Source organism: Burkholderia sp. AW49-1 (genome assembly GCF_053427845.1).
In genome coordinates, this window is record NZ_JBSAXF010000034.1 from 1 (window position 1) to 56,762 (window position 56,762).

General features: G+C 70.5%; 24 protein-coding genes and 1 pseudogene. 13 read left to right on the forward strand and 12 right to left on the reverse strand.

Annotated elements, in window-relative coordinates:
- From ACV22W_RS29535 to ACV22W_RS29565, 7 genes are all read left to right on the forward strand, one after another.
- On the forward strand, window positions 1-556 hold a 556-nt coding region (locus tag ACV22W_RS29535; RefSeq protein WP_448022966.1), incomplete at its 5' end, for a phosphopantetheine-binding protein.
- Window position 557: 1 nt separating this feature from the next.
- A complete protein-coding gene (locus tag ACV22W_RS29540) occupies window positions 558-8,222 on the forward strand; it encodes an amino acid adenylation domain-containing protein (protein ID WP_448022967.1) in 7,665 nt (2,554 codons plus the stop codon).
- A 50-nt stretch (window positions 8,223-8,272) separates the two neighbouring features.
- Window positions 8,273-19,339: an amino acid adenylation domain-containing protein gene (locus tag ACV22W_RS29545; RefSeq protein ID WP_448022968.1), complete on the forward strand. Its 11,067-nt coding sequence runs from the start codon at window positions 8,273-8,275 to the stop codon at window positions 19,337-19,339.
- Entirely contained in the window at window positions 19,329-20,099 is a 771-nt protein-coding gene (locus ACV22W_RS29550; protein ID WP_152863419.1) for an SDR family NAD(P)-dependent oxidoreductase, read from the forward strand. The genes ACV22W_RS29545 and ACV22W_RS29550 overlap by 11 nt, the downstream gene beginning before the upstream one ends.
- A gap of 72 nt (window positions 20,100-20,171) precedes the next feature.
- Window positions 20,172-20,393 carry an MbtH family protein gene (locus tag ACV22W_RS29555; RefSeq protein ID WP_152863421.1) on the forward strand — a complete coding sequence of 74 codons (222 nt, stop codon included), beginning with the start codon at window positions 20,172-20,174 and terminating at the stop codon, window positions 20,391-20,393.
- A gap of 49 nt (window positions 20,394-20,442) precedes the next feature.
- A complete protein-coding gene (locus ACV22W_RS29560; RefSeq protein WP_448022969.1) occupies window positions 20,443-29,142 on the forward strand; it encodes an amino acid adenylation domain-containing protein in 8,700 nt (2,899 codons plus the stop codon).
- A gap of 40 nt (window positions 29,143-29,182) precedes the next feature.
- Window positions 29,183-29,707: an aspartyl/asparaginyl beta-hydroxylase domain-containing protein gene (locus tag ACV22W_RS29565; RefSeq protein ID WP_152860411.1), complete on the forward strand. Its 525-nt coding sequence runs from the start codon at window positions 29,183-29,185 to the stop codon at window positions 29,705-29,707.
- A 53-nt stretch (window positions 29,708-29,760) separates the two neighbouring features.
- On the opposite strand, the gene ACV22W_RS29570 is transcribed toward ACV22W_RS29565, so the two are convergent.
- Genes ACV22W_RS29570 through ACV22W_RS29590 form a run of 5 tightly spaced genes read right to left on the reverse strand, consistent with a single transcriptional unit; the run spans window position 29,761 to window position 38,347 of the window.
- Window positions 29,761-30,492 carry a glycosyltransferase family 32 protein gene (locus tag ACV22W_RS29570; RefSeq protein ID WP_448022970.1) on the reverse strand — a complete coding sequence of 244 codons (732 nt, stop codon included), beginning with the start codon at window positions 30,490-30,492 and terminating at the stop codon, window positions 29,761-29,763.
- A gap of 49 nt (window positions 30,493-30,541) precedes the next feature.
- A complete protein-coding gene (locus ACV22W_RS29575; protein ID WP_448022971.1) occupies window positions 30,542-33,643 on the reverse strand; it encodes an efflux RND transporter permease subunit in 3,102 nt (1,033 codons plus the stop codon).
- Complete coding sequence (locus ACV22W_RS29580; protein ID WP_448022972.1) at window positions 33,640-34,908, reverse strand: efflux RND transporter periplasmic adaptor subunit; 1,269 nt, start codon at window positions 34,906-34,908, stop codon at window positions 33,640-33,642. Before ACV22W_RS29580 ends, ACV22W_RS29575 begins: the two co-directional genes overlap by 4 nt.
- The gene (locus ACV22W_RS29585; protein WP_448022973.1) at window positions 34,905-36,485 is read right to left on the reverse strand and encodes an efflux transporter outer membrane subunit; all 1,581 of its coding nucleotides are present in this window, start codon (window positions 36,483-36,485) and stop codon (window positions 34,905-34,907) included. The genes ACV22W_RS29580 and ACV22W_RS29585 overlap by 4 nt, the downstream gene beginning before the upstream one ends.
- A complete protein-coding gene (locus ACV22W_RS29590; protein ID WP_448022974.1) occupies window positions 36,485-38,347 on the reverse strand; it encodes an amino acid adenylation domain-containing protein in 1,863 nt (620 codons plus the stop codon). Before ACV22W_RS29590 ends, ACV22W_RS29585 begins: the two co-directional genes overlap by 1 nt.
- A 420-nt stretch (window positions 38,348-38,767) precedes the next feature.
- Between ACV22W_RS29590 and ACV22W_RS29595 the strand changes: the two genes are divergently transcribed.
- On the forward strand, window positions 38,768-39,625 hold the full coding sequence (locus tag ACV22W_RS29595) for a helix-turn-helix transcriptional regulator (protein ID WP_448022975.1): 858 nt from the start codon (window positions 38,768-38,770) through the stop codon (window positions 39,623-39,625).
- Between the two features lie 190 nt (window positions 39,626-39,815).
- On the opposite strand, the gene ACV22W_RS29600 is transcribed toward ACV22W_RS29595, so the two are convergent.
- The 3 genes from ACV22W_RS29600 to ACV22W_RS29610 form a co-directional block, all read right to left on the reverse strand.
- Window positions 39,816-41,021 (reverse strand): alpha/beta fold hydrolase, encoded by a 1,206-nt coding sequence (locus ACV22W_RS29600; RefSeq protein ID WP_448022976.1) that lies wholly within the window; start codon window positions 41,019-41,021, stop codon window positions 39,816-39,818.
- Between the two features lie 175 nt (window positions 41,022-41,196).
- Entirely contained in the window at window positions 41,197-42,030 is an 834-nt protein-coding gene (locus tag ACV22W_RS29605) for a helix-turn-helix transcriptional regulator (protein ID WP_448022977.1), read from the reverse strand.
- A gap of 93 nt (window positions 42,031-42,123) precedes the next feature.
- The gene (locus tag ACV22W_RS29610) at window positions 42,124-43,998 is read right to left on the reverse strand and encodes a thioesterase domain-containing protein (RefSeq protein ID WP_448022978.1); all 1,875 of its coding nucleotides are present in this window, start codon (window positions 43,996-43,998) and stop codon (window positions 42,124-42,126) included.
- A gap of 1,109 nt (window positions 43,999-45,107) precedes the next feature.
- Here ACV22W_RS29610 and ACV22W_RS29615 point away from each other — a divergent pair.
- On the forward strand, window positions 45,108-46,856 hold the full coding sequence (locus ACV22W_RS29615; protein ID WP_448022979.1) for a cholesterol oxidase substrate-binding domain-containing protein: 1,749 nt from the start codon (window positions 45,108-45,110) through the stop codon (window positions 46,854-46,856).
- 99 nt (window positions 46,857-46,955) lie between these two features.
- Here ACV22W_RS29615 and ACV22W_RS29620 read toward each other — a convergent pair whose 3' ends face one another.
- Entirely contained in the window at window positions 46,956-47,261 is a 306-nt protein-coding gene (locus ACV22W_RS29620; RefSeq protein ID WP_448022984.1) for an HAD family hydrolase, read from the reverse strand.
- Between the two features lie 27 nt (window positions 47,262-47,288).
- Window positions 47,289-47,546 carry a hypothetical protein gene (locus tag ACV22W_RS29625; RefSeq protein ID WP_448022986.1) on the reverse strand — a complete coding sequence of 86 codons (258 nt, stop codon included), beginning with the start codon at window positions 47,544-47,546 and terminating at the stop codon, window positions 47,289-47,291.
- Between the two features lie 96 nt (window positions 47,547-47,642).
- Between ACV22W_RS29625 and ACV22W_RS29630 the strand changes: the two are divergent.
- A pseudogene (locus ACV22W_RS29630) lies at window positions 47,643-48,452 on the forward strand (IS30 family transposase); the annotation flags it as partial.
- A 73-nt stretch (window positions 48,453-48,525) separates the two neighbouring features.
- Here the strand turns inward: ACV22W_RS29630 and ACV22W_RS29635 are convergent.
- Together ACV22W_RS29635 and ACV22W_RS29640 are read right to left on the reverse strand one after the other, a co-directional pair.
- The gene (locus ACV22W_RS29635; protein WP_448022980.1) at window positions 48,526-50,175 is read right to left on the reverse strand and encodes a hypothetical protein; all 1,650 of its coding nucleotides are present in this window, start codon (window positions 50,173-50,175) and stop codon (window positions 48,526-48,528) included.
- Between the two features lie 297 nt (window positions 50,176-50,472).
- Window positions 50,473-50,676 (reverse strand): O-linked N-acetylglucosamine transferase family protein, encoded by a 204-nt coding sequence (locus ACV22W_RS29640; RefSeq protein WP_448022981.1) that lies wholly within the window; start codon window positions 50,674-50,676, stop codon window positions 50,473-50,475.
- An 84-nt stretch (window positions 50,677-50,760) separates the two neighbouring features.
- On the opposite strand from ACV22W_RS29640, the gene ACV22W_RS29645 reads away from it, so the two are divergent.
- From ACV22W_RS29645 to ACV22W_RS29655, 3 genes are all read left to right on the forward strand, one after another.
- Window positions 50,761-50,949 carry a hypothetical protein gene (locus tag ACV22W_RS29645; protein ID WP_448022982.1) on the forward strand — a complete coding sequence of 63 codons (189 nt, stop codon included), beginning with the start codon at window positions 50,761-50,763 and terminating at the stop codon, window positions 50,947-50,949.
- 765 nt (window positions 50,950-51,714) lie between these two features.
- On the forward strand, window positions 51,715-52,359 hold the full coding sequence (locus ACV22W_RS29650) for a DUF2968 domain-containing protein (RefSeq protein ID WP_448022985.1): 645 nt from the start codon (window positions 51,715-51,717) through the stop codon (window positions 52,357-52,359).
- Between the two features lie 620 nt (window positions 52,360-52,979).
- Window positions 52,980-56,762 (forward strand): dermonecrotic toxin domain-containing protein (locus tag ACV22W_RS29655; protein WP_448022983.1); only part of this gene is annotated, 3,783 nt, incomplete at its 3' end.

Consider the following 56,762-nt stretch of genomic DNA (forward strand, 5'->3'; position numbering starts at 1 on the left):
CAACGCACGACTCGTCGCTTATGCCACGCCGGCGAGCGACGCGCTCGACCCCGTCGCGCTGCGCGGTCATCTCGCCGCCCGCCTGCCGGCTCACATGATCCCCGCGCACGTCGTCGTTCTCGATGCGCTGCCACTCACCGTCAACGGCAAGCTCGACCGCCGCGCGCTGCCGCGGCCCGAAGCCGTGGTCGACGACGCTCACCGCGAGCCGCCCGCCACACCCACCGAACGCATGCTCGCCGACATCTGGGCCCGCGTCCTCGGCCGCGAACCGGCCCGCCACGACAGTTTCTTCGCGCTCGGCGGCGACAGCATCGCGTCGCTCAAGGCGCTAAACGCGGCGCGTGTCGCGACGGGCCTCGATCTGCCGCTGCAAGGGATGTTCATGCAGCCGACGCTGCATGCGCTCGCCGCGTGGATCGATGCGCTCGCGGCCGACGCGCGCGAAGCGGGCGCTTCGACGCCCACGCCGGTGCGCCGCGCAGCGCGCGTACGGGCGCGAATTTCCGCCGGGCCGGACGGCTCGCACCTCACGACCCTCGACAAAGCCCTTTGAGATGACGCAAACGAACCGCGATCCGCTCGACACGCACGACGTCTTCGTCTTTCCGCAATCGCGCGCGCAGCGGCGCCTGTGGATGCTGGCGCAGCTCGACCCGGACTCAACCGCCTACGCGATCCCGCTCGCGCTGCGTATCGTCGGCCCGCTCGACGCCGGCGCGCTCGCACGCAGCCTCGACGCGCTCGTGCGCCGCCACGAAATCCTGCGCACGAGCTACGGCGCGGTCGACGGCCAGCCGATGCAGTTCGTGCACCCGCACGCCCCCTTCGAGCTGGCGCGCGAACCGCTCGTGCGCGACGCGCTGCACGCGCGCCTCGCCGCTGAAGCGGCGACACCGTTCGACCTGCACCGCCCGCAGATGCTGCGCGCGACGCTGTTCGCGCTCGCACCGGACGAGCACGTGCTGTCGCTGGTGATCCATCACATCGCGTGCGACGGGTGGTCGCTCGACCGGATCGTCGGCGAGCTAGATGCGCAATACGCGTTCGAAACCGGCGGCGACGCGAGCGCGCCCGACGAGCCCGAACTCCAGTACGGCGACTACGCGACCTGGGAAGAAGAAGCCGGCGACGCGTTGACGGCCGACGTCGATTTCTGGGCAAGCCGGCTCGCACCGCTCGCGCCGTTGCCGTTCCCGCGCACGGCCGTACCGGCCGTACCGGCCGTACCGACCGCTCGGCGCGCGGTGCCCGGACGGACGACGCAGCGCCCGCTCGCCACGCTGCACGCCGGGCGTATCGAGCAATGTGCGCGCGAAGCGGACACGACGCCGTTCGTCGTGCTGCTCGCCGCGTTCGCCGCGCTGCTGCATCGCGCGAGCGGCGCGACGCGGCTTGCGATCGGCACGCCGGTCGCGAACCGGCTGCGCCCGGAATTCGAGCCGATGATCGGCTTCTTCGCGAATACGCTCGTGCTCGACGTCGACCTGTCGGGCGAGCCCGATTTCGCGACGCTGGTCGCGCGCTGCCGCGGCGTCGTGCTGGAAGCGTTCGCGCATTCGCGCGCGCCGTTCGACGAGGTCGCGCGGCGGCATGCGCGCGACGCGGTCGACACGCCGCTGTTCCACGCGCTGTTCGCGCTGCAGAGCGCACCGCTGCGCGCGCCGACGCTCGGCACGCTGTCGCTCGAGGTCGTGCCCGTGTATCCGGCCACCGCGAAATTCGACCTGACGATGATGCTGGAGCCGCGTGCGAATGGGCTGCATGCGGCGCTCGAGCATCGCTGCGACGTGCTCGATGCGCCGACCGCCGACGCGTGGCTCGCCAGCTTCGCCGACCTGCTCGACGCGGCGTTGGATGACCCGCTCGCGCCGATCGCGCGGCTGCCGCTGCCGGGGCTCGCGGCCCCGCAGCCTGCGTCCGCCGCGCCGGCCTCCGACGCAGCGGCGCCCGACGCAACGGCAGACAGCCACGCCGACGCGTCCCCGACGCCACCCGCTACCGCGACCGAGCAGGCGCTCGCCGAGGTCTGGGCCCGCATCCTGGGGCGCGAGCCCGGCAGCGACGACAACTTCTTCTCGCTCGGCGGCGACAGTCTGAGCGCGCTGCGCGCGATCGTCGAGGCGCGCGGGAAGGGGCTGCACCTGACGCCCGGCCAGATGCTCGGCGGCGCCACCCTGCGCGCGCTCGCCGACGAACTCGATCGCGCGCCGCGCGACCACGCGCCGCTGGCCGCACCGCACGCGGCCGGCGAGCCGCACGCGGATGCCCCGCTGCCACCGACGCCGATCGTCGCGTGGTTCGCGCAGCTCGGCCTGGCCGAGCCGAATCACTGGGCGCAGACGATCGTCGTCGAGACGACCCACGCGATCGCGCCCGGGCCGCTGCGCGACGCGTTGCGGCAACTGGCCGCGCGGCACGCGGCGCTGCGCCAGCGCGTGACGCTCGACGCAGGCCGCGCGAGCGTCACCTTCGCGCCGGACGACGGCGATGGCGGCCGGCCGATCGAAACCGAACACTTCCCGCTGGACGGGTGCACGGCCGCGAACGACGACGACGCGCGTGCGATCGTCACGTCGCTCGCCGCGCGACTCGACCTGCGCAATGGCCCGCTCGCGCGCGCCGCGCTGATCCACCGCGACGGCGCACCGGCGCTGCTCGCGCTCGCCGTGCATCACGTCGCCGTCGACGCGTTCTCGTGGTCGGTGCTGCTGCATCAGCTCGCCGCATCGCTCGCGGGCGACGTGCCGCCGCCGGCTCCGGCCGTGTCGCTCGCGGACTGGCATCGCGCGGCGAGCGTCGCCGCGCTGGCGGCCGACCCTGCGCCGTGGCTCGCGCTCGCCGCAGGCGGCTTCGCGGCGCTGCCGACGCGCGCGCCGGCCCCGGGCCTCGAAGCCGATACGCGGGTCGACACGTGGCGGCTGTCGCCGCGACAGACCGCGCGCCTGCTCGACGCCGGCCCGGGCGGCCGGCGTTCGCGCACCCAGGCGATCCTGATCGCGTCGCTGTGCGCGGCGCTCGCGCCCGCACTCGACAGCGAGCGCGTCGCGCTGACGCTCGAACATCACGGCCGGGACGGCGAATACGGCGTCGACGCATCGTCGCTCGTCGGCTGGTTCACCGCGCTCAGCCCGCTCGTACTCGACGGCTGCCTGCGGAACGACGCGCCGCTCGACCTGCTCGCGCGCGCCGCCCACGCACTCGCCGCGCTCGCGCCGCGCCGCCACGAATACGGCCTCGCGCGCTGGCTCGGCGCCTCGACCGACGCACGGCAACGCCTCGACGCCGCCGGCCTGCCCGAGATCAGCTTCAACTTCCTCGGCGTGATCGGCCGCCCGGCGAACGGCGCGTTCGCGTTGCGTCCGGACCTGATCGCCGGCGAGCGCGGCGCGATGAACCGCCGCAGCTTCACGCTCGACGTGGTCGCGAGCGTGATCGACGGCGAGCTGCGGATGGACTGGCGCTATGCGCCGCAGGTGCTCGATCCGCAGCGCGTGCACGACGCAGCGCAGCGCTGGATCGCGCGGCTCGACGCGCTGCTCGATGCGATCGCCGCCGCGCCACGGCTCGCGGCCGACCATCCGCTCGCACGCGTCGCGCAGCGCGAGATGGACGAACTGGCGCCCGAGGTCGCCCACGCGGCGATGCTGGCCAGCCTCACGCCGCTGCAGGAAGGCATGCTGTTCGAGACGAGCATTCATCGCGACTCGCGCGCATTCCACGAGCAGATCACGGCCGTCGTCGACGGCCCGCTCGACCTGCCGCGCTTCGCGGCCGCCTGGCAGGCGATGCTCGCGCGGCACGACGCGTTGCGCGCGGGCTTCGTCGCGCGTGCGGGCGGCCGGCCGATCCAGTTCGTCGACGCACAATCGACGCTGCCCGTCGCATGGCTTGACTGGTCCGACGCCGCCACGCCCGCCGCGCAGGACGCACGGCTCGCGCAATGGCTGCGCGACGACGCCGCGCGGCCGTTCGACCTCGCGCGCCCGCCGCTGATGCGGCTGACGATCGCGACGCTCGGCCCGCAGCGGCATCGCTGGCTGTGGAGCTTCCATCACATCCTGCTCGACGGCTGGTCGATCCCGGTGTTCTTCCGCGAGCTGATCGCGATCTATACGGGGCGCGACGCGGCGCTGCCCGCGCCGCGCCGGTTCGCCGACCATCTCGCGTGGCTGGCGCTGCGCGCGCCGGGTGCGACGCACGAAGCGTGGCGCGCCCGCCTCGCGGGGCTCGCGCCCGCCCGCCTCGCCGCTCCCGCGCGCGGGCCGGCGCGCCAGGCGCGCCACGACGTCGCGCTGACGCACGCAGCGAGCGACGCGATCGAGCGGCTCGCGCGTGACGCGGGCGTGACGCCGAGCACTGTGTTCGACGCCGCGTGGGCGCTGCTGCTCGCGCGCAGCGGCGTCGGCGCCGACGTCGCGTTCGGCGTCACGTTGTCGGGCCGCTCGAGCGGTGCGCCGGGCGCCGACGCGATGATCGGCCTGTTCATCAACACGCTGCCGCTGCGCGTGACGCTCGCGCCGGCACAGACCGTGCGCGCGCTGCTCGCGCGTGTGCAGCAGGCGCTCGCCGAGCTGCACGCGAGCGAGCACGAGCGCCTGTCCGACATCCTGCGCGCGGCCGGCGCGGACACGAACGAGCTGTTCGATACGCTCGTCGTGTTCGAGAACTATCCGGTCGAAGGCGACTTCGCCGCGCCCGACGGCCTCGTGTTCGCGCGGCCCGACTATCACGAGCACACGAATTACCCGGTCACGCTCGCGATCATTCCCGGCGAGCGCTTCGCGCTGCGGCTCGAATACGACGCGAACCGCTATCCGGACCCGCAGGCGGCGGCGCTCGTCGACCGGCTCGCGCGGCTCGTCGAGCGGTTCGCCGCGACGCCGGACGCGACGCTGGCCGAAGTGGGTGACGAGCCGGCCGCGCGGCCCGACACCGTGCCGAGCGCGCCCGCCCGGCACGATGGCGCGGCACCCGAAGCGCCGCTCGCGCATGCGCTGTTCGAGCGCACTGCCGCGCGCCAGCCGGACGCGCCCGCGCTGATCACGCCGGCGGCCACGCTGACCTACGCGGCGCTCGCGCAGCGCGCCAGCACCATCGCCGCGCACTTGCGCCGGCTCGGTGCCGGGCCGGAGACGGTCGTCGGGATGATGCTGCCGCGCGGCGCGAACGCGATCGCCGCGCTGCTCGGCATCCTGAAGGCGGGCGCCGCGTATCTGCCGCTCGATCCGCACTATCCGCCGGCGCGCCTGAGCTACATGCTGCGCGACGCCGGTGCGCGCTTCGTGCTCGTCCCGGACGACGCAACGCCGCCCGATGCGGACGGTGTCGTCGCGCTGCGCGTCGCGGGCCTGCTCGATGCCGCCGGCGACCTGTCGGAAGGGGAAGCGGACGCACCGCCGCTGCCGTCATCGAGCCTCGCATACGTGATCTACACGTCCGGCTCGACCGGCGAGCCGAAAGGCGTCGGCGTCACGCACGCGGGCATCGCGAACATGTGCCGCGCGATGCACGCGGGGTTCGCGGTCGACGCGGGTAGCCGCATCTTCCTGTTCCCGCCGCTCACGTTCGACGCGTCGGTCGCGGAGATCTTCACCGCACTGTCGAGCGGCGCCGCACTCGTGCTGCCGCCGGAAGGCGCGAAGCAGAGCGGCACATCGGACGCGCTGCTCGACGCCGCCCGCACGGGCCGCGTCACGCACGTCACGTTGCCGCCGTCGCTCCTCGCGGCGCTCGACGACGCCGCGCTCGCCGGCGTCGAAACGATCGTCGCCGCCGGCGAGGCCGCGCCCGCCGGGCTGCTCGCGCGCTGGGCGCGCGGCCGGCGCGTCGTCAATGCGTACGGGCCGAGCGAAGCGACCGTCTGCGCGAGCCTGCATGTCTGCGACGCGCACGAGCCGCTGCCGCCGATCGGGGCGGGCATCGACGGCGTGCGGACCGTCGTGCTCGACGAATGGCTCGGGGTGGCGCCGATCGGCGTCGCCGGCGAGATCTGCGTCGGCGGGCCCGCGCTTGCGCGCGGCTATCTCGGCCGCGCCGGGCTCACCGCCGCGAGCTTCGTGCCGGACCCGACGTCGGGCGAGCCCGGCGCGCGCCTGTACCGGACCGGCGACCGCGGCGTCAGGCTCGCCGACGGTTCGATCCGCTATCTCGGCCGCGCGGGCGGCCACGTGAAGCTGCGCGGCTACCGGATCGATCCGGACGGCATCGCCGGCGTGCTGCTGCGCGATCCGGCGGTGCGCGAGGCGCTGGTCGACGTGACGGAAACCGGACGTCGCCCGGAACTGACCGCGTTCGTGATGCCGCGCGACGCCGCCGGGTTCGACGCCGACGCGCTGCGCGCACGGGCCGCGCATTCGCTCGCGCCGCACGAAGTGCCGGCGCGCTTCGTCGCCGTGACGGCATGGCCGCTCACGGCGTCGGGCAAGATCGATCGCGCGGCGCTGCGCGAGGCGCACGCGCCCGCGCCGCGCACGGCCGATGACGCAACGGCCGATACTGCGGCGGCCGACGCGCCGCGCGACGACGTCGAGCGCTGGGTGCGCGACGCGTTCCGCCAGGTGCTCGGCGTACCCGATGCGCGCGTCGACGACGACTATTTCGTGCTCGGCGGCGACTCGATTCTCGCGTTGCAGGTCGGCGCGACGCTGCTGCGGCACGGTATCCGGGTCGGCGCGGGCGAAGTGCTGGAGCTGCGCACGCCGCGCGCGATCGCCGACCTCTGGCGCGCACGCGACGCGGCGCAGGCGCCGGTGCGCGCGGCCGAGCCGGAACCCGACGCGGCCGACGTGCCGCTCGCGCCGATCCAGCGCTGGTTCCTCGAACGCGGCGCGGCCGGCATCGACGCGCCGCGACGCTTCACGATCGACGTGCGGCTCGCGCTCGCAGCGCCGCTCGATCCCCCCACGCTCGCCCGCACGCTGGCCGCGCTCGCGCTGCGTCACGACGCGCTACGGCTGCGCGTCGAACGGGATGCGAACGGCTGGCGGCAGCGCTATGCGCCGCGCGACGGCGCCGCACTGCTGCCGCTTTCGATCGCGCCCGCCGCGCTCGCCGACGACGCGGCGCTCGGCGCGTACGCGGCCGCGTTGCAGGCGACGCTCGATCCGGTGCGCGGCCCCGTCGCGCATGCCGCGTACGTGCCGCAGGGCCCGAGCGGCACGCCGGAGTTGATCGTCGTCGCCCACCATCTGGTGATGGACGTCGCGTCGTGGCGCATCCTGCTCGCCGATCTCGACGCCTGCCATGGCGCCATCCGGCGCGGCGAACCGCTGCCACCCGCGCCGCGCGCGACGAGCTACCGCCGCTGGAACGACGCGCTCGCCGCGACCGCCAGCGCCCGCGAGACCGAGCGCGGCTTCTGGGAAGCGGTGCTGGCCGCGACGTCACGCGACGCCGCCGACACGCTCGGCGCACCGGGCCGCGTCGACGCGCTCGACGTCGTGCGGCTCGGGTTCGACGCCGAATTCACCGCCCGGCTGAACGGCCCGCTCAACCGGGTGCGCGACACCCGCACGCACGAGCTGCTGCTGGCCGCGCTCGCACACGCATGGCATCGCTGGACCGACGGCGCCGCATTGCAGGTCGACGTCGAAGGCCACGGCCGGCAGGCGCCGGCGGGCATCGACGCCGACGTGTCGCAGACGGTCGGCTGGTTCACCTGCGTCTACCCGCTGCGCCTCGAAGCCGACGACGACTGGGATGCCGCGATCGCCCGCGCGAAGGCGCTGCTGCGCGCGGTACCCGACGGCGGCGTCGGCTTCGGCGTGCTGACGCGGCACGGCACGCTCGCCGATGCGCATCCGCGCGCGGTCAGCTGGAACTATCTCGGCACCGCCGCCGACGGCGACGCCGGCGCGCTGCCCGAACTCGGCGCGCGCGTCGTGGCGGATGGCCTGCCGGACGGCCGCGCGCCCGACGACCCGGTGCTGCATCCGCTCGCGATCGACGCGGCGATCACGGCCGGCGCGCTGTCGATCCGCTTCGCGTACAGCGGTGTGCCGACCGGCGGTACAGACGGTGCGGTGACCGCCCCGCCGCCCGACATCGAACGCCTCGCCGCGCTGACCGACGACGCGCTGCGCGCCTTGTGCGCGCATCTCGCTGCGCAAGCCGCGACGGACCCCGACGCATCGCCTGCCGCGTCGCCGCTTCCCGGCGGCGAGCAGTTGCAGCCTGCCGAACTCGATGCCCTGCTTCTCGACCTCACGGATACAGAATGAGCCAAGCTCAGAACCGCCCCGCCGTTTCCGACCCGCGATCCGTTCCCGCCGTGGAACGCATCATCGGGCTGTCGCCGCTGCAGCGCGGCATGCTGTTTCACGCGCTCGCGGCGCCCGACAGCCCCGCGTATCTCGAGCAGATCGTCTGCCGGCTCGACGGCGACGTCGATCCCGAGCGCTTCCGTGCCGCGCTCGCGGCGCTCGTGCGCCGTCACGAGACGCTGCGCAGCGCGTTCGTCACGCGCGGCCAGTCTGAGCCCCGGCAAGTCGTGTTCACCGATGCGACGGTGCCGCTGACCGTCGAGGACTGGCGCGAGCGCCCCGCCGCCGCCCGCGCCGACGCGCTCGCCCGCTTCGCCGACGAACAGCGCCGGCAGGGCTTCCGGCTGAACCGTCCGCCGCTGATGCGGGTCGCGCTGATCCGCGACGAAGACACGCGCTGGACGCTGGTCTGGACCCACCATCACGTGATCATCGACGGCTGGTCGCTGCCGCTCGTGCTGAAGGATTTCTTCGCGCTCTACGCGGATCCGGCGCACGCGGCGCTGCCCGTCACCGCCCGCTTCGCCGATTACGTCGACTGGCTCGGCGCGCAGGATCGCGCACGAGACGTCGACGCGTGGCGCACGCTGCTGGACGACGCGAGCCTGCCGATGCCGCTCGGCGTCGATCGCCCGGCGCGGCCCGGCGAGGACGGCCGGCGCATGCGCGCGCTGCGCGCCGCGCTGCCCGCGGCCGACGTCGCGCGGCTCGCGGCAACGGCGCGGGTAACCGCCGGCACCGTGCTGATCGGCGCGTGCGCGTTCGTGCTGAGCCGCCTCGCGCGCGCCGGCGAAGCCGTGTTCGGGCTCGTGCTGTCGGGCCGCACCGCGCCGGTCGACGGTATCCAGCAGATGGTGGGGCTGCTCGCGAACACCGTGCCGTTCCGCGTCGCGGTGCCGGACGCACTGAGCGTCGCCGAGTGGCTCGGCGACGTGCAGCGCGGCCAGCACGGCCTGCTGCGGCTCGCGCATTGCGCGCTGCCCGACGTGCGCGACGCGGCCGGCGTCGCGCCGGACCGGCCGCTGTTCGAATGCCTGGTCGCCGTCGACAACTTCCCGCTGCAGGACGCACTCGAATCGGCCGACGTCGGCTTCCGGATCTCGGAGGTCCGGCAGGAAGAGCACACGCACCTGCCGCTGACGCTGAGCTTCGCGCCGGGGCCGGACAGCATCGGCGTGAAGCTCGGCTTCGACGAGGCGCGCATCGACGCGCACGCGGCGCAAGGCGTGCTCGACGCGGTGCTGCATGTCGTGCATGTGTTCGTCGCGCACGCGGCGGCGCCGCTGCGCGACATCGGCCTGCGGCCGCAACGGCCGGCAGCGCCGCCGGTGCCTGCGGTGCCGGCAACCGCCGAACGCCCGACGCCCGCCCTCGGCCTCGGCCTCGGCCTCGGCCTCGCGCAACAGTTTCTCGCGGTCGCTTCCGATGCGGGCGAGCGCATCGCCGTCACGCATCCGGGCGGCCACGCATCCTACGCGCAGCTCGCCGCGCACGCCCGCGCGATCGCCGCGCGGCTGCGCGCGGCCGGCCTCGCGCGCGGCGATCGCGTGGCGCTGCTGCTCGAGCGCGACGCATCGGCCGTCGCGGCGATGCTCGGCGTGCTGCTCGCGGGCGGCTGCTATGTGCCGCTCGACAGCACGCACCCGGACGAACGGCTCGCGTACCTCGTCGCCGACAGCGGCGCGCGCCAGCTGCTCGCCGTGGGTTCGACCGCCGCGCGCGCGCCGCGAGGCTGCGAGCTGCTGCTGATCGACGACGCCGACAGCTGGCCGGCGCCGGCCGACGACACCGCGTTCGAGCCGGTCGAGCGCGATCAGCCGGCCTACGTGATCTACACGTCGGGCTCGACCGGCCAGCCGAAAGGCGTGCTCGTCAGCCACGACAACGTGAGCCGCCTGTTCGCCGTGACGCGCGCACACTTCGGCTTCGGCCCGCACGATACGTGGAGCTGCACGCATTCGTTCGCATTCGACTTCTCCGTCTGGGAGCTGTGGGGCGCGCTGCTGCACGGCGGCCGCGTCGTGATCGCCTCGCGGGAGACCGCGCGCGATCCGCACGCGCTGCTCGCGCTGCTCGACGCCGAGCGCGTGACGATGCTGAGCCAGACGCCGTCGTCGTTCCGGATACTCGACGCGGCCGATGCCGAGCGGCGGCCCGCGCTCGCGCTGCGCCACGTCGTGTTCGGCGGCGAGGCGCTGCATCCGCGCGACCTCGCCGGCTGGATCGCGCGGCGCGGCGACGCGACGCCGCACCTGAACAACCTGTACGGGATCACCGAGATCACCGTGCACGCGACGCTGCGCACGATGCGCGCGCAGGACGTGGACGCCGATGCGTCGCCGATCGGCGAGCCGCTCGCGGACCTGACGATCCGCGTCGTCGACGCGTGCGGCCACGACGTGCCCGACGGCGCGACGGGCGAGATCCTGGTCGGCGGCGCGGGCGTCGCGCTCGGCTACCTGAACCGGCCGGAACTCACCGCGCAGCGCTTCACGGGTGTCGGCGCGGCGCGCGTCTATCATTCCGGCGATCTCGCGCGGCGCGACGCGCACGGCGAACTCGTCTACATCGGCCGCAGCGACGATGCGCTCAAGATCCGCGGCCACCGGATCGAGCCGAACGAAGTCCGCGCGGCGCTGCTCGCGTATCCGGGCGTCGCCGACGCGTTCGTCGCGGCCGAGCGCAGCGATGCGGCGGCCCGGGACGCGCGCCTGTGCGCGTGGTTCGTCGGGCGCCCCGGCGTCACGGTCGACGTCGACGCGCTGCGCCGCCATCTCGACGCGCGGCTGCCCGCGCACGAAGTGCCGTCGTTCCTGATCGCGACGCCCGCGTTCGCGCTGACGTCGAACGGCAAGCTCGACCGGCGCGCGCTGCCCGCGCCGGCCCGCGAGGCGGATGCGCACGTCGCGCCGCGCAACGCCGACGAGGAAGCGCTCGCGGCCGTCTGGCACGAAGCGCTCGGCGTCGACACGGTCGGCGTGCGCGACGACTATTTCGCGCTCGGCGGCGATTCGATCCGCAGTATCCGCGTCGCCGGCCTCGCGCGCGAGCGCGGCTTCGACATCGACATCGCCGACCTGTTTCGGCACCGGACGATCGAGGCGCTGCTGGCCGCGAAGCCGCGCGACGGGCAACACGCGCCCGCGCCGCGCGAAAGCGCGCCGCCGGCCGCGCCGTTCTCGCTGATCGGTGGCGACGAGCGCCGCCGCCTGCCGGCGGATATCGAGGATGCGTACCCGCTCGCGCGCCTGCAGGCCGGCATGCTGCACCACGCCGAATCGGGCGACGAACGGGACCTGTACTACGACGCGATGTGCTTCCACGTGCGGGCCCGCATCGACGTCGAGCGCGTTCCCGCGGCGCTCGACGCGCTCGCCGCCGCGCATCCGGTGCTGCGCACGCGCTTCCTGCTCGACAACGTCGAGCGGCCGCTGCAGCTCGTCCATGCGCGCGCGACGCCGCGCTGGGATCTCGAGGACCTGAGCGCGCTCGACCCGCTCGAACGCGAACGCCGCTTCACCGGCCTGCTCGAGCGGCTGCGCGCCGAGCGCTGCGACCCGCGGCAGCCGTCGCCGCTACGCATCGTGCTGCAGGCGCTCGGCGGCGACGATTGGCAGATCGGCATCGCGTTCCATCACGCGATCCTCGACGGCTGGAGCGTCGCGCGGTTGCTCGCCGATTTCGCGACGCTGGTCGGCGGCGGCGAGCTCGTCGCGCCGGCCACGCCGTATCGCGAATTCGTGCGGCTGGAGCAAGCCGCGCTCGACGACGCCGAGACGCGCCGCTTCTGGACCGAACGGCTGGCCGGCGCGCCGGCCGCCGCGCTGCCGCGCTGGCCGCATCCGGCGCGCGATTTGCAGTCGCCGCGCGCCGGCCGGCACGATCGCGCGCTGCCGGACGCGACCGTCGCCGCGCTGCGCGCGCATGCGGAGCGCCACGGGCTGCCGCTCAAGGCGCTGCTGCTGGCGATCCACCTGCAGGTGCTGTCGTTCGCGAGCGGTGCGCGCGACGTCGTGACGGGCCTCGTGTCGAACGGCCGCCCGGAGCAGGCGGACGGCGCGGCGATGGTCGGCCTGTTCCTGAACACGCTGCCGTTCCGGCTCGCCGTCGACGCGCGCGACTGGACGGCGCTCGCGCGCGCGGTCGCCGCCGCCGAAGCCGACGTGTTCGCGCATCGCCGCTATCCGATGGCCGCGATCGCGGGCCTGCGCGCGCCGCTGCGCACGCCGCTGTTCGACACGTCGTTCAATTTCGTCGATTTCCATGCGTACGACGCGTTGCGGCGCGACGGCGCGCTGACCGTCCTCGAGGCGCGCAGCCACGAGGCGGTCGAGATTCCGTGCGCGACGACGTTTGCGGTCACGCGCACGAACGAGGGCGCGCGCGGGCTGACGGTGTCGCTGTCCTACGACCGCGATGCATTCTCCGACGCGCAGGCGGCATGGCTTGCGGATGGCTACGTGCAGGCGGCCGCGCATTTCGCGGCGCGGCCGGACGATGCCGCCACGCGCTTCGCCGCGGCCGACGACGCCGTGCTGCGCGCGTCGCGCGGCGAGCCGGCCGCCGTGCCGGCGGGCGACCTGCTCGCGCGCGTGCGCGCCACCGCACACGCGCATCCGCGACGCTGCGCGGTGCGCGGCGTCGACGATGCACTCGACTTCGACGCGCTCGACGCCGCGTCGGACGCGCTCGCCGCGCGTCTGGTCGCGCGCGGCATCGGCGCGGACGCGGTCGTCGCGATCGCGCTCGCGCCGGGCGACGTGCGCCTCGCGGTCGCGCTCGTCGGCGTACTGAAGGCGGGCGGCGCGTATTGCCTGCTCGACGTCGGCCGCCTGCCGGCCGCGCGGCTGCAGATGACGCTCGACGATGCGCGGCCCGTGCTCGTCGTCGCGACCGAAGCGACGGCCGCGCAGTTGCCGGCGCCGCGCGCCGACCTGCTGCTGCTCGACGACTTCCGCGCCGATGCCGCGCAGGCCGGCGCCGCGCCGATCGCGCGCGACGTGCCGGATAGCGCGCTCGCGTACCTCGTCTTCACATCGGGCTCGACCGGACGACCGAAGCCGATCGCCGTGTCGCGCGGCGCGCTCGCGAACCACATGCACTGGATGGCGCGCCGCTTCCCGCTCGACGCCACGGACGTCGTGCTGCAGAAAACGCCGGTGAGCTTCGACGCGTCGGTGTGGGAATTTTGGGCGCCGCTCGCGAGCGGCGCGACGCTCGCGCTCGCGCCCGCCGACGCGTCGCGCGACGTGAACGCGCTGGCCGACGCGGCCGAGCGCAGCGGCGCGACGGTCGTACAGCTCGTGCCGAGCCTGCTCGACGTGATCCTCGACGATCCGGCCGCGCTCGCCCGGCTGCGGCGCGTGACGCGCGTGTTCGTCGGCGGCGAGGCGCTGCGCGGCGCGACGGCCGAACGCTTCCGGCACGCATGGCGCGCGCAGTTGGTCAACCTGTACGGCCCGGCCGAGGCGACGATCGACGCGATGAGCGGCGTGGTCGTCGAGCGGGACAGCGCAACGGACGCAGGCGAGCTCGCGTCGCCGTCGCTCGGCACGCCGATCGACAACGTCGACGTATTCCTGCTCGACGCGCAGATGGAGCCGGTGCCGGCGGGCGTCGCGGGCGAAATCTGGATCGGCGGCGCGGGGCTCGCGCGCGGCTATCACGGCCGCCCCGGCGAAACCGCGCGGCGGTTCCGGCCCGACCCGCTGCCGGGCGCGGCCGGCGGCCGCCTGTACCGTACCGGCGACCTCGCACGCCGCCTGCCCGACGGCCGGCTCGACTATCTCGGCCGCAGCGATCACCAGCTGAAGCTGCGCGGCTGGCGTGTCGAGCCAGGCGAGATCGAAAGCCTGCTCGCGACGCACCCGGCCGCGCGGCGCTGCGCGGTGCTGCCGCGCGCGATGCCGGACGGCAGCGTACGGCTCGTCGCGTGGATCGAGCGGCACGCCGATGCCGCCAGTACTGCCGGCGATATCGCGCCGGCCGACTACCGGCGCTTCCTCGGCGAGCGGCTGCCCGCGTCGCTCGTGCCGGGCGCGTTCGTCGAGACGGCCGACTGGCCGCTGCTGCCGAACGGCAAGACCGACCGCAACGGTTTTCCGTCCGTCGATCCGGCGGGCGATGCCGCCGGCCGCGCCGCGCCGTCGCGCGCGCCCGCCACGCCGGTCGAGCAGATGCTCGCGGACATCTGGCGCGAGCTGCTGCCCGGCGTCGGCGCGATCGGCGTCGACGACGACTTCCTCGCGCTCGGCGGCGACTCGATCGTCAGCCTGCAGGTGAGCGCGCGCGCCCGCCAGCGCGGCTGGCAAGTCTCGCCGCGCGACGTGTTCGAGCACCCGACGATCGCCGCGCTCGCGCGCATCGCGGTGCTGGCCGGCGCCGAGACCGAGGCCGCCACGCAACCGGGCCCGGTGCCGCTTACGCCCGCGCAGGCGCGCTTCTTCGCGCTGCGCCAGCCGGCGCCCGCGCACTGGAATCAGGCGCTGATGCTCGAGGTGCCGGGCGAACTCGCCGACGACACGGTGCGCGACGCGCTCACCGCGGTCGTCGCCGCGCACGACGTGTTTCGCGTGCGCTTCACGATCGGCGACGCGGGCGTCACGCAGGAACTGCTGGCCGACACGGCGGCGCCCCACGCCTGGTTCCGCACCGCGCGCGTGTCGGCCGACGGCGCGCTTGCCGAGCTCGCCACGCTGGCCCGCGACGCGCAGCGCAGCCTCGACCTCGCCGCGCCGCCGCTGTTCCGCGCGCTCCACGTGCGCGGCTTCGTGGACGGCTCCGCGCGCCTCTTGCTCGTGATGCACCACCTGATCGTCGACGGCGTGTCGTGGCGCGTGCTGACGAGCGACCTGCACGACGCGCTGCACGCGCGGCCGGTCGCCGTGCCGCCGTCCGGCTTCGTCGCCTGGGCGCGCGCGCAGGCGACGATCGCGCTCGACGATGCCGAACGGCGCTACTGGCACGAGACCGCGCCGCGCATCGCACGTGCGGGCCGGCTCGCGCCGGCCGGCGCGGCGCGCTACGCGGACCTGCGCACCGTCGAGCACGCGCTCGACGCCGACGCGACGACGCGCCTGCTGCAGCACGCGGCGACGCGGCTGCACGCGAGCGCGCAGGAACTCCTGCTCGCCGCGCTCGCGACGGCGCTCGCCGACGCGGCCCGTGCGGACAGCATCGGCGTGACGGTCGAGCACCACGGCCGCGGCGACGGCTCGGACGCGGCGCTCGTGCGCGCGCTCGGCTGGTTCACGACGCTCTACCCGCTCGCGATCGAGCGGCTCGACGCGCCGTCGCCGCTCGCACGCCTGCGTGCGGCGAAGGATGCGCTGCGCGCGGTGCCCGCGCACGGCCGCGGCTACGGACGGCTGCAAGACGCGGCAGGGCCGGGCGATCCGCTCGCGACGTGCGCGTTGCCCGACGTCTGCTTCAACTATCTCGGCCAGACCGACGGCGCGCTGCCGAGCGCATCGCGCATCCGGCTCGCCGACGAAGACAGCGGCCCGATCGCCGCCGACGACAACGATCGCGGCTTCGCGCTCGACGTGGTGTCGTTCGTCGCGAGCGGCCGGCTCGTCGTGCGCTGGAACTACGACGCGCGGCGCTTCGACAATGACGCGGCGCGCGCCATGGCCGATCGTGCGCAGGCCGAGCTGCACGCGCTGCTCGCCGCGAGCGACGCGCGGCACGCGGCGGCGCCGAGCGATTTCCCGCTCGCGAGCGTGCCGGCGGATGCGCTGCCGGCGCTGCTCGACGCCGAGCCGCCCGTCGTCGACATCTGGAGCCTGACGTCGACCCAGCAGGGGATGCTGTATCACGCGCGCGCCGCCGACGCGGCGGCGGGCGTCTACCTCGAGCAGATCGTCGCGGCGGTCGACGGCGAGTGCGACCCGGCGCGCCTCGCACGCGCGTGGTCGCACGTCTATGCGCGGCACGACGCGCTGCGCGTGAGCTTCGCGTGGCGCGATCTCGACGAGCCGGTGCAGCGCGTGCACGCGCCGCAGCCGCTCGCGCTCGACATCCGCGAGATCGGCGCGCATGACGACGCCGAGCAGGCGCTCGCCGCGTTCCTCGCCGAGGATCGCGCCCGCGGCGTCGATCTCGCGCGGCCACCGCTGATGCGCGTCACGCTGCTGCGCCGCGACGGCGCGCCGTGGCGTCTCGTGTGGACCCATCATCACGCGCTGCTCGACGGCTGGTCGATGGCGATCCTGCTCGGTGAAGTCGCGCACTGCTATGCGACGGACGCGGCCGGCCGCGCGCCGTCACTGCCCGCCGCGCCGTCGTACGGGCGTTTCGTCGCCGCGCGGCGGCGCGCGCAGCAGGACCTGCGCGACGCCGAGGCATTCTGGCGCGCGACGCTCGGCCCGCGCCAAGCCCCGCTCGATCTCGGTCTCGCGCCCGCCGCCACCGGCGCGGCCGCGCACGCCACGCCGCCGGGCGCGGTGCGCCGCCGGCTGTCGCCCGCGCTGACGGCCGCGCTGAACGCCGTCGCCGCGCGCGAGCGCGTGACGCTCAACACCGTGATCGAGGGCGCGTATGCGCTCTTGCTGTCGCGGCTTGCGCGCACCCGCGACGTGACGTTCGGCGTCACGTTCGCCGGGCGCGGCGCCGACGTGCCCGACGTCGAGCGCATGGTCGGCGCGCTGATCTCGACGCTGCCCGTGCGCGTCGACTGCCGCCCCGCGCTGCCCGTCGGCACGTTCCTGCGCCGGCTGTTCGCCGCCCAGTCGGCGGTGGCGCGGCACGAGCACTGCAGCCTCGTCGACGTCCAGCGATGGAGTGGCGCGAGCGCGCAGCAGCCGCTGTTCGACAGCGTGTTCGTCTACGAGAACTATCCGCTCGACCGCGATGCGGGCGCACACGCACACGCGGGCGGCCTGCGCATCGGCGCGATCGAAGCGAACGAGGCGTCGAACTATCCGCTGATGCTGTACGTGAAGCCGAACGCGGACGGTCTCGTCATCGACGCCGTGCACGACACGGCGCGGCTGCCCGCCGCGCGCGCGAACGCCCTGGTCGACGCACTCGTCGAGCTGGCCGCCGGCATCGCGGAGGGGCGCGGCGATACGATCGGCGCGCTCGCCGCTCATGTATCCGAAGTCGCGCCGGCCGCGGCTGTACCGCACGCCGACGCCCACGCCAATGCCAACGCCGACGCGCTGATCGACCTGTTCGCCGACGCACTCGACGCCGCGCCGGACAGCGAGGTTCGCGGACCGGACCGCACGGTCACGCGCGCCACGCTGTTCGCCGAGGCGGGCGCGCTCGCCGAACGGCTCGCGGCGGCCGGTGCAGGTCCCGGCGCGACGGTCGCCGTGTGTCTGCCGCGCGGGGTCGATCTGCTCGCCGCACTGGTCGGCACGCTGCTCGCCGGTGCCGCCTATGTGCCGATCGATCCGCTGCTGCCCGCCGAGCGGCGCGCGATGATGCTCGCCGATGCGAAGCCGGTCGCGATCGTCGCGCATCCGGACGCCGGCTTCGATGAAGCAGGCGTGCAGGTCATCGCGCCGTCGGGCGCCGGCGCCGCCTTGACGAGCGGCGTCGCGACTGCCGCCCACGCCGCACTCACCCGAGCGCCACGCCTGCATCCGGACGCGCTCGCGTACACGATCTTCACGTCGGGCAGCACGGGCCGCCCGAAAGGCGTCGACGTGCGCCGCGGCGGCCTCGCCAACCTGCTGCGCAGCTTCGCCGCGCGCTTCCCGCTCGGCGCGGACGACGTGCTGACGAGCGTGACGACCGTGTCGTTCGACATCGCGGCGCTGGAACTCTTCCTGCCGCTCGTGACCCGCGCGCACCTCGCGATCGCGTCCGCCGAGACGGCCGCGAACGGCGTGGCGCTCGCGCGCGCGCTCGCCGAGCAGCGGACCACCGTGCTGCAGGCGACGCCGCTCACGTGGCGCCTGCTGCTGTCCGCCGACTGGCGTCCGCAGCCGGGCTTTCACGCGTGGTGCGGCGGCGAGGCGCTGCCGGCCGATCTGGCCGGCGCATTGCTCGCGCGCGGCGTCGCGCTGTTGAACGTGTACGGGCCGACCGAGACGACGATCTGGTCGGCGGCGCAACCGGTCGCCGACGCAGCCACGGCCGCCCGCATCGGCGGCGCGCTCGACGCGACGCGGCTGCGCGTCGTCGATGCGGACGGCCACGAAACGCCGCCCGGCGTGGTCGGCGAGCTGACGATCGCGGGCGCGGGCCTCGCGCAGGGCTATACGCGCGCGCCGGGCCGCACCGCGCGCAGCTTCCGCCCCGATCCGCTGTCGCCCGAACCCGGTGCCCGCCTGTACGCGACGGGCGACCTCGCGGTGCGCGGCGAGGACGGCACGCTGCTGCTGCTCGGCCGCGCGGACGACCAGGTGAAGATCAACGGCTACCGGATCGAGCTCGGCGACGTCGAAGCCCACCTGCGCGCGCTCGACAACGTCGCCGATGCGGCCGCGACGGTGCGGCGCGGGCTCGACGGCCGCGCGTGGGGGCTCGAGGCGCATCTGGTGCTGCGCGACCGGGCGCTGCCGTTCGACGACGCGCCGCTGCGCGACGCGCTGGCCCGCCAGTTGCCCGTGTACATGGTTCCGCAGGTGTTCGCGCTGCACGACGCGCTGCCGCGCACCGCGAACGGCAAGCTCGACCGCCGCGCGCTCGCGGCGGCCGCCGCCCCCGCGCGGCCGCCAGCCGCCGCGCCGGCGCGCCAGGCCGTCAACGCGCTCGAGGACATGGTGTGCGCGCTGTGGCGGCGGGTGTTCGACGACGCATCGATCGCGCCCGACAGCGATTTCTTCGAACTCGGCGGCAATTCGCTGCTGCTCACCCGCATCCACGCGCGCGTGATCCAGCTGTTCGGTGTCGAGCCGCCGCTCGGCGACATGCTCGCGAGCCGCACGCCGGCCGACATGGCCGCGCTGATCGAGCGCCACGAAACGTCGCCGGGCGCGGCGGCGAAAGTCGCGGCCGCGTGGCTGCGGCTGCGCGACATGACGCCCGCCGAACGCGACGCGCTGCGCCGCCAGCAGGCGCAGCGAGCGGCAGCACAACCCGCAACCGACGTCATCAACGAGGAAATCAGCGATGCGAATTGAAGGAACCACGGCGCTCGTCACGGGCGCGGCCAGCGGCATCGGCAAGCGCTTCTGCGAGGCGCTGCTCGCGGCGGGCGCGGCGCGCGTGATCGCGCTCGACCACCAGGCGCCCGGCCTGCGCGCACTCGCCGACGCGCTCGCCGCGCCGACGCGGCTGCGCACGATGGCGGTCGACGTCAGCCAGGAACGCGCGGTCGCGGCCGCGATGGCCGAACTCGTCGACGCCGACACGGTGCCCGACCTGCTCGTCAACAACGCGGGCGTGTTGCGCGACGGCCGGCTCGCGACGCTCGACGCGCAGCGCTACGCGCGCAAGCTGCCGACTGCGCAGTGGGGCAGCGTGCTCGGCATCAACCTGACCGGGCCGTTCCTGCTCGCGCGGGAGTTCGTCGCGGCGCGGCTCGAAGCCGGCGCGACGACCGACGGCCTGATCGTCAACATCTCGTCGGTCAGCAGCGCCGGCAACGCGGGGCAGTCGAACTACGCGGCCGCGAAGGCGGGCCTCGACGCGCTGACCCGCACCTGGGCGCTCGAGCTTGCCGAGCACCGCGTGCGCGTCGCGGGCCTCGCGCCCGGCCTCACCGACACGCCGATGGCGGCCACGCTCGACGCCGCGACCCGCGCGCGGCTGATCGACGAGATGCCGCTCAAGCGGATGGTGTCGACCGACGAAATCTGGCTCGGGCTGCGCTTCATCATCGAATGCGACGCGTACGTCGGCCGCACGCTCGCGATCGATGGCGGCGCCGCGTTCGGCTGAGCGCCGGCTCGTGTTTCGCTTCGGATTTCGCTTCGGATAACGGATTTGTTTGATTCAACCAGGAGAACGCAAATGGCAGACCTCGACAATCACGACACCGTCTACACGGTCGTCATCAACGACGAAGAACAGTATTCGATCTGGCCGACCTACCGGCCCGTGCCCGCCGGCTGGCGCGAAGCCGGCAAGACCGGCACCGAGGACGAATGCATCGCCTACGTCGACGAAGTGTGGACCGACATGCGCCCGCTGAGCCTGCGGCGCTTTCTCGAACAAGCGCAGTCGCAGTCGTAAGCGCCGCCCTGCCGATACCCAGCCAAACTGACAGAGCGACGGAGCGTCCATGAACCACGAAACCGATCTTGATCTCGACTTCGATCTCGATCTTGCGCTGCTGAAATCCATCGCGGGCGACGACGTCGCCGCGCTCGCCCCCGACCGCGCGATCCCGCGCAGGCCGCCCGGCGCGGCCGCGCCGCTGTCGTTCGCGCAGCAGCGCCTGTGGTTCCTGCACGCACTGAACGAAAGCGGCGGCGGCTACACGATCGGCAGCGCGTTCCGGCTGCGCGGCACGCTCGACGAGGCGCTGTTCGTCGAATGCGTGAACGAACTGGTGCGCCGCCACGACGCGTTGCGCACCGCGATCCGCGTGCGCGACGGCTTGCCCGAGCAGCACGTGTGCGCGCCCGGCAGCGCCGACGTCGCGGTCGAGGACTGGAGCGGCCGCGCCGACGCCGCGCGGCACGCGACGCTCGTCGACGCGGCGCGCGCGCTGTTCGCGACGCCGTTCGATCTCGCGGCCGGACGCCCGTTCCGGCTGCGCATCGTGCGGCTGTCGGCGCACGAGCATGCGGTGCTGATGCATCTCGATCACCTGTTCGGCGACGCGACGTCGATGAGCATCCTGCTGCGCGAGCTGATCGGGCTGTACGATGCGCGGCGCGCGGGCCGCCCGCACGCGCTGCCGCCGCTCGGCATCACCTATGGCGACTTCGCCGCGTGGCAGCGCGCGGGCGGCGAGGACTGGGCCCGCGAACGCGCGTACTGGCGCACCCAGCTTGCAGGCGCAACACCGCTGGAGCTGCCGCTCGACGGCACGCGCGGCGTCCGCCCCACCAAACGGCGCCACGCGGCGCCGGCCGAGCGGCTGCTGTCGGCCGCGATTCCCGCCGATACCGTGGCGGCGCTCGAACGCATCGCGCGCGACGAACGCACGACGCTGTTCGCCGTGCTCGTCGCGGGCCTGATGGCGCTGCTCGCGCGCCATGCGAGACAGGACGACGTCGTGATCGGCACGTCGGTGTCCGGGCGCGATCGCATCGAGACGCAGGCGCTGGTCGGCTTCTTCGCGAACATGGTCGTGCTGCGCGGCGACCTGTCCGGCGATCCGGGCCTGCGCGAGCTGACGCGCCGGCAGACGGCCGTGATCCGCGACGCGATGAGCCACGCGGCGCTGCCGTACGACAAGCTCGTCGACGAGCTGCGCGTGCCGCGCGAAGCGGGCCGCAATCCGCTGTTCCAGGTCGCCGTCACGATGCTCGACCAGGCGCCCGACGCGACCTTCGCGCTCGGCGGCCTGACGGTCGAACCGATCGTCGCGCAGGAAGCGTCGCGCTTCGATCTCGAACTGTTCTTCGCGCGCGACGGCGACGGGCTCGCGCTCGCGTTGTCGTTCGACGCGGACCTGTTCGAGCGCGCGTCGGTCGAGCGGCTGGCCGCGCAGTTCGGCACGCTGCTCGAACACGCGGCGCGCATGCCCGATCTGCCAGTGTCGAGGCTCCCGCTGTCGAGCGAGCCGGCGGCGGACGACGCGCCGCACGCCGCCTGCGCCGACGCACGCTTCGAGCCCGTCTGCGAACGCGTGCGCGCCCACGCGCTCGCCCGGCCCGACGCGGTTGCGCTGCGGTTCGGCGACGCGACGCTCGATTACGGCACGCTCGACGCCCGCGCCGATGCGCTCGCGCACCGGCTCGTCGACGCCGGCTTCGGCCCCGGCGCGCGCGTCGGCCTGTGGTTCCGGCCCGGCTTCGACACGATCGTCGCGATGCTCGCCGTGCTGCGCGCGGGCGCCGCGTACGTGCCGCTCGATCCCGGCTATCCGGAAGCGCGCGTGCTGACGCTGCTGGAAGACGCGCGGCCCGCCGTCGTGCTCACCGAGCGCGCGCTCGCGGCGACGCTGCCCGCCGCCGCGCACGCGAACGCGGCGGTGTGGTCGATCGACGACGACGTCGCGAGCGCGCCACCCGTCGCGCCGGGACCGCTTCCCGCGCCCGACCCCGACGCGCTTGCGTACGTGATCTTCACGTCGGGCTCGACGGGCCGCCCGAAGGGCGTGTGCGTGACGGCCGGCAACCTCGCGCGGCTCTTCACATCCACGGCGCCGCTGTTCGGTTTCGACGAGACCGACGTGTGGACGCTGTTCCATTCGAGCGCGTTCGACTTCTCGGTGTGGGAGATCTGGGGCGCGCTCGTGCACGGCGGCGAGCTCGTGATCGTGCCCGAGGCGGTGCGCCGCACGGCCGACGCGTTCTACGACCTGCTGTGCGACGCGCACGTGACCGTGCTGAACCAGACGCCGTCGGCGTTCCGTCAGCTGATCGCCGAGGAGGAGCGCAACGGCCGCGAGGCCGAGCTCGCGCTGCGCCACGTGATCTTCGGCGGCGAGGCGCTGGAGCTGTCGAGCCTGCGCGGCTGGATCGACCGCCACGGCGACGACGCGCCGGTGCTCGTCAACATGTACGGCATCACCGAGACGACCGTGCACGTCACCTACCGGCGCATCACGCTCGCCGACGTGCGCGGCCGCAACGGCAGCCTGATCGGCGAGCCGCTGCCGGACATGACGATCCGGCTCGTCGACCCGCATCTGCAGCCGGTGCCGCCCGGCATGGTCGGCGAGATCCTGGTCGGCGGCGCGGGCGTCGCGCGCGGCTATCTCGGCCGCGACGCGCTGACGGCCGAGCGCTTCATCGTCGACGCCGCCGGCAACCGGCTCTACCGCAGCGGCGACCTCGGCCGCCTCGACGCGCACGGCCGGCTCGAATACCGCGGCCGCGCGGACCAGCAGGTGAAGCTGCGCGGCTTCCGGATCGAGCTCGGCGACATCGACGCGGCGCTGCGCGAGCATCCGGCCGTGGCCGATTGCGCGATCGTCGTGGCGGGCGCGGGCGACGCCGCCCAGCTCGCCGCGTATGCGGTGCCGCGCGACAGCGGCGGCGGCACGGGGGACGCAGCGCCCGACACCGCGCCCGGCTGGCGCGACAGCTTCGACATGATCTACAGCGCCGACGCGGCTGACGACGAGCTGCTCGACATCGTCGGCTGGACCGACAGCTACGACGGCGAACCGATCCCGCGCGACGAGATGCGGATGTGGCGTGACGAAATGCTCGCGCGCATCCGGGAACGGCCGCCGCGCCGCGTGCTCGAGATCGGCAGCGGCAGCGGCATGCTGTTGCTGCCGCTCGCCGCGTCGTGCGAGCGCTTCGTCGGGCTCGACTTCTCCGCGCAGGCGATCGCGCGGCTCGGCCGCGTCGTCGAGCGGCGCGGGCTGCGCACGGTGACGCTCATCGAGCGGGAAGCCGCCGCGCTCGACGGTCTCGATGCCGATTTCGACACGATCGTCATCAACTCGGTCGCGCAGTACTTTCCCGACGCCGCGTATGCGCTGCGCGTGATCGAACGCGCGCTCGACCATCTCGCGCCGAGCGGCCGGCTCATCGTCGGCGACCTGCGCAGCCTGCCGCTGCTGCGGCAGTTCCACGCCACGAAGCTGCTGCGCCGCACGGACGGCGCGTGCGACCGTGCCACGCTGCGCGCACAATTGAACCGGCTCATCGAGCAGGAGCTTGAGCTGCTGTTCGATCCGGCGCTGTTCGATGCGCTCGCCAGCCGGCGCGACGATGTGGCCGACGTCGACGTGCGGCTGAAGCATTTCGCGAGTGGTAACGAACTCGCGTCGTACCGCTACGACGCGATCATCACGAAGACGGGCGGCGAGACGGGTGTCGAAACGGGCAGAGAAGCGCGCACCAGCGCCACGCCGCGCGACGTCGGGGCGGCGGCCGCCGCCGATCTCCGCGCGCTGTGCGACGACGCGCGGCGCGCCGAAGCGGGCGTCGTCGCCCGGCACATTCCGAATGCCCGCGTCGCGCAGGCGAATGCGTTCGTCGCGTGGCTCGACGCCGATGACGATAGCGCGCCGCTGCCTGAGCACTTCGGAGCGAACGCGCGCGATGAAGCGGTCGATCCGGCGGCCGTCGACGCAGCGGTGGCGGCCACCGGTGTGGCGTGCCGGCTGCGCTGGTCGGCGAACGACGCGCACGGCGCATTCGACGCGTTCGTCGGATCGCTCGCTGCCGCACCCGGCGCATCGGCGGTGCGCGGCACGCGCGCCGCGTCGCTGTCCGACGACGACGATCTGCTGCGCTTCTTCAACGTGCCGTTCCGCCAGGCCAGCGACCTGCCGCGCACGTTGCGCGCGCATCTGCAAAAGCGCCTGCCTGCGCACATGGTGCCGTCCGCCGTGGTGCTGCTCGAGCGCCTGCCGCTCACGACGAACGGCAAGCTCGACCGCGCCGCGCTGCCGTCCGTGCAGCAGGCGGCGGCCGTCGCGGCCCCGAGCGCCGACGACACGCGCGACCCGGCGACCGCGACCGAGCGGGTGGTCGCATCGGTCTATGCGGACGTCCTCGGCATCGCGTGCGTCGGCCGCGCCGGCCACTTCTTCGAACTCGGCGGCCATTCGCTGCTCGCCACGCAGGTGGCCGCGCGGCTGCGCGACGAACATGGGATCGACCTGCGGCTGCGGACGATCTTCGACCATCCGACCGTGCAGGGCCTCGCGGCGGCGATCGATGCGGCCGCGGATGCGGTCGAGCCGGACGGCGTGCAACGGCTGGCCGACCCGAGCGGTGAGCCGCCGGCCGAACGGCCGGGCACGCCACCGGCAAGCGGGCGCGACGACGCGCTCGCCGCCTCGCCCTCGCCTGCGCAAGCGGCCACGCCCACCGCCGGTCCCGCCGCGCCGCTGTCGTTCGCGCAGCAACGCTTCTGGTTCCTCGACCGCCTCGCGGGCGGCGACAGCGCGCTGTATCACATCGCGTCCGCGCTGCGCCTGCGCGGGCCGCTCGACGTCGCCGCCGCGCGGCGCGCGATCGACGCGATCGTCGCGCGGCACGACAGCCTGCGCACGACGTTCGCGCTCGAAGGCGACGCACCGCGCCAGCGCGTGCATGCCGACTGGCGCCCCGAACTGCGCATCGTCGATCTCGCCGGCGCGGACGACGCGGCGCTGCGCGACGCCGCGCGCAGCTTCGCCCGCGAGCGCTTCGATCTCGCCGCCGCGCCGCCGCTGCGCGTCGGCCTGCTGACGCTCGGCGCGCACGACGCGCTGCTCGTCGTCGCGATGCATCACATCGTCTGCGACGGCTGGTCGCTTGGGCTGTTCGCGCGCGAGTTCGCGCACGGTTATGCGCACGACGCGCCGCTCGACCCGCTGCCGTTCGGCTATGCCGACTACGCGTCGCGCCAGCGCGCGGCGGCGTCCGGCGCGCGCCTCGACGCGGCGCTCGCGCGCTGGCGGCAGCGGCTCGCGGGTGCGCCCGAAGCGCTCGCGCTGGCGACCGACCGGCCCCGGCGCGCGCAGCGCAGCCACGCGGGCGGCAAGGTGTCGTTCACGCTGGACGCCGCGGAAACGGCCGCGCTGCGCGCGCTCGCGCGGCAGGCCGACACGACGCTGTTCGTCGTGCTGCTCGCGGGCTACGCGTGGCTCCTCGCGCGCGACGCGGGCCAGCACGAAGTCGTGATCGGCAGCCCGATCGCGCAGCGGCCGTCGCGCGACGCCGAACGCATGATCGGCTGCTTCCTGAACACGCTGCCGCTGCGCTGCGACTTCCACGGCGAGCCGAGCGCACGCGAAGCACTGGCCCGCCTGCGCGACGTCGTGCTCGACGCGTTCGAATGGCAGGACGTGCCGTTCGAGGCGATCGTCGCCGCGTCGGGCCAGGCGCGCACGCTCGACCGCACGCCGCTGTTCCAGGCGATGCTGGTGCTGCAGAGCGCGCCGCAGCATGCGATGCGGCTGCCGGGGCTCGCGATCGACGCGTTCGACGACGACGAGACGGCCGCGCAGTTCGAGCTGACGCTGTTCGCGCACGAGGACACGGCGTCCGGGCAACTGCGGCTCGACTGGCAATACGATGCGGACTTGTTCGACCGCGACACGATCGACGCGCTGGGCGCGCGGCTGCGCAGGCTGTACGCCGATATCGCCCGCGTGCCCGACGCGCCGCTCGCGCGGCTCGACGGCCTCGACGACGCGGCGCGCGCGCAACTGCTCGCGCTCGGCGACCGGCGCGCGGCGCGGCTCGACGCGCCGCTCGTGCATGATGCGATCGCGCGCCACGCGCGCGCCACGCCCGACCATCCGGCGCTCGTCGCCGCCGATCGCACGCTCGGCTATGCCGAACTCGACGCCGCCGCGAATCGGCTCGCGCGCGCGTTGCGTACGCGGGGCGTCGGCGCGGAAACCGTCGTCGCCATCGCGCTCGAACGCTCGATCGACGCCATCGTCGCGCTCGTCGCGATCCTGCGCGCGGGCGGCGTGTACGTGCCGGTCGATCCGGAGCAGCCGCCCGCACGCGCGGCGACGATCCTCGGCGAGGCGCGGCCCGCGCTCGTGATCACGCGCGCCGCGCTCGCGCCACGCTTTGCCGATGCGGCCCGCGCGGTGCTGCTCGTCGATCGCGACGCAGCCGACATCGCCGCGCACGATGCGTCGCCGCTCGATTCGCCCATGCATCCGGATGCGCTCGCCTACGCCCTCTTCACCTCCGGCTCGACCGGCGTGCCGAAGGGCGTCGCGATCAGCCATCGCAGCCTCGCCGCGTCGACGGCGGCGCGGCTCGCCGCGTACCCGCGCGTGGCGAGCATGCTGCTCGTGCCGTCGCTCGCCTTCGACAGCTCGATCGCCACGCTGTTCTGGATGCTCGCGAGCGGCGGCACGCTGCACCTTCCCGATGCCGACGGCGCGCGCGACCCGCGTGCGCTCGCGGCCACGGTCGAGCGCGGCCGCGTCGCGGGCTGGCTCGGCGTGCCGTCGCTGTACAAGCTCGCGGTGGACCTGTGCCCGGCGGCGCTCGCGCCGCTCGAAGTCGTCGTGCTCGCGGGCGAGACGCTGACCGCGAACGTGGTCGACGCCCACTACCGGCACGGCCCCGCGTGCCTGCTCGCGAACGAATACGGACCGACCGAGGCGACCGTCTGGGCCAGCGTGCAGTTCGTGAGCCGCGTGCCGGCCGGCGCCGCGCCGATCGGCGCACCGGTCGCGGGCAGCCGGCTCGTCGTGCTCGATGCACGCGGCGAACTCGCGCCCGTCGGCGTCGAAGGCGAGCTCTACATCGGCGGCGCCGGCGTCGCGCGCGGCTACCTCGGCCGCCCCGGGCTCACCGCCTCGCGCTTCGTGCCGGACCCGTTCGCGCACGGCGAACGGCTGTACCGCACCGGCGACCGGGTCCGCTGGCGCCGCGACGGCACGCTCGACTTCATCGGCCGGCGCGATGCGCAGGTCAAGCTGCGCGGCATCCGCATCGAGCTGACCGAGATCGACGCCTGCCTCGCGTCGCATCCGTGGGTCCGGCAGGCGGCCGCACGCGTCGTCACGCACGACGACGACCGCCAGGAACTGATCGCCTACGCGGTGCTGACGGACGACGCCGGCACGCACGACGCAGCCGACACGCTGCGCGCGTATCTCGCCGCGCACCTGCCTGCCGCCGTCGTGCCGGCGCGGGTGCTCGCGATCGACGCGCTGCCCGTCAACGCGAACGGCAAGCTCGACCGCGACCGCCTGCCCGCGCCCGCGCAGGCCCCCGCCGCCGCCCGTGACGAAGCCGGCAGCCCGACCGAAGCCGCGCTGCGCGCGCTGTGGGAGGACACGCTCGGCCACCCGGTCGACTCGCTGCACGCGGATTTCTTCACGCTCGGCGGCGATTCGCTGCTCGCCGTCAAGCTGGTCGCGCAGATCGAGCGCCGCTTCGGCGTCGCGCTGCCGCTCGCCACGCTGTTTTCGCACGCGGGCGTCGCGGCGCTCGCCGCGGCCGTCGATCGTGCCGCGGATGCGTCGAACGTGACACCCGTGCGAGCGGACGTCGCGTCCGGCGCCGCGGTGATCCCGCTCGGCGGCGACGCGCACGCTCACCGCGCGACGATCGCGCTGCTGCCCGACATTTCCGGGCTCGTCGTGTCGCTCGTGCCGCTCGCCACCGCGCTCGGCGCGCGCTATCGCGTACTCGGGCTGCAGGCGGCCGGGCTCGACGAACATGCGACGCCGCTCGCCGACGTCGAAGCCATTGCCGCCGCGCATGCGCGCACGCTCGTCGACGCAGGCGCGGCGGGTGCTGAAAATGCGCCGCTCGTGCTCGTCGGGTATTCGTGGGGGGCGAGCGTCGCCGCGTGGGTCGCGCGTGCGCTCGAACGCGACGGCGCCCCCCCGTGCCTCGTCGTCGCGCTCGACGCACCGCCCGCGAGCGATGCCGCGTTCGCCGCGCAGTTGCCCGCCGACGAGCCGGGCCTGCTCGAATACATGACGACCGCGCTCGCCGAATCGCTCGGCCGCGACCTGCGGATCGACGCGGCCGCGCTCGCGCCGCTCACGCACGCCGAGCGGATCGACGCATTCGCCGCACGGCTGAAGGCGAGCGGCGTCGTGCCGCCCGACGTGCCCGCGAGCCGGATCGCGCGAATGGTCGACGTGTACCGCGCGAACCTCGCCGCCGACAAGGCGCTGGCGAGCCGCCCGGCGCCCGCGCCGCTCGGCGTGCCGGTCGCCGTCTGGGTCAGCGACGGCGGCACGCACCCGGCCGGCGCTGACGCGGATCTCGGCTGGGCGGCGCACACGGCGGCGGGCGTCTCGCTCCATCGCGCGGCGGGCGACCACCTGAGCATGGTGCGCGGCGCGCACCTGGCCCCGCTCGCCGCCGCGCTCGCCGCGCGCATCGACGCGGCGCTCGACGCCGCCCGCATGCGCAACGCAGCAAGCTGATCCTTTCACGCATTTTTTTCAACGCCGAGGAGCAACACCCATGTTCTTTCCGCCCGAGCAGTTCCCTGCGCTTCAAGCTGTCGCGCAGGGCTGGGAAACCATCCTGCACGAGCTCGACGGGCTCGCGCAGGCCGCCTTCATGAAGTGGCCCGAGACGAACATCTACGATGGCAACTGGACGGTCTTTCCGCTGTTCAAGCTCGAGCAGCGCGTCGAGCAGAACTGCCTGTTGTGCCCGGAGACGGCGCGCCTGCTCGAAACCGTGCCCGGCCTGGTGAACGCCGGGTTCTCGTCGCTCGCGCCGGGCACCTACATCGGCCCGCACTACGGCTACACGAACGAGGTGCTGCGCTGCCATATCGGCCTGAAGCCGTCCGAGAACTGCGCGATCCGCGTCGGCCCGGAGGTGCGCGGCTGGAGCGCCGGATCGTGTCTCGTGTTCGACGACACCACCGAGCACGAGGCATGGAATCGCGGCACGAAGACGCGGGTCGTGCTGCTGTTCGATTTCAAGCGCGATCCGTCGCGCACCGTCACGTTCCCGGCCGAGGTTCACACCTACTGAGCGAATCGGCAGCGCGAACCGGCGGCGGCGTGCCGCCGGCCGCGTTCGCGCGGTCAGCGCCGCGCGCCGCGCACCTTCGCCTGCGCGGCGAACAGCGCGCGCGTCAGCCGTGACAGCAGTCGCACGTGCGGCGGCTGCCAGTTCAGGTCCATGTCGTGACGGGTGTACGCGCCCGCGTCGGCCGCCGCCTGCGCGGACGGAGCGTCCGGCTCGAACACGTCGCCGGGGCAGCACAGCGTCGTCGGCCAGGCGGCCACGCCGCTGCGCTCGATGCACATCGTGAAGAAGCGCGGCCCCGTCGTCGCCGCGATCTGCACCGCCGCGCTCTCGCGGAGGCGCGCCGGCAGGTCGTCGAGCGGCGCGCTCGCGCCGTCGCGCAGCGCGTCGTGCACGGTGCGCCACAGCGGATGGCCGGGCGCGCTGCCGATCAGCGCGTTGTTGTAGCCGCGCGTGGCCGACAGCACGAGTTCGCGGCCGTCGAGCAGCGCATCGACGGGCCGCAGGCTTTCGATATCCATGTCGGCATACACGCCGCCGAGCGTGTCGAGCACGCAGTAGCGCGCGCTGTCGATGCGCTGGATGTCGTGCGCGAACGCATCGTAGCGCGGCAGGAACCAGCGCTGGTGCGTGGCGACGTGTTCGCGCAGCGTGCGCGCATCCCACACGCGCAGCGTCCAGTCGGGATGATGGCGTTGCCACGATTCGCGGTAGCGCCGGTACTTGTCCGGCAGCAGATGCTCGCCCTGATACCAGATCTGATGAAGCGTTTTCGGGATGGGGGGCACGATGTCCTCGTCGCTGGATTGAAGGGTTTCCCCAGGCGGAGACGACGCATCAGCCATCGACCGCTTCGCGTGCGCGCCTGGATGGCACGCCATGCTCGTCCGGGCCTTCGCGAACCTCGTCATGCGCCGTGTCGCCCGCGCGCGACGCGAGCCGCCGCGCGATCCGCGCCTGCAGCGCATCGAGCAGCACGAACGCGACGGGCACGAGCAGCAGGCTCAGCGCGGTCGACGTGACGAGGCCGCCGATCACGGTGATCGCCATCGTCGAGCGGAACACGTCGCCCTGTGCGTCGAACGCGAGCGGCAACAGCCCGCCCATCATCGCGAACGTCGTCATCACGATCGGCCGCGCGCGCTTGCGGCAGGCGTCGACGATCGCGTCGATGCGCGACAGCCGCTGCCGCTCGCGCGCGACGAGCACGTACTGCACGAGCAGGATCGAGTTCTTCGTGCACAGGCCCATCAGCATCAGCAGGCCGACGAGCGACGCCAGCGACAGGCTGAGCCCGCTCAGCGCGAGCGTCGCGGCCGCGCCGCCGAGCGACAGCGGCAGCGCGACGAGCACCGTCGCCGGCAGCACGAAGCCGCCGAACAACAGCACGAGGATGCCGTACACGCATGCGAGGCCGAACAGCATCGCGTAATAGAAGCCGCCGAACAGCTCGTCGAGCGATTCCGCGTCGCCGCTCGCGCTGCGGCGCACGCCGACCGGCAGGTCGCGCAGCGCCGGCAGCCGGTCGACCTGCGCGATCACGTCGCTGAGCGGTCGGTCGGCGAGCCCGACGTCGAGCGTCACGTAGCGTTCGCCGTCGCGACGGTCGATCTGCGCGGGCTCGCTGTCCTCGACCAGGCGTGCGACGCTCGCCAGCGGCACGCTGCCGTCGCGCCCCGGCACCGTCAGCCGGGATAGCCAGTCGCCCGTGCCGTCCGCCGCATGCACGCGCACCGGCACCTGCCTGCCGCCGACGTCGAGCCGCGGCAGGCGCTCGGGCGTGTCGCCCGCGGTCGCCACCCGCAGCGCGTCGGCCGCCGCGTCGCGCGTGACGCCGAGCGCGGCGGCGTGCGGCCCGTCGAGCACGACGGCGAGCGCCGGCCGGCGCGAAGCCGCCGTCGAGGCGACCGCGCCGAGCCCGGGCGCCGCGCGCAGCGCGCGCTCGACACGGCGCGCGGTGTCGTCGAGCAGGCCGCCGTCGCGGCTCGACAGCACGATCGACACCACCTTGTCCGTCTGCTTGTCGCCGACCGTGAAGCGCACGCCCGGCACCGCGGCGAAGCGGCGCGCGAGCTCGGCCTCGACCTGCGCCTGCGAGCGCGCACGCGACGCGGGCGGTGTCAGCGCGAACGTCAGCACGGCCGCATTGGTTGCGTCGCCCGCCGCGCCGCGCTCGCCGATCGTCGTGTACACCGACGCGATCTCGGCCATGCCCACGGCTGCGCGCCGCGCGGCCTCGGCGGCGACGCGCGTCGCGTCGAGATCGCTGCCAGGCGGCGCCTGCACGCCGACGACGATCTCCGCGCGATCCTGCGCCTGTAGGAACGCCTTCGGCAGCGCCGCGAGCGCCACCAGCGACGCGCAGACGAACGCCGCGCCGACCAGCAGGCAGCGCCACGGCCGCGCGACGCACCACCGCACGCACGCGAGATAGCCGCGCATCGCGCGGCCGTCGTCGTGCGACGGCGGCGCGCGGCGCAGCCCGTACGCGGCCATCATCGGCGTGAGCATCCGCGCGACCGCCAGCGATGCGAGCACGGCCGCCGCCGCGGTCCAGCCGAACTGCTTGAAGTAGCGGCCGATCGCACCGCTCATGAACGCGGTCGGCAGGAACACCGCGACGAGCGTGAGCGACGTCGCGATCACCGCGACGCCGATTTCGCGGGCGCCGTCGAGCGCCGCGACGCGCGGCGGCTTGCCGTCGCCGAGGTGGCGCGCGATGTTCTCGACTTCGACGATCGCGTCGTCGACGAGCACGCCGATCACGAGAATCAGCGCGAGCATCGTGAGCTGGTTGAGCGAGAAACCGAGCCATGCCATCGCAAGAAACGCGGGCAGAATCGACAGCGGCAGCGCCGACGCCGACACGAGCGTCGCGCGCCAGTCGCGCAGGAACAGCCACACGATCACGACGGCCAGCACGCAGCCCTCGTACAGCGCGGACATCGCGCCGTCGAACACGCGCTGGATCGGCTCGACGTAGTCCGCCACGGCGCGCACCTCGACGCCCGGGTGCGCGCGCCGCAGCCGCTCGATCGCGTCGCGCACGCCCTGCGCGACGCGCACTTCGTCCGCGCCTGGCGTCTGCATCACCTGCACGCCGATCACCGGCCGGCCGTCGAGGAGCGCTGCCTGCGTCGGGTTCGCGGTCGCGTCGCGGATCGTCGCGAGATCGGCGAGCGTCGCGCGCCGGCCGTCGCCCAGCGCCAGGTCGAACGCACCGAGCGCCGCGACGCCCGAGGCCGCCTGCGCCATCCGCACCGACTGCGCACGGCCGTCGATATCGACGCGTGCGGCGGGCGCATCCGCGAGCCGCGCGCGCACCTGCTTCGCGACGTCGCCCGCATCGATGCGCAACCCCTGCAGCGCGACGGGATTCAACGCGACGTCGATCTGCCGGTCAACGCCGCCTTGCCGCACGACCCGCGCGACACCCGGCACCGCGCGCAGCGCCTTGCTCAGCGTCGAATCGACGAACCATGACAGATCCACCGGATCGAGCCGTGCCGACGACACCGCATAGACGAGCAGCACGCGCTCCATGCGCTCTTGCGCGACGACCGGTTCCGGCAGGTCCGGCGGTAGCTGGCCGCGCACGCGGCCGACGGCGGCGCGCACGCGCTCGAGCGCGTCGCGCGGATCGGCCTCGAGCGCGAACTGGACCGTCGTGTGCGAGCGGCCGTCTGTCACGCGCGACAGCACGCGCTTGACCGCGCCGAGCCCGGCCACGCCCTGCTCGATCGGCCGCGTCACGTCGCGCTCGAGCTGCGACGGCGTCGCGCCGGGCAGGCTCGCGTCGATCGCGATGACGGGCGCATCGACGCTCGGCAGCTCGGCGACCGGCAACGCGCGAAAGCCCAGCGCGCCGCCGATGCACAGCAGCGCGAACAGCAGGATCGTCGGCAGCGGCCGGCGCACCGACCATTCGAGAAAGTTCATCGCGCGCCCTCGTTTCCTGCGACGCGCTCGGGTGCAGATGCAGATGGGGGTCGCTTTGCAGCGGCCGGCTCACCGTGCTGGCCGGCGTCGCCGCCCGCGACAATCGTCACCGCGTCGCCTTCGTCGAGCAGGCCCGCGCCCGACGCGACGACGCGCGTGTCCGGCCGCAAGCCCGCGAGCACCTCGACGCGGCCATCCTGCGCACGGCCGCGCACGAGCTTGACCGGGTGGACGCGCTGGCGCGCGTCGACCGTCCACGCGTAATGAAAGCCGTCGCGCGCGACCACCGCCGCGTCGGGCAGCGTGAGCGCGCGCGTGCGCCCCGTCACGATCGCGCCGGACGCGAAGCCGCCCGCCTGCAAGCCAGCGTCCGCCGGCAGGTCGACGTAGACGATGCCCGCGAGCGTCGCCTTGTCGAGCACGGGCGCCACCTGGCGCACGACGCCGCGCGCGGTGCCGCCGTTTGCGCGCGCGAGTTCGACGGGCTGCCCCGGGCGAACCGCGGCAAGCGCGCTCGCGCCCAGTTGCGCACGCCACTCGAGCCGGCCGCCGCGGATCAGCGTGAACAGCGTCGCGCCGGCGGCAGGCACCGCGCCCTCGATCGCCTTGCGGGCCGCGATCACGCCGTCGTCGGGCGCGCGCACGATCGCGCGGCGCAACTGCAGCTCGACGCCCGCGAGACGCGCACGCGCGCCGGCCAGCTGGGCGACGCTCACCTTCTGCTGCGTTTGGGCCTTGATCAGCTCCTGCCGGCTGATCGAGCCGGTTTCGTCGAGGGTCCTCGCGCCGTCGAGCTGCGCGCTCGCCTGCGCGAGCCGCGCATTCGCCTCGGCGACGGCCGCGTCGGCGTCGGCACGCTTTACCGCGAGGCCGGCCGTGTCGAACCGCGCGAGCACCTGTCCCTTGCGGACCCGGTCGCCGACGCGCGCATCGACGGCCGCGAGCGGCAGCTCGCCGGGCGCCGCCAGCTCGATCTCGTCATAGGCGGCAATGGCGCCGCTTGCCTCTTCGCGCGTCTCCCAGTCTCGCACGTCGGGCGCGACGAGGCGCACGCCGAGCGCGGCGTGACCGGCGGTGGCGGCATCGGATGAATCGCCGGTTCGGGGCGAGGCCGCGTTTGTGCCCGCATCAGTGCCCGCGTTCTTGCCCGGGTGAGCGGCCAAATCAGCCGACGGCGCGCTCGGCTGAGACGGTCCGCACCCGCCGGCGAGCATCGCGGCAACGATCGTCAGCGCTGCCGCGCGCGTGGTGTGCCGGCCGGTCATCGCGCCGCCTCGCTTACGATCCGCGTGCCGCCCGCCGTGCGCGCGTCGCTCGCAGCGGGCACATCGCCCGTCGCCTGCTCAGGCTTCGCCGCCGGCGCAGCGTGCGCCGCATCCGTCCGGGCGTGCCCATCGTCCGCTGCGCCGACCGCCTGCCAACCGCCGCCAACCGCGCGGTACAACGCCACCCATGCCTGTGCGCGCTCGAGCTGCGCGGACGCGACCGACTGCCGGCTCGTCACGTACTGCCGGCGCGCGGTCTCGACTTCGAGCACGTCGCTCGAGCCCACGCGAAACCGCCGCTCGACGGTCTGCGCGTAGCGCTGGTAGTTCTCCTGCGCGACGAGCGCGGCCCGTTCACGCCCAACCGATGCCTCGACCCGCACCAACGCGTTTTCGACTTCCATCACTGCCTGCCTGACCTTTCGTTTGTAGTTTGCGAGCGCCTCGTCGTAGCGCCCGCGCGCCCCTTCGACGCGCGCCGCGCCGGTGCCGCCGTCGAACAGCGGCAGCGTGAGCGTCGGGCCGAACATCCACGGCCGCAGCGTCAACGACTGGCCGCCGCCGACCTGATAGCGGTCGATCTCGATCGAGCCGGACAGCGACACCGACGGCAGGCGCGCCGCGATCGCCGCGCCGATCTCCGCATTGGCCGCCGCCAACGTGCGCTCCGACGCACGCACGTCGGGCCGCTGCTCGATCGTGCGCGCCGGCAGCGTGTCGAGCGCACCGCCGCGCGGCTCGGGCACCGTCGCGTAGCCCACCGCGAGCCGCGTGTCGAGCGCATCGCGCGACAGGCCGGTCAACGCGACGAGCTCGTTGCGGTCCGCCTCGCACTCGGCGCGCTGGCGCGCCAGCACGTCTTCGCCCTCCGCTAGCGACGCCTGCGGCAGCGTCGCATCCGTCGGCGACAGGAAGCCGGCTGTGACGCGCTGCCGCGTCACGGCGTCCGTCGCGGCGCGCGAGCGCTGCTCGTCCTCCTGCGCGGTGACGAGCGATTCGCACGCACGCGTGCGGAAATACGCGTCGGCCACGTCGGCCGCGACGCTCACGCGCGCGTCATGCCATTCGCCGACGCGCGAGGCGACGCGCGCATCGCCGGCCTGCAGCCCGCGCCGCGCCTTGCCAAACAGATCGAGTTCCCACGACGCCTGCAGGCCCGCGCGCGACGTGTCGAGCTCGCCGCTCTGCACCGACGTCGACTGGCTGACGTCGTTCGACGTCACCGCCTGCGTATTCGCGTTCGACCGGTTGAACGACGCGATGCCGTCGAGTTTCGGCAGCAGGCCGGCCACGCTGCTCGCGCGGCTCGCCCGCGCCTGCCGCATCCGCGCGAGCGCCGCGTCGATCGTCGGGCTGTCCGCCTGCGCCGCGTCGATCAGCGCCGTCAGCGCCGGATCGTCGAACTGCCGCCACCAGTGCGCGAGCGCGACGACGCTGCCGTCATGCGGCAGCGTCGCGTGCCACGCGGCAGGGATCTTCAGCGACGCCGCGTCGGGCGGCCGGTACGTCGGCCCGAGCATGCAGCCGGGCAGGATGACGAGCAGCGCAACGAGCGACGCACACGACGTTAAGCGCATCAGGAAGCCTGAACCGGCGCATCGTCGCGACGCGACCGGATGAAGCCCGCGAGCGCCGCGGCCGTCGCGCCGCGCTGGAGCGCGCCGAGCTCGAACTCGACGCCATAACGCGATTTCAGTTCGACGAACGAGCGAATCAGCGCGAGCGACGTGCCGCCGAACCCGAAGAAATCGTCGTCCGGCCCGATGCCCTTGAGCCCGATCCGCTCGCGCCACACCTGCAGCACGGCGGCCAGTTCGTCGGTGCGCGGCGCGTCCGCGTCCGGTTGCGCGGCCGGCGCCCACGCCGCCGTTTCGGGCGCGGGCAGCGCGCGCTTGTCGATCTTGCCGTGCGCGGTCAGCGGCAACGCGGCCAGCACGACGTAGGCCGACGGCCGCATGTGATCCGGCAGATGCGCGGCCGCGCGCGCCTTCAGGCCGGCTATCGTCGCGTCGGTCGTGCGCTGCGCATCGTGCGCCGGCACGACGTACGCGACCAGTCGACAATCGCCTTCGCCGTAGTCGTGGCCGCCCACGTGGCACGCATCTAGCCACCCACCCTGCATCAGCGTCGCCTCGATCTCGCCGGGCTCGATCCGGAAGCCGCGAATCTTCAGTTGCTCGTCGGCGCGGCCGACGTACACGTATTCGCCGTCCTCGTCGCGCCGTGCGAGGTCGCCCGTCCGGTACGCACGCACCGGCTCGCCCGTTAGCGGGCAGCGCAGTTGCACGAAGCGCGCCGCGGTCAGTTCGGGCCGGTTCAGGTAGCCGCGTGCGACGCCGTCGCCCTCGACGTAGATCTCGCCCGTCGCGCCGTCGGCGACGGGCCGCCCGTGCGCGTCGAGCAGGTGCAGCCGCAGGTGCGGCAGCGGCAGGCCGATCGGGCTTGCCGCCGCCTGCGTGTCGCGTGGCGTGATCCGCTTGAACGACACGTGCACGGTCGTCTCGGTGATGCCGTACATGTTGATGAGCTGCGCACGCGCGTCGCCGTGGCGCGCGAGCCACGGCGCGACCAGCGACGGCGGCAGCGCTTCGCCGCCGAAGATCACGTAGCGCAGCGCGAGCGGCACGGACGCGCCGCGATCGACCGCATCGAGTTGCCGGAACGCCGACGGGGTCTGGTTGAGGATCGTCACGCGGTGGTGCGCGAGCCAGCGGTGGAATGCGGCCGGCTCCCGCGACACCGCGTACGGCACGACGGCGACCTGCGCGCCGGTCAGCCACGCGCCCCACACTTCCCACACCGAGAAGTCGAAGCCGATCGAGTGGAACAGCGACCACACGTCGGACGCGTCGAATTCGAACCACGCGCGGGCCTGCTCGACCAGGTGCAGCACGTTGCGATGCTCGACCATCACGCCCTTCGGCTGGCCGGTCGAGCCCGACGTGTAGATCACGTACGCGAGATCGTCCGGGCTCGATTCCGGATCGACGTAGCCGTCCTCGGACGCACTCGCCGCGAGCGCGGGCAGCATCGCGTCGAGCGCGAGCGCGCGCACGTTCGCCAGGTTCTCGCCGGGCAGCCGCTCGAGCGTGTCGGACGTGCAGACGACGACTTCGACGCCGCTGTCCGCGACGACGTGCGCGATGCGTTCGCGCGGATAGGCCGGATCGATCGGCAGATAGGCGCCGCCCGCCTTCAGGATGCCGAGCAGCGCGACGAGCATGTCGACGCCGCGCGTCATGTAGAGGCCGACGAGCGCGCCGCGCGCGACGCCCCGTTCGCGCAGCTCGCGCGCGAACGCCGACGCCAGGTGGTCGAGCTCCGCATAGGTCAGCCGTCGCGTCGCGTCGGACGCCGCGATGCGCGCCGGGAATTCGCGCGCACGCTGGGCGAACGCGTGATGCAGCGAGCGGCCGTCCGGACGACGGCGCTCCGTCACGCGAGGGTCGCCTCGGGTCGATTCGGAAACGTGCACTGCAATCCCCCTTTTCAACGAACGGCGGAGCGCCCGGACGGGCGACCGCATCAGGCACCGGATACGCCGATTGAAACATCGGCACATCGCGCTGTCTGTCGCAGAAAAGTGGGACAGTTGCCCGCGGCGGAGCCGTCGTCCCCGCGCCGGCGGCACGGCGGCCATCCAGCGCGTGTCCCGGCTATCCGTTACAGACGCCGCTGCGGCCGGGTGTTTAAATCACGTCGGCATCCGCGGGCCCGTTCGCGCTCGTCACGCACGTTCGCCCGGAGTTCGATCCATCCATCGCGGAGCGGGCCGCCGCCAGGACCGCGTGCCGTGCCATGCTCGTTGCGAACAGGCCCCGGCGCGCAAGCGCCGGTTCAACGTCACCAGGAATTTTTCATGGAGTTCAGCAGACTGTTCACCCACATCGGCGAAGCGATCTCGAGCAGCGGCAGCCGACGCTTTCCCCGGATGATGTACAGCCTGATCTTCGCGGCGGTCCCCGTCGACGGGATCCGCCTGTCGGCGCTCGCGGTCGACGGCGATCTCAAGGTGCGCAGCATCGGCGCCGTCGGCGAGACGCTCGCGCCCACCGGTCCGTCGCGCGCCGGCGCAGGCCGGCCGTCAGCGGCACGGACGGCTTCGGGCGGCAGCCATCTGTATGTCGACGACACGCTAGCTTGCCCCGCCCAGACCCACGCGCTGCTCGAGCGCTTCTTCGATACGCACGACGCGATCGCGCCGCCGCCCGGCCCGCAATTCCATCTCGCGAGCGGCCAGCACGACCACTGCTACCTGATCTCGCTGTATCGCGCGAATGCGTTCGACGATTTCTCGCCGCAGGAGCGGACCTTCCTCAAGGACTTCTCGCGCGTGCTGTTCCCGATCGTCGCGAGCCACGTCGCGGCGCTCGATGCCGATACACCGGCCGCCCGTTCCACCGCCGACGCGGCCGCGGCGACGCAAACCGGCCGGGAGCGCCTCGCGCGACGGTTCGCCGAGCGCCTGCGGCAAGCGGGCGTCAAGTTGTCGACGCGGGAGATCGAGGCATGCACCGCGCTGCTCTCCGGCGACACGGTGTCCGCCATCGCCCGGCGCTTCGCGCTGCGCGAAAGCACCGTCGAGACCTACCTGAAGCGCGCGGCGGTCAAGCTCGGCTTCGGCGGGCGTCACGGGCTCACCCGTTGGATGCTCGATGAGGCAGGCGACGGCGGCCCGCCCCGGCTCGAGCGCGCGTCGCCGCTGATCGGCGTCTGACAGGACGTTTCAACAGGCTTCACGGCGATGTTGGCCGGGCGTCGTGCCGGCCGACTTCGACCGATGTGACCTGCGCGACGGGTTGGTCAAGCTCGCCGACGGTCCGGCGTGCCGGCGGCCCCTTCCACGTTCGGATTCCGAAGTTTGCGCCGAACCACCGGCACGTGCGCGCGCCGTGGCGCTTCGCGCATCACTCGTGATCCGCGAAAAACTGCAGCGCGCGCGACGCCGACGGCGCCGCCGCGCGGAACAGCTTCGGATGACTGCCGCCGACCTCGACCTCGAGTCGCGCGCCCGGGATCCTGCCGGCGACGAACACCGATCCGCCGCAATGCGCGACCTCGTCGTCGTCGCCCGCGACGACGAAGGTCGGCACGCCGACGCGCGGCAGCAGCGCAAGCGTGTCGACCTTGTTGAGCGCATCGCTCAGCTTCGCATACCGGTACATCAGTTCCGCATTCGCATACGGATAGAGCGCCGCGTGCGCGATCTCTGCCGGCACGGTCACGAGCGTCGACGGATCGGCGAACATGCGCTGCAGATCGTACGCTACGTCGCGCCCTTGCGCGGCGGCTTCCATCAGCCACGCGTAGTTGCGCTGATGTTTCGTGCGCAGCGCGTCGTCCGACAGGTTGTAGTCGCCATACCACAGGCTCAGCGACGCCGTCCGCGCCGGCTGCGCGAGCGCCGCCTGCAACGCGACGACGGCGCCGCCGCAGATGCCCATCAGGTGCGCCCGGCTGACGTCGAAACGATTCATCACCGCGAACAGGTCGTCGACCTGCGCATCGACGTCGGTGCGCGCCGCGTCGAACGCGTCGCATGCGCCGAACAGCGTGCGCGTCTCCCAGGTCAGCACGAAGTGGCGCTCGGCGAGCGCATCGAACCAGCGCTGGCACAGGTCGAGCGGCATCCCGCACGGCAACGCGAGCACGACCGCGGACCGGTCGCGCCGTGCGCCCGCATACGCGGACAGCGCGACGCCCGGTTCGCGTGCGATCCGCACGCGCTCGACACCGGCGCCCAGCGCATCGAAATCGAAGTCGTCCACGGCGCGCTGCGCATCGGCCAGCCGTTCCGGCGTGTCGAAGTGGTCGTACCGGTAGTCGAACGCGGCGCTGATGCGCCGGCTCATCAGCAGTTCGAACGACGAAAGACGCGTGGCGCCGTCGGGATCGAACCGCACGTCGCGCGCGCCGATGCAGGCGAACGCGTGCGCGACGATGCGCTGCGCGTCGTGTGCGCCCGACGCCGGGCGATCCGACGGATCGTCGAACAGACACAGGCGAACGGGCCCCGGCAGGCTCGCGGCGAGATGCCGGAACGCGCGGATCGTGCCAGGCACGCGCACGTCGAGGGTCGAGTCGTCCAGTACGGCGGCGGTCGAGTGTTGCATGAAGGGATTCCAGGCGATCGATGACGGAAGAGACGTACCGGCGCTCAGGCCGACACGTCGATTGAAGCACCGCTGCGCGGCGCTGTCTGCAACGGAAAGCCGGGACAACCGCGCGCATTCGGAGCGGCGGCTGCCGCGGTGGCGCGCCCGGCCGGCGCGCGTGCGCCGCCGTCCGTCAGGCGGCCGACGCGTACGGCACGTAATCGTCGAAATCGTCGATCATCCATTTCCTGAGCCCGTGCCGTCCGCTGATGCCGAGCTTGACCGCCGCGCGCTTGATGTAGGTTTCGATCGTGCTTTCCTTCACGCCGAGCGCGTCGGCCATCTCGCGCAGCATCTTGCCCGCCAGCAGCCCGAGGCACACTTCGCTTTCGCGCGCCGACAGCACGACCGACGCGCGCGCGAGCCGCGCCTCGAACTCGCGGCGCAGCGTCTCGCTCCCCTTTGCACCGGTCGCCGGATCACGCGGCGCCCTGCACGCCGGCGCGCCATGCCGCCGCGTCGACGCATGCCACTCGACGAGCGGCAGCAGCGTATCGGCGAAGTTTTTCAGGAACGACATCTCCTGCAGCGAAAAGTCGCGATGCGACAACGTGCGATGCAGCGAGATCACGTAGCGGCGATTGTCCTTGCGCGACACGAGATGGCACTGGAATCCCGCGCCCGTGCCGCGCGGCGGCGTCGCGTCACCGCGCCGCGCGAGCGGGTCGATGTGAATCAACTGCCGATCGCTGGCGGACACGATCCAGCTCACCAGCGGATGCCCGGCCGGGTCGCGCTCGACCTGCTCCGCGGGCGGCACCATCCGCAGGCCGTCGCGGGGCGTGCCGGACGCGCCGAGCGATTGCACGTCGACGACCTTGCCCGCCGGCTCGTTGAGCGTCCATTCGGTGATCCCGGTGATCGCGAGCGGAACCGACCCGGCCAGCAGCGCGTGCATGTCGGATGCGAACCGCTCACTGCCCGCGCTCGAAATCACCTTGCCGAGCTTCGCGAAGACTTCGACCATCTGACTCTCCTTGTAATGCGTGCTTGAAGGCGGCGACGCGACGCCGGCGCGGCTCACGCCGCGCCCGTTGCATCGCCACGCTTGGGGTTCCCGTCAGCTCGACGCCAGGTCGTGCGCGGGCCCGACGGCGGCCTCGGCCTCGGCTGTTTCGCCGCGCACCACCTGTTGCCACCACTGCGCGAAGCGCTCGACAGACGGCGGCCGGATCATCGTGTAGTGATTGCCGGGACAGCGCCACAGGGCCATCCGCGGCGCGAAGCGCCGCCAGCCGGACAGCACTTCATCGGGCACGAGACTGCGCGCCGGGTCGTCGCAGTCGGCGGCGAGCACCAGCTTCGCGCGCCCGGCATAGACGTCGGCCGGCCGGTACGCGGTGCGCAGCGCCGTCCCGTAGGTGCGCACGATGCCTTGCACGTCGCGCGGCCCGGAGCCGCCGCGGATGATGCGGGCGTCGACCATCCCGCGATGGAGCATCGCCCACTGCCCGCGCCGGTCCGCGCGAAACAACGCGTCGCGCTCGATGCCGAGCGGGCGGCCGGTCGCCTGTTCGAGCGCATGCACGAGATTCCACACAACGCTCGCGAACGTGTACTGACGACCCAGCCGGCCGACCGACGCCGGCGCCTCGGTGTCGACGATCGTCAGCGACGCGGGCGGGCGGCCGCCCGCCTGCAGCCGGCACGCGATTTCCAGCGCGACCCAGCCGCCGAACGAGTGGCCGATCAGGTGCACCGGCTCGCGCGCGTCGGCCGCCAGTCGTTCGACGACCGGCAGGTAAGCCGCCGCCGCCGCGGCGACGCTCACGTGCGGCGCAAGCACGCCGTCGAGGCCGCGCGGCTGAAGGCCGTGCATCGGCCAGCCCCGCTCCACCGCGATCGTGAACGGCAGGAACGTCGCGACGTTGTCGCCCGCCCCCGGAATCAGCACGACGGGCGCGTAACCGGGCGTCCCGCGCTGGATCGGCAGGTGTGGGAGATAGCCCGTCTGCGGCGGGTGGGCGGTGCGTTCGCCGCCGCCGTCGGCCGCCGCGGCACGCGCGTCCTCCAACGCATGCGCGATCGCACGGCCGAGCGCCGGCGCGACGCCGCCCGCCGCCGGGTACCGCGCCGGCACGTCGACGACGCGGCACACGCCGGGCTCGAGCCGTGCCGCCCAGCCGTCGGCGCGAGCCGGCAACGTCGCGGCATCCGCGCCGGCACTGTGCAGCGCGAACCAGTGAACGGGCAGCGACAGCGAAAACGGCTCGTAATGCGCGAAGGCGTGATCGAGCGCTGCCCAGCGGTCGAGCCAGCGCTGCAACTGCCCATCGTTCAGGCCGCGCAACGCGGACGGCAGCAGCCCCGCGTCGCGGCACCGGGACGCGATCGCCGCGAAATCCGGCGTCGTGGCGCCGTCGAACAGGTCGCGCGGATCGACTGCGCGCGCACCGCCGCCCGCTTCGCCGTCGAACAGCCGCAGCCATTCGACCCGGCGCAAGTCGCACACGCCCGTGGCCACCCCGCCGCTTGCGACCAGTTCGACGAGACGCACGCCAGGCGGCGCATCGGCGGCCTGCCCGGGCCGGCCGACTGCGTCCACCGCCGCCAGCGACGCATCGGCGATGCCGAGAAACTCGACGGTCTCGTCCCGGCCGGCCAGTTGGGTCGCCACTTCGTAGGCGAGCAGGCCACCGGACGCCCATCCCGCGAGCCGGTACGGCCCGCGCGGCTGCAGCGCGACGATGCGCTCGAGCAGGCGCGTGGCGAGCCATTCGACCGTCGGCGCCGTCTCGTCCGCAGGATCGGCATCGAGCTCGCATACGCGCCAGCCCGCACCGAGATGCTCGCAGACGTGCCGCGCGCCATCGCTCAAGCGTGCATATCCGGCGATCAGGAAGACGCCGTGCGCGGACGATCGATCCTCGGGCGCGGCGGCCGCGGCCCCGTCATCGGCGATCGACGCGCCCGATGACCAGCATGAAGCAGACACGATGTTTTCTCCGTGTTCGGCGACGCCATGGAGATGGCGTCGTATTGATCGACGATCGTTACTGGCAAATACCGCGAAAATCCAGCGAGATGGCTTCCGTCACCGGGTTTGCAAATCGGCCGCCTGCCTGGAAAGCCAGGAAAAATCGCTCCCGTAAAACGAAACAATTATTCACATTGAGTTTTTGCTACACACACTTCGGTTGATCACGGTAACAAAAATTGTGATTTTTTGTATCCAACAAAACGTCCGACTTATATGACCAAACTGCCAGGCAGGCGATTTCCCGGAATTCCGAACTCGTGTACGCACCCTGACTTCAGTCGAGCCAGATAATCTTCAGCTTTTTTCAGACCAATTCAGAAAAAACCGCCAGCGCATATGAGCGACCGCCTGCGCGGTAATGAATGATCCGACGAGACAATCACCGACCACCGTCATTACCGAGCACGCGAAAACCTTGGAAATCACGACTTTCGGTCGACTGCTTCACGTCATTCAACGATCGCTTCAATCCGCCGTTCCGCCTGACGTGGCCGCCAGTCGGTCGCCAGCCGTGGATTCGCTCATTCGCTCCCGCGCGAATGGACGACACAAACAGCATTTCCGATGAATATGATATCGTCATTGCTCGGAACACGCCGAAAATAGTCTCCTTGAATATTATCCTAACTGCAATAATCATTATAAGGGGATGAGTTTACCACCAACCCGAAACTTTATTCCAGCGCCAAATCAATTGCCGCAGCCAAGACAAGTTGCCAATCTTTGCTCGTCGCAATCACGGAACAATTTACCGATTTTAAATCATCTCGAAATTTATTCAACCATCCAAAAACATGAAAACGACACTCTAAAACACGTCATTATCCGATGCGCGCCTGAAATAACGTCAGCACACCCGCGCCGGCCGAGTTTCTCCGCAGCCATCCCGTTATGAATGCGTCACCGCGGTGACACGCCGCGGGATATTCGCGATGCATCGCTTCAAATTCCGATCAATCAACGCGCGATTCGTCATGCGCATCCCTTCCGCAGAAACGGCGCCATCCGTAATCGCCGCGCGTTGCCTTCGGTCCTCAAAACAATTCCAAGCGTTGGAGCAGAGCATGAATCACGATTTCCGAGACGAACCCACGCCGCGTCGCGCGTTCCTCGCCGACATGGCCAAGCTCGCGGCAGCCGGCGTCGTTGCCGGCTGGACGCCGATCTATCAGGTCGCGGCACACGCGGCGTCGGCCGGCGCGACGCCGCCCGGCTTCCCGGCCGACATCCCGCTCTACAAGCAGGCCTTCCAGAACTGGAGCGGCGAGATCGTCGTGCAGGACGTGTGGACCGCCGCGCCGCGCTCCGCCAACGACGTCGTCGCGACGGTCAACTGGGCACACGCCAACGGCTACCGGGTGCGCCCGCGCGGCCACATGCACAACTGGTCGCCGCTGACGCTCGATCCGGGCGCCGCCCCCGCCAACGTCGTGCTGGTCGATACGACGCAGTCGCTGACCGCGGTGTCCGTCAATACGTCGGCGCGCACGGCGCGCGTCACCGCGCAAACTGGCATCTCGCTGGAGACGCTGCTCGCGAAGCTCGAGGATTACGGGCTCGGCTTCGTAGCCGTGCCCGCGCCGGGCGACATCACGCTCGGCGGCGCGCTCGCGATCGACGCGCACGGCACCGCCGCGCCCGCGGTCGGCGAAACCCTGCAGCCCGGTCAAACCTACGGTTCGCTCAGCAATCTGGTGCTCACGCTGACCGCGGTCGTGTTCGATCCCGCCAGCCGGCAATACGTGCTGCGCACGTTCCAGCGCAGCGATCCCGACATGGGCGCGTTCCTCACGCACATCGGCCGGGCGTTCGTCGTCGAGGTCACGCTGATAGCTGGCCCGAACCAGCGGCTGCGCTGCCAGAGCCGTATCGACATTCCGGCATCCGAACTGTTTTCGGCGAACGCCGGGCAGGGTCGCACTATCGCGTCGTTCCTCGACCAGGCGGGCCGGCTCGAGGCGATCTGGTTTCCGTTTACGAGATGCCCGTGGCTCAAGGTCTGGACCCCGACGCCCAGCAAGCCGCCGCTGTCACGCCCCGTCACGCAGCCGTACAACTACCCGTTCTCCGATTCGATTCCGCAATCGCTGTCGGATCTCGTCAAGCGGATCATCATCGGCGGTGAAGGCGCGCTGACGCCGCTGTTCGGCCAGACGCAATATGCGATCACGACCGCCGGCCTCGCGCTCACGCTCAGCGCGGACATCTGGGGCTGGTCGCGCACCGTGCTGCAGTACATTCGTCCGACGACGCTGCGCGTCACCGCGAACGGCTACGCGGTGCTCGCGCGGCGCGCCGACGTGCAGCGCGTGGTCAGCGAATTCGTCCAGTTCTATCAGAACCGGATCGACGCGTACAAGGCGCGCGGCGAATATCCGATAAACGGTCCCGTCGAGATCCGCATCACGGGACTCGACAAGCCTGTCGATGCGGGCGCCGGCGCGGCGGTCCCCACGCTGTCCGCGCTCAAGCCGCGGCCCGACCATCCGGAATGGGACGTCGCGGTCTGGCTGGATATCCTGACGCTGCCGGGCACGCCGGCCGCCGACCGCTTCTATCGCGAGATCGAGCAGTGGATGCTGTCGAACTACAGCGGCGCGTACGCGACGGTACGTCCCGAATGGTCGAAGGGCTGGGCCTACACCGACACCGCCGCATGGCAGGACGACACGATGCTCGCCACCACGATCCCGAATCTGCAAAGCGCGGGGCAGCCTGCCGCGAGCAACTGGGAGGCGGCGCGTGCGACGCTCGGGCGCTACGACCCGCAGCGGGTCTTCAGCTCGCCGCTGCTGGATCGGTTGATGCCGTAGCGGGAACGGCGGACGGAAGGCGCTGCGCGGCCTGGTTCGGCTGGGGCGCAGCGCCTGCGGCGTAGCGGGCGGGTGGCGGTGCAATGGAGTCGACCGCCATTACCTGATCGGCGGGCGGCGGATGCAGGTCGGAATCCGTTTCAGGTCGTCGCCGAGCAGCACGACGTCTGCCGACGCGATCGCGATGTCGACGTCACGTTCGCCCATCGCGATGCGGGTCGAGCCGGCCTTGATCGCCCGCACGTCGTTCAGCCCGTCGCCGACGACGAGCGGCTGCCGGCCGGTGCCGATCTCGCGCATCACGTAAGCGAGCTTGTCGTGCGGCAGCGCCTGCGCGACCGCCGTGTCGATGCCAGTCTCGGCCGCGACCTTGCGCGCGACCGCCTCGCGGTCGCCCGTCAGCAGCGTCTGCCGTTCGAGCTCTAGCCTCCGCTACTCGACGAGCATGGCGGCGTCATCATCGATTCGCGGTGTAATCACAGATCGACCGGATCGGCGATCATCGGTACGGGCACCGGAAAATTGCGCAGCTTCTCGATTGCGGTAATCCCCCCAAAAAGCCGGTGTGATCGGAAGTAGAATTTTCTCGTTGATGGCTTCGGCCGTCATCGGACCGTTGCCGAACGGCTCGAGCAGCTCGGCCGGAATCGCCGGCAGAGCCGCCGGCTGGGCTTTCGGTTTGCGAGGCATAAACTCTCCTTGGGAGCATGTTATGCCTTAAACACAAAATTCCTGACAGGCCCGTACGTGGCGGCGATGCCGTTCTGCCCGTTGTTGAATGAGCGGCGCCGGCGGCGCAAGCTGTTTGCTGGCAGCGCACTGTATCGTCATGTACAAGACCGGCTGGTCTATTGGCGCTGGTCGCCGCAGCAGATTGCTGCCAGACTTCGCCGTATGTATCCCGACGCCCCTGACCAGCGCGTCAGCCACGAAACGATTTACGCCGCGATATACGCTCATCCGCGAGGCGGACTCAAGCAGGCGATGATCGAAGCATTGCGCCAGGAAAAGCCCGTGCGCGGACGCCGGCGCACGACGCTCGCTGGCGGCGGCTTCGTGCCCGAAGCGCTGCGCATTGTTCACTGCCCCGAGCAGATCGAACTGCGGCAATTGCCGGGACATTGGGAAGGCGACCTCATCAAGGGGGCGTTCAACCGTTCCGCCGTGGGCACGCTGGTAGAGCGCAAGACGCGTTTCGTAGTGCTGTGCCGCATGGACGGCTGCACGGCCCAGGATGCCCTGGAGGGTTTCACGCGCCAGATGAAGAAGCTGCCGGCCTTTCTGCGCGAGAGCCTGACCTACGATCGCGGAACGGAAATGACCTGTCATGTCGAACTCTCCAGGCGATTGAATCTCGATATCTGGTTTGCCGATCCGCATGCGCCGTGGCAGCGCGGCAGCAATGAGAACACCAACGGTTTGCTGCGCCAGTTTCTGCCCAAAGGCATCGACCTATCGGCAGTCCCCCAGATTCAGCTAAACGACATTGCCAAATTGCTCAATGGCCGACCTCGTCAAACCCTCGGCTGGGATACGCCGGAGAAGGCAATGGCCAAAGAGCTCGAAATCAATGGATTTGCTAAACGTTGCACTTGATTCTTGAGACCGCCGCGGCGCGGCAACCGCGGACAATAAGCAATACCGGGACTCAAACCGCAAATCGGAAATTCTATAAACTCTCGGACCTCAAATCGACCATCAGACTGTCAGACCAATATACGCGCGCCTGGGGAGGAATAGTCCGATCCGGAGGAGGCTGCATCGACGCGCACCAGTAACGCACGCAATTATTCCATCCAGCCTCGTAAACAATATTGAATTTCATTACTTTGCCGCGATTCTTTTCGATCGGAATCTGCCAGGCGACATCATATTCCGGATTGATGGTAGCAGCGGAAGGAACCGCGCTTCCGAATTGCCCGGAAGCGTTTTTTGCTTGAAGGTAATCCCAGACGGCTGCAATATCGGGGCGCCAACGAGTACTCCGCGAAAACGGCTGAGCAGTCGACGTTCGAACATCCATCATATGGATAGACGCGACCCTCTCTTTACTCCGCGTACCATTAATCGTTAATACAGACTTAATCGAATGGGCACCTCCTGCGAGCCCAACGACTCCCGATATGGAAAGTGCATCTCCATCAGAGACGGTCACATTGTTGTTATAGGTATCGGACGGAAACAATCGGGCCACGCTGATCCCCGACGGACAATTTTCAGCATGCGTACGCACACCGCATCCAAATAGATCAGGATCCTTGTTCACCCAATCGTCGATACCAACCGGATAGGTCCACTTGCTAGCATCCTGTAGATTCATGCCTCCCCATCCAGTATGAATCGCCACGTCCATCAAGCCATACATGACATGGTTGCGATACGCTGCCGTATCCTCCAGCTTGCGCGTAAAGCCGGTTCCAGCTGCATCGCTCGTCGTCTTGATCCAGAAATAGTGTTTGGAATTCGCCGGCACCAGCTTATCCTCACTACGAACCAGCGCCCATTCCGTCACCAATGTCAGCTTGGGCTTGTCCGTATACGTCCATTTCGGAACCGCATGCTGCGCACTTGCCACCTGGTAATAGGATAGCGTCCCGCTCTGACACCACCGATTCAACTCCCGGGAAAACGAAGCTTCCTCGTCAGCGGTCAGCGGTCGATCATATGCCGTGAGAAGGCTGTTGCCGAACGCGCTGCACATCTCCACCGGCGTTCGGGGACGAATATCGAATGCAACCGCCTTCATCGATCCATCCCCGTTGTCGGTCGATCGGCGAACACGGGTCGCTCCTTCCGGCCTTGCCATTTGTTTCAGTTCGGCTTCCGCCGCCCGGGCTTGCCTCACCTGTTCGCCAGCGATCTTTCCAACGGCCTGCCAATTACCCGCGCCCTCCGTCCGCAAACCTTCGACCCGCGTTCCCGAACGGCTCGTCAGGATGATCGTCTCCGCATCGGGCCAGACTCGGACCCAATTCGGCTTCAGCTCGAGCAATTCTTCCCTGGTTCCCCGCAAGATTACTGTCCCTTTTGATTCAAGGGATTTTTCAATCATCTTTCGATAATGACCAAGCGCGGATTTCGTTGCGACATTCGCAGTCAAAAGCAGAATGTGCGGCTCGCGCGGGACCTCCAGCAGCAATCTCGGAACGGCCCCGCTATACATCTCGTATGGAACCCCCTCATTCGCAGGCGCAACCAATGGCATGGCACTCAGGATTTCATTGGCTCTCGAACCGTCCGCCTGATCTGGCGCGGCGCGGGATGTTGCCACCAGCGCCGCCATCAAAAGCGGGCCGCAAAGAAAGGCACTTTTTCTCATATGCTATTCTAACTTTTAATTTAAGATTGATCGGGTTAAATTTGACATCGATTTAGCACATTCGTATTCAATATTCGATTTAGAATCCGCACGCAATCCAGCAATTCATCGACGCATTACAAATATTACATATTCATTACTGCAAGGCAATCATTAAATTTCTTCCCTTCCCGCTGGCACGGATGAATTCCCATTAAAAACCAAACTGGCCCTGATATCGTGGCCAACCCGAGAAACGATTCATCACCGCAATTGCGTCATCGTATTTGTATCAATCGCATCCGAACGAGTCAGCCATTAGCTCGGGAAACCCGAGCGTCGTGAGCAAACTACCGCCATCCGGCTAACGACCGTGTCTGAGCAGCGCGTCAGCAGCGGCACGCCCGCGCCGAGCGTGTCGGCCGCGGTCGTGCCCGAGTTGTACGGGAACGTATCGAGCGTCAGGTCGGCAAGACGAATCCGGGCGCGATGCTCGTGCAACGGGCGTTTTTCGCAGAACACGATCCGGCTGCAGTCGATGCCGCGCCACGATAGGCGCGCTCCGCGTCAGCCGGCCTGCCCTGCGCCGCGTAGGCCAGCCCGGCATTGAAGCAGGTATGCGCTGTCGGCGCGATCGAGCGCGCGCTCGAGGTATCGCAACGCGTGCTCGCATTCACGTTTGACGATGCAAATGCCGCCGGCGAGCGTCAGACCGTCGACATGATCCGGCTGACCGGTCAGTACACTGGTCAGGCACTGTGCCAGGGCCGGCTCGAGCCTCCCGTGTGCGTGTAATGAGCACGCGCGGCATCGAATGCGATAGCCGCATTCCGATGTCGCGCGCCGCCGGGGAGATTCTTTCGCTTCGTTGGTCGCATGGGTTGTCCGCATTCCGAAAAAAACGGCCCGGTACCGACACGAAAGGAAGTCGTGTACACCGATATGCACCGGGGATGAATGATCTCGCCAGCAAGCGTACCCTGAATCAGGGCCGGCACGGGTGGACGGATACGAAGCAGCATGGTCGTAGTACGAAAATGTGCCGATCGGCTGTGACGCGCGCTTCATGACGATGCGGTAATTTTTACCTTACCGTCACTCCCGCCCCGGGGACATCGCGACCGTACGCGGGCCGTGCCGCGGCACCGGCCGCTGACTTGGCACGATTCCCGTTGAAGTCGTCGGCAAATCGTGCGCAAAATACGCGCGATCTGCCCCGCATCGACGATAGGTGTTGCCGGCGGCTCGGATGTATTTTCGTATCGGTATGCCAAACAGATGGACGAATCCGATTCCGCTACCATGCCCAAAACGCAACAATACGAACCGCGGACGGCCCTGCCTTCCGCGCTCATTCGTACAACATCGCGCCGTCTCTCGACGCTCGTTGACGTGCTGCCCGGCGGTGCACCCTTCGGCAACGGCGGGCCGGAAGCCGCGCCAGGCGTGCCGCGCCAGTGCACAGCCGGCACGCCACACCCGCAAATGCATGGCAATGTATGTCCCGCTTTACTGACCACTGGAGAAATCGTGCGTTTTCGCCTACCTTTCACGATCGGCATCCTTTTCGTCTGGAGTGCCACCCAATTTGCTTCGGGCACAGCGTTCGCCGACGGCGAGGCGCCGGTCGCCGGCAGCCGGCCGGCGGTCTCGAGCCTGATGCCGGCGCGCGACGACGCGGCAGGCAGTGCGCAAGGCGATGTCGCCCAACTCACGCAGCTGCTCCGGGACGGCCGTCTGACCGAGATGCGCACGACCTACAACGGCAGCTATGGCGCAAGCATGCTCTTTTATATGGCCGAGATGACCTACTATGTCGCGCTCTTCCAAGACAAGAATGTCTGGCGCGTCGTCAAATCGCAGGAACACCCCCGGGCGGAGATGATGTACGACAACTTCGTCAAGCAGACCGTGAAGCTGTCCGAGATCGAGATTCGCCGCACCGAGCTGGAAGCGCAGAAGCAATTCCTCGAGCGCGTCATCTCCGTGTCCGAGGACAAGGCAGGACGCCTGCGCGCCGATCTCGACGTAGCGCGCAAGCAGCGGGCCCAAGTGGCGGAACGCCAGCAAACGACCCTACAGCAAACGCGCGCGCTCGAAGCCGAAAACCAGGCCGCGCGCATCCAGCTCGACCAGTTGCGCAACGAGGTCGGCAAGCTGCAACGTGAATCGGAAACAGGCCTGCCCGCATTCAAGCCACGCTGATCGGGTTGTCCGCCCCTACTGGACCGGCCGGATTTCTTCGAGCCATTGCAAGCCTGGAGCACGGTGACCATTTGCCGGCTCACTATTGGTTCGACCTGCAGCGTAAGCACCGTACGTGCTGTCGGCACGGTTGATTTCGACGCGTAGTCGGTCTACAACACGTGCCGGCGACTCCGTTCGCCGGTGGTGTGATAGAGTCTCAGGCGCGCGCACCGGAACGACCTTGACGCAGGGCCTCTCTGAACAGGGATGATGGCTGATCCGCATTTCGGGTGCTCGACTGCGTGCGAGCAACCCGATCGGCACGATATTCGGCGACGAAATTTCATCGAGCGTGCCTTCAACGCATCACCTGCCCCCAGTTCGAAGCATGGCTTCGGAAGGCGCGCTCACCGAGCGATCACAGTCTGACGCCAACCGCCCTCTCCGGAATCAGACGCACCGCCGCCCTTTGCGCCGTACCGCGCGTAGACGCGAATCCGCCGCGTCGATCTGCAACAAAAATCAGACTGATCAAATTGCCGCGCGACCTCCTCGTCGTCAGGATTACGAACTGCACGTCCAAATTGCCAGCGGGCGAATGGACAAGCACTTCGGTTCACGATATTGGAGGTCATCACATGGTTGTACGCCACATCACCGGACAGGCGGCGTTGCCGCAGAATCAGATTGCCGAACAGGAAGTCAAGGATCCGAGCGACGCTTCGAAACAGCATCGAAATGACGCCCATATCGGGCATTTGCAACCGCTGGCGCAATTGAAACAGAAAAGCGCCCCCGCGTCGCAATGGAGCAGTGCGACACACGCTGCTACCCGGTTCGCATCGACGCGCTCAAAACGTGACGCTGCGGGGGCGACCGGACCGCAAATCGAGCAGGCAGGTGTCCGCGCGGAACGTTCGGTGCCGAGCACGGCGGTCGCGCCCAGCGGCACGAGCGATACTGATGCCGATAACAAGGCCAATACCCTTCGAGACGCGCAGCAGGCGTTTGAAAAGCAATTTCCGAATGTGCCTAAACCCGTGGATCTGAACAAAATCTATGTGAATACCTATGAGGAGAAAGGCAATCCGCCGACGGGCGTACTTAAGTCATCAGACAGCTTGGCCAATTACATCCTGAAACGAAGCAATGCGGGTGAAAAGGTCAACTTCGGCGAGGTTGTAACGGGGGGGGCGCCTCGCGCGACAAGTGGCGCGAATGGCGGATTTGCTGACGTCAGTGAGGGAGCGACGCGTACTGCTTACGGCATCTTCAGCTCGCCCACGGCGGTGGACAGCAAGGACGAGGTCCGCGGGACGACGCCGCAAGCGGTGGAGGCGTTCATCAATGGACTGCCGGCAAGCGGGATGCAGCGCAAGAAGATCGCCGAGCTCGAAAGTCTGTCGGGACAGGCCAACACGGTGTTCGAGCAAAAGCCGCGGCCGAGTCCCTTGGAGGACGCGCGGGAGGCATTTGAAGCGAAGTTCCCGAAGGTGCCGAAGCCGGTGGATCTGAGCAAGCTCTATATCAACGCATATCGGCAGAACGAAACCCCGCCTGGTAGCGGCCGCTTCACCCGCGAGTGGGTGATGACTGTCAGCGTGGCTGATTACATCAAGGGGCGATACACCGGTGGCGGGGAGCTCGACCTACGGGCCGACGCAGCGAAGGGGATTCATTACGGCGTCTTCAGTTCGCCCGACGTAGTAAGCGAAGGGGACGAGGTCGAAGGCGCAACTGCGTCGGAGGTGGACCAGTTCATCAAGGATCTTCCGGCGAACCAAGCCAAGGATGTAAAGGTACGGAATGACCCTTACTTCAGCACGCCTGGCCAAGATGGCAAGACGCCGCAGCAGCACCTCGGGGAGATCCGCCAGAAGCAGATCGAGACGGAGGCTCAACTGCAATATGCGGACGGGACGCTCAGCGAAAAAGGTCGGAAGCTCGTCGAATCGGTGACGAAGAACCCGACCCAGGCTGAACTCGAGCGCGCCTATCCAAACGAGGGCGGGCGCCCACGCGTCTACACCCTGAAGTTCAACTCGAGCAACAACACCGAAGAATCCGATCCCGACGAGCCGATCCGTGGCCCGATCGTGATGATGACCGCGCATGCGGACGACTATCCGGGTGAGAAGGATGTCGTGGTGGTGTATCTCCCCGGACAGGGAATACTGGAATTCGATTCGCTCCAAGCCATGAAGGACCATTTCGCGAAACCGGAGGAGCGCCCGAAACTGCTGGGCTTCGTTTCGGAATGGACCCAGGCCAAGTGGCCGGAGAATGTGACCTATGGGCTCGGCACCAACGAGGTGCCAGCGGAGAAGAACCTCTTCGAATATAGCGTTGAGGAGCAAATCAAAAAGCAACATGGCGATACCGAGTATCGCCTGACGCAGGCACGTGAGCGGGGCGCAGACCAGACGGAGCTTGACGGGATCGCGGGCAGTTCGTCGGACGACCTGAGCGAGTCGTTTGACGCGGAGGGTGTGCTCCAGGCGCGTGATCTCCGGCTGATCGAGCAGAACCGGCCTGAATGGTGGAAGACGAGCTCAAAGACCGAAAAGGATTTGCTCGAGAGTGACCAGAGAATGGCCGACCAGCTCGAGAGCCGCCGTGATGAGATCGACTCGAAGACCCCAACGCTGAAGGAACATGCCGCCCAGAAAATTAAAGAAGAATTGCAAGCGAAGTATCCCGACATCGACCCGGACAAGGTCACGGTCACCATCAAGATTCAGTTGCCGCCCGAAGGGCCAACAAGGGCCAATCCGAATCCGAAAGTCAAGTACCAGGAGATCAACACTACACTCACTGAGTACGTGCTGCTGAAGAGGCGGGCTAGTCTGATTCCTGAAGAGGAAGACACGGGGCTCGCGGGTGCGGTCTTAGGCTTTATGCCCGGAAGTTCCGCGGGCGATTTGATCAAACTCCTCAGCGGCGGAAACCATATTACGGTCAGCGCGACGATGACGGACGCGGATGGCAACGAGGTGACACTCGACCTCGACAAGGCGCAACTGAATGCGCTCACCGAAAAGCTGAATGTCGGAGAGAGCTATCGCAAGGTGTTAGACAACAAACTCGATAGCACCGAGCGGCAAGCGTATTGGAAAGCTGCCTACCAGGCAAGAATGAAGGCCGACCTCACGGAAGCCGAGTTGAGCGGGAAGTTGGACAAGAAATACGATGCCGTAGGCCAGTCTAACTACAAGCTGCCATCCAGAATGGTGCAGGCGGTACTCGATGCGCCGGACTCCAAAGCGAAAGACCCTCAAGGTAACCTGAAGCGAAAAAAGGTCGATGGGCACATCATCCAGACCGAGGAGTTCACCATCAATATCTGGGGCAAGGGTCCCCACAAAAAGGAGATTCGCGAGAGCTACCCGGTGAACGGTGTGCTCGTCATCAGTGCGGTCGACGACGACGGGAGCGCGTCGAGGGGCGCGCCGGTCGTGCTCTATACGCCCGATGCCCCGGACGGGATAGCGTATCGCACCTTCGCGAGCCGGGAGGAGATGACGACCCATTCCATGTTCAAACAGCCGGAATGGATCGAGTATTTCCAAGGACGCGTCTCGAATGCCCAAACGTCGCCCGTTGGAGGGGGGGAGCTGACCCGCAAAGAGGGAGTCGGGCTGTACGCTCAACCAAAGGCCGATCCCGGGTCGCTAAAAACGCTATTGAACCCGGAAACCAGATGGACGACGCTGAGCACGAAAACCATCACGGGAGAATTTATGGCGCGGTTGTACGACGCCGATGCCTCCATGGAGCGCGAGAATGCCGACGCCGGGTCAGTCACCAATGAGGAACTGAATAAGGAGTGGCGCTCGAAGCTTTTTAATGGCGTATTCTTCCTCACGCTTGATGCGGGCGATATCATTCCGTTCGGCAAAATCGCCAAGGGCCTCAAGGCGCTCGCCCGACAAGTGAATCCGCGCAAGTTTCTCTCCCGTCTGCCGGAAGGGGCGCATCTCATCACGAAGCCCGGCGGGTCGAACACGGGCCCGTTTGGAATTGTGAATCCCAACACGGCCAACCATTCAGCGCCATGGTTGAAGAACTATGAAGTCCCTAATAGTCGCCTCAAGAACGCGAAATATGTGGGCGATGGCGTCTATGCAATGGGCGCAAACCAATACATCCGGATCGGCAACAAATATTATCCTTCGAAAATAGACGCCAATCGGCGCATCATCTTCAATGAGCAAAACAGCTGGGATCATTTCGAAGTCACGCGCGTGGGCGATCAATGGGTCGTGTTGGAACGCGACAGGGTGCGCGGGGGAACTGGCGGTCGTGAAACGACGTCGACAGAATCTGTAACAATTCCGCGGCAGCCCAATCCTACGCTTAGGCTAAGGCATCCCGACCGAGTTCGGTTGGATAACCTGGTCCAGAATCTATCGAGTTCTCCC

Coding starts and splice junctions, on each gene's coding strand:
- ACV22W_RS29540 (WP_448022967.1), top strand. CDS start 558: ATGACGCAAACGAACCGCGATCCGCTCGACACGCACGACGTCTTCGTC.
- ACV22W_RS29550 (WP_152863419.1), top strand. CDS start 19,329: ATGCGAATTGAAGGAACCACGGCGCTCGTCACGGGCGCGGCCAGCGGC.
- ACV22W_RS29555 (WP_152863421.1), top strand. CDS start 20,172: ATGGCAGACCTCGACAATCACGACACCGTCTACACGGTCGTCATCAAC.
- ACV22W_RS29560 (WP_448022969.1), top strand. CDS start 20,443: ATGAACCACGAAACCGATCTTGATCTCGACTTCGATCTCGATCTTGCG.
- ACV22W_RS29565 (WP_152860411.1), top strand. CDS start 29,183: ATGTTCTTTCCGCCCGAGCAGTTCCCTGCGCTTCAAGCTGTCGCGCAG.
- ACV22W_RS29575 (WP_448022971.1), bottom strand. CDS start 33,643: ATGAACTTTCTCGAATGGTCGGTGCGCCGGCCGCTGCCGACGATCCTG.
- ACV22W_RS29580 (WP_448022972.1), bottom strand. CDS start 34,908: ATGACCGGCCGGCACACCACGCGCGCGGCAGCGCTGACGATCGTTGCC.
- ACV22W_RS29585 (WP_448022973.1), bottom strand. CDS start 36,485: ATGCGCTTAACGTCGTGTGCGTCGCTCGTTGCGCTGCTCGTCATCCTG.
- ACV22W_RS29595 (WP_448022975.1), top strand. CDS start 38,768: ATGGAGTTCAGCAGACTGTTCACCCACATCGGCGAAGCGATCTCGAGC.
- ACV22W_RS29600 (WP_448022976.1), bottom strand. CDS start 41,021: ATGCAACACTCGACCGCCGCCGTACTGGACGACTCGACCCTCGACGTG.
- ACV22W_RS29605 (WP_448022977.1), bottom strand. CDS start 42,030: ATGGTCGAAGTCTTCGCGAAGCTCGGCAAGGTGATTTCGAGCGCGGGC.
- ACV22W_RS29615 (WP_448022979.1), top strand. CDS start 45,108: ATGAATCACGATTTCCGAGACGAACCCACGCCGCGTCGCGCGTTCCTC.
- ACV22W_RS29625 (WP_448022986.1), bottom strand. CDS start 47,546: ATGCCTCGCAAACCGAAAGCCCAGCCGGCGGCTCTGCCGGCGATTCCG.
- ACV22W_RS29635 (WP_448022980.1), bottom strand. CDS start 50,175: ATGAGAAAAAGTGCCTTTCTTTGCGGCCCGCTTTTGATGGCGGCGCTG.